Source organism: Nocardioides sp. NPDC000445, assembly GCF_040300245.1.
In the GTDB taxonomy this organism is placed as follows: domain Bacteria; phylum Actinomycetota; class Actinomycetes; order Propionibacteriales; family Nocardioidaceae; genus Nocardioides.
This window is the reverse complement of the sequence record NZ_JBEPDH010000015.1, coordinates 113533-169782: the sequence shown is the minus strand read 5'-3', so window position 1 is coordinate 169782 and position 56250 is coordinate 113533. Positions and strand designations below refer to the sequence as shown.

At 69.2% G+C, this 56250-nt stretch carries 52 protein-coding genes (2 of these 52 cut by a window edge); 18 read left to right on the top strand and 34 right to left on the bottom strand.

Annotated elements, in window-relative coordinates:
* Together ABT304_RS20465 and ABT304_RS20460 are read left to right on the top strand one after the other, a co-directional pair.
* Positions 1–226, top strand: partial view of an NfeD C-terminal domain-containing protein gene (locus ABT304_RS20465; RefSeq protein WP_160025892.1) — the final stretch only. 305 nt of this gene lie to the left of the window's left edge; the window shows 226 of its 531 coding nt (coding positions 306–531); its start codon lies off the left edge, out of view; it ends in the stop codon at positions 224–226.
* 14 nt (positions 227–240) lie between these two features.
* On the top strand, positions 241–1743 hold the full coding sequence (locus tag ABT304_RS20460; RefSeq protein WP_160025893.1) for a flotillin family protein: 1503 nt from the start codon (positions 241–243) through the stop codon (positions 1741–1743).
* A gap of 259 nt (positions 1744–2002) precedes the next feature.
* Here the strand turns inward: ABT304_RS20460 and ABT304_RS20455 are convergent, their stop codons facing one another.
* From ABT304_RS20455 to ABT304_RS20445, 3 genes are all read right to left on the bottom strand, one after another.
* Entirely contained in the window at positions 2003–3802 is a 1800-nt protein-coding gene (locus ABT304_RS20455) for a penicillin-binding transpeptidase domain-containing protein (protein WP_350717948.1), read from the bottom strand.
* 196 nt (positions 3803–3998) lie between these two features.
* Positions 3999–5021, bottom strand: a complete 1023-nt coding sequence (locus ABT304_RS20450) for an SGNH/GDSL hydrolase family protein (RefSeq protein ID WP_350717947.1) — start codon at positions 5019–5021, stop codon at positions 3999–4001.
* Positions 5022–5152: 131 nt separating this feature from the next.
* Entirely contained in the window at positions 5153–7240 is a 2088-nt protein-coding gene (locus ABT304_RS20445; RefSeq protein ID WP_350717945.1) for an MMPL family transporter, read from the bottom strand.
* Between the two features lie 87 nt (positions 7241–7327).
* On the opposite strand from ABT304_RS20445, the gene ABT304_RS20440 reads away from it, so the two are divergent.
* The gene (locus tag ABT304_RS20440) at positions 7328–7648 is read left to right on the top strand and encodes a PadR family transcriptional regulator (protein WP_350717943.1); all 321 of its coding nucleotides are present in this window, start codon (positions 7328–7330) and stop codon (positions 7646–7648) included.
* A 105-nt stretch (positions 7649–7753) separates the two neighbouring features.
* Positions 7754–8392: a permease prefix domain 1-containing protein gene (locus ABT304_RS20435; RefSeq protein WP_350717942.1), complete on the top strand. Its 639-nt coding sequence runs from the start codon at positions 7754–7756 to the stop codon at positions 8390–8392.
* Positions 8393–8509: 117 nt separating this feature from the next.
* Here ABT304_RS20435 and ABT304_RS20430 read toward each other — a convergent pair whose 3' ends face one another.
* The 4 genes from ABT304_RS20430 to ABT304_RS20415 are packed head-to-tail and all read right to left on the bottom strand — an operon-like array spanning position 8510 to position 13378.
* Complete coding sequence (locus tag ABT304_RS20430; RefSeq protein WP_350717940.1) at positions 8510–10369, bottom strand: DEAD/DEAH box helicase; 1860 nt, start codon at positions 10367–10369, stop codon at positions 8510–8512.
* 59 nt (positions 10370–10428) lie between these two features.
* Positions 10429–11241 carry an MOSC domain-containing protein gene (locus tag ABT304_RS20425; protein ID WP_350717938.1) on the bottom strand — a complete coding sequence of 271 codons (813 nt, stop codon included), beginning with the start codon at positions 11239–11241 and terminating at the stop codon, positions 10429–10431.
* A gap of 23 nt (positions 11242–11264) precedes the next feature.
* Positions 11265–13088, bottom strand: a complete 1824-nt coding sequence (glmS, locus tag ABT304_RS20420) for a glutamine--fructose-6-phosphate transaminase (isomerizing) (RefSeq protein WP_350717936.1) — start codon at positions 13086–13088, stop codon at positions 11265–11267.
* Between the two features lie 26 nt (positions 13089–13114).
* Complete coding sequence (locus ABT304_RS20415) at positions 13115–13378, bottom strand: hypothetical protein (protein ID WP_160025902.1); 264 nt, start codon at positions 13376–13378, stop codon at positions 13115–13117.
* Between the two features lie 213 nt (positions 13379–13591).
* On the opposite strand from ABT304_RS20415, the gene ABT304_RS20410 reads away from it, so the two are divergent.
* Positions 13592–13723, top strand: a complete 132-nt coding sequence (locus tag ABT304_RS20410) for a hypothetical protein (RefSeq protein WP_350717934.1) — start codon at positions 13592–13594, stop codon at positions 13721–13723.
* A 188-nt stretch (positions 13724–13911) separates the two neighbouring features.
* On the top strand, positions 13912–14526 hold the full coding sequence (locus ABT304_RS20405) for a YceI family protein (RefSeq protein ID WP_350717932.1): 615 nt from the start codon (positions 13912–13914) through the stop codon (positions 14524–14526).
* Between the two features lie 84 nt (positions 14527–14610).
* On the opposite strand, the gene ABT304_RS20400 is transcribed toward ABT304_RS20405, so the two are convergent.
* The 3 genes from ABT304_RS20400 to ABT304_RS20390 form a co-directional block, all read right to left on the bottom strand.
* Positions 14611–15111 carry a hypothetical protein gene (locus tag ABT304_RS20400; protein WP_350717930.1) on the bottom strand — a complete coding sequence of 167 codons (501 nt, stop codon included), beginning with the start codon at positions 15109–15111 and terminating at the stop codon, positions 14611–14613.
* Positions 15112–15640: 529 nt separating this feature from the next.
* On the bottom strand, positions 15641–17281 hold the full coding sequence (gene mctP / locus ABT304_RS20395) for a monocarboxylate uptake permease MctP (RefSeq protein WP_350717929.1): 1641 nt from the start codon (positions 17279–17281) through the stop codon (positions 15641–15643).
* Positions 17278–17532 (bottom strand): DUF3311 domain-containing protein, encoded by a 255-nt coding sequence (locus ABT304_RS20390; RefSeq protein ID WP_350717928.1) that lies wholly within the window; start codon positions 17530–17532, stop codon positions 17278–17280. Before ABT304_RS20390 ends, mctP begins: the two co-directional genes overlap by 4 nt.
* A 199-nt stretch (positions 17533–17731) precedes the next feature.
* On the opposite strand from ABT304_RS20390, the gene ABT304_RS20385 reads away from it, so the two are divergent.
* Positions 17732–19045, top strand: coding sequence for an exo-beta-N-acetylmuramidase NamZ family protein (locus ABT304_RS20385; RefSeq protein WP_350717927.1), 1314 nt, complete (start codon positions 17732–17734; stop codon positions 19043–19045).
* Between the two features lie 97 nt (positions 19046–19142).
* Here the strand turns inward: ABT304_RS20385 and eda are convergent, their stop codons facing one another.
* Positions 19143–19772 carry a bifunctional 4-hydroxy-2-oxoglutarate aldolase/2-dehydro-3-deoxy-phosphogluconate aldolase gene (gene eda, locus ABT304_RS20380; RefSeq protein WP_160025908.1) on the bottom strand — a complete coding sequence of 210 codons (630 nt, stop codon included), beginning with the start codon at positions 19770–19772 and terminating at the stop codon, positions 19143–19145.
* Positions 19765–21648 carry a phosphogluconate dehydratase gene (gene edd / locus ABT304_RS20375; protein ID WP_350717925.1) on the bottom strand — a complete coding sequence of 628 codons (1884 nt, stop codon included), beginning with the start codon at positions 21646–21648 and terminating at the stop codon, positions 19765–19767. Before edd ends, eda begins: the two co-directional genes overlap by 8 nt.
* 105 nt (positions 21649–21753) lie before the next feature.
* Here edd and ABT304_RS20370 point away from each other — a divergent pair, with 105 nt between their 5' ends.
* Entirely contained in the window at positions 21754–22917 is a 1164-nt protein-coding gene (locus tag ABT304_RS20370; RefSeq protein ID WP_160025910.1) for an ROK family transcriptional regulator, read from the top strand.
* Between the two features lie 3 nt (positions 22918–22920).
* Here the strand turns inward: ABT304_RS20370 and ABT304_RS20365 are convergent, their stop codons facing one another.
* Positions 22921–23595: an SIMPL domain-containing protein gene (locus tag ABT304_RS20365; protein ID WP_350717923.1), complete on the bottom strand. Its 675-nt coding sequence runs from the start codon at positions 23593–23595 to the stop codon at positions 22921–22923.
* Between the two features lie 38 nt (positions 23596–23633).
* Here ABT304_RS20365 and ABT304_RS20360 point away from each other — a divergent pair, with 38 nt between their 5' ends.
* Positions 23634–24866, top strand: a complete 1233-nt coding sequence (locus tag ABT304_RS20360; protein WP_350717922.1) for a low temperature requirement protein A — start codon at positions 23634–23636, stop codon at positions 24864–24866.
* Between the two features lie 63 nt (positions 24867–24929).
* Here the strand turns inward: ABT304_RS20360 and ABT304_RS20355 are convergent, their stop codons facing one another.
* The 6 genes from ABT304_RS20355 to ABT304_RS20330 form a co-directional block, all read right to left on the bottom strand.
* On the bottom strand, positions 24930–25775 hold the full coding sequence (locus ABT304_RS20355; protein WP_350717920.1) for a PadR family transcriptional regulator: 846 nt from the start codon (positions 25773–25775) through the stop codon (positions 24930–24932).
* Between the two features lie 155 nt (positions 25776–25930).
* Positions 25931–27196: a mechanosensitive ion channel gene (locus ABT304_RS20350; protein ID WP_350717918.1), complete on the bottom strand. Its 1266-nt coding sequence runs from the start codon at positions 27194–27196 to the stop codon at positions 25931–25933.
* Positions 27197–27397: 201 nt separating this feature from the next.
* The gene (locus tag ABT304_RS20345) at positions 27398–29326 is read right to left on the bottom strand and encodes a M3 family metallopeptidase (RefSeq protein WP_350717916.1); all 1929 of its coding nucleotides are present in this window, start codon (positions 29324–29326) and stop codon (positions 27398–27400) included.
* 67 nt (positions 29327–29393) lie between these two features.
* Positions 29394–29756, bottom strand: a complete 363-nt coding sequence (locus tag ABT304_RS20340) for a YciI family protein (protein ID WP_350717914.1) — start codon at positions 29754–29756, stop codon at positions 29394–29396.
* Between the two features lie 97 nt (positions 29757–29853).
* Entirely contained in the window at positions 29854–31092 is a 1239-nt protein-coding gene (locus ABT304_RS20335) for an RNA polymerase sigma factor (RefSeq protein WP_350717912.1), read from the bottom strand.
* 7 nt (positions 31093–31099) lie between these two features.
* Positions 31100–31474, bottom strand: coding sequence for a YciI family protein (locus ABT304_RS20330; RefSeq protein ID WP_350717910.1), 375 nt, complete (start codon positions 31472–31474; stop codon positions 31100–31102).
* A gap of 120 nt (positions 31475–31594) precedes the next feature.
* Between ABT304_RS20330 and ABT304_RS20325 the strand changes: the two genes are divergently transcribed.
* The gene (locus tag ABT304_RS20325) at positions 31595–32947 is read left to right on the top strand and encodes an MFS transporter (RefSeq protein WP_350717909.1); all 1353 of its coding nucleotides are present in this window, start codon (positions 31595–31597) and stop codon (positions 32945–32947) included.
* On the opposite strand, the gene ABT304_RS20320 is transcribed toward ABT304_RS20325, so the two are convergent.
* From ABT304_RS20320 to ABT304_RS20290, 7 genes are all read right to left on the bottom strand, one after another.
* Positions 32876–33757, bottom strand: a complete 882-nt coding sequence (locus tag ABT304_RS20320; RefSeq protein WP_350717907.1) for an alpha/beta fold hydrolase — start codon at positions 33755–33757, stop codon at positions 32876–32878. The genes ABT304_RS20325 and ABT304_RS20320 overlap by 72 nt on opposite strands.
* A gap of 183 nt (positions 33758–33940) precedes the next feature.
* Positions 33941–35044 carry a glycosyltransferase family 2 protein gene (locus tag ABT304_RS20315; protein WP_350717974.1) on the bottom strand — a complete coding sequence of 368 codons (1104 nt, stop codon included), beginning with the start codon at positions 35042–35044 and terminating at the stop codon, positions 33941–33943.
* A 20-nt stretch (positions 35045–35064) separates the two neighbouring features.
* Complete coding sequence (locus ABT304_RS20310) at positions 35065–36423, bottom strand: purple acid phosphatase family protein (RefSeq protein ID WP_350717905.1); 1359 nt, start codon at positions 36421–36423, stop codon at positions 35065–35067.
* A 107-nt stretch (positions 36424–36530) separates the two neighbouring features.
* On the bottom strand, positions 36531–37436 hold the full coding sequence (locus tag ABT304_RS20305; RefSeq protein ID WP_350717903.1) for a pseudouridine-5'-phosphate glycosidase: 906 nt from the start codon (positions 37434–37436) through the stop codon (positions 36531–36533).
* Positions 37433–38371, bottom strand: coding sequence for a carbohydrate kinase family protein (locus ABT304_RS20300; RefSeq protein ID WP_350717902.1), 939 nt, complete (start codon positions 38369–38371; stop codon positions 37433–37435). The genes ABT304_RS20305 and ABT304_RS20300 overlap by 4 nt, the downstream gene beginning before the upstream one ends.
* A gap of 94 nt (positions 38372–38465) precedes the next feature.
* Positions 38466–39734, bottom strand: coding sequence for an alpha-hydroxy-acid oxidizing protein (locus ABT304_RS20295; protein ID WP_350717900.1), 1269 nt, complete (start codon positions 39732–39734; stop codon positions 38466–38468).
* 51 nt (positions 39735–39785) lie between these two features.
* Positions 39786–40430: a TetR/AcrR family transcriptional regulator gene (locus ABT304_RS20290; RefSeq protein ID WP_350717899.1), complete on the bottom strand. Its 645-nt coding sequence runs from the start codon at positions 40428–40430 to the stop codon at positions 39786–39788.
* 72 nt (positions 40431–40502) lie between these two features.
* On the opposite strand from ABT304_RS20290, the gene ABT304_RS20285 reads away from it, so the two are divergent.
* The gene (locus ABT304_RS20285) at positions 40503–41405 is read left to right on the top strand and encodes a sterol desaturase family protein (protein WP_350717898.1); all 903 of its coding nucleotides are present in this window, start codon (positions 40503–40505) and stop codon (positions 41403–41405) included.
* Here ABT304_RS20285 and ABT304_RS20280 read toward each other — a convergent pair.
* The 7 genes from ABT304_RS20280 to ABT304_RS20250 all read right to left on the bottom strand — a co-directional run bounded on the left by ABT304_RS20280 (position 41368) and on the right by ABT304_RS20250 (position 48873).
* A complete protein-coding gene (locus tag ABT304_RS20280) occupies positions 41368–41982 on the bottom strand; it encodes a hypothetical protein (protein WP_160025927.1) in 615 nt (204 codons plus the stop codon). The genes ABT304_RS20285 and ABT304_RS20280 overlap by 38 nt on opposite strands.
* A complete protein-coding gene (locus tag ABT304_RS20275; RefSeq protein WP_350717897.1) occupies positions 41979–42779 on the bottom strand; it encodes an HAD family hydrolase in 801 nt (266 codons plus the stop codon). The genes ABT304_RS20280 and ABT304_RS20275 overlap by 4 nt, the downstream gene beginning before the upstream one ends.
* On the bottom strand, positions 42776–43288 hold the full coding sequence (locus ABT304_RS20270) for a GNAT family N-acetyltransferase (protein WP_350717896.1): 513 nt from the start codon (positions 43286–43288) through the stop codon (positions 42776–42778). The genes ABT304_RS20275 and ABT304_RS20270 overlap by 4 nt, the downstream gene beginning before the upstream one ends.
* Positions 43289–43316: 28 nt before the next feature.
* On the bottom strand, positions 43317–44174 hold the full coding sequence (locus ABT304_RS20265; protein WP_350717894.1) for an HAD family hydrolase: 858 nt from the start codon (positions 44172–44174) through the stop codon (positions 43317–43319).
* The gene (serS, locus tag ABT304_RS20260; protein ID WP_160025931.1) at positions 44171–45442 is read right to left on the bottom strand and encodes a serine--tRNA ligase; all 1272 of its coding nucleotides are present in this window, start codon (positions 45440–45442) and stop codon (positions 44171–44173) included. The genes ABT304_RS20265 and serS overlap by 4 nt, the downstream gene beginning before the upstream one ends.
* Before the next feature lie 52 nt (positions 45443–45494).
* Positions 45495–46187: a peptidoglycan-binding domain-containing protein gene (locus tag ABT304_RS20255; protein ID WP_350717892.1), complete on the bottom strand. Its 693-nt coding sequence runs from the start codon at positions 46185–46187 to the stop codon at positions 45495–45497.
* A 100-nt stretch (positions 46188–46287) separates the two neighbouring features.
* Entirely contained in the window at positions 46288–48873 is a 2586-nt protein-coding gene (locus tag ABT304_RS20250; RefSeq protein ID WP_350717890.1) for a calcium-binding protein, read from the bottom strand.
* Positions 48874–49030: 157 nt separating this feature from the next.
* Here ABT304_RS20250 and ABT304_RS20245 point away from each other — a divergent pair, with 157 nt between their 5' ends.
* Positions 49031–50602, top strand: coding sequence for a bifunctional phosphatase PAP2/diacylglycerol kinase family protein (locus ABT304_RS20245; RefSeq protein WP_350717888.1), 1572 nt, complete (start codon positions 49031–49033; stop codon positions 50600–50602).
* A gap of 409 nt (positions 50603–51011) precedes the next feature.
* Here ABT304_RS20245 and ABT304_RS20240 read toward each other — a convergent pair whose 3' ends face one another.
* Positions 51012–51422, bottom strand: a complete 411-nt coding sequence (locus ABT304_RS20240) for a DUF4446 family protein (protein WP_350717886.1) — start codon at positions 51420–51422, stop codon at positions 51012–51014.
* 24 nt (positions 51423–51446) lie between these two features.
* Here ABT304_RS20240 and ABT304_RS20235 point away from each other — a divergent pair, with 24 nt between their 5' ends.
* The 6 genes from ABT304_RS20235 to ABT304_RS20210 form a co-directional block, all read left to right on the top strand.
* Positions 51447–52286 (top strand): prephenate dehydratase, encoded by an 840-nt coding sequence (locus ABT304_RS20235; RefSeq protein WP_160025936.1) that lies wholly within the window; start codon positions 51447–51449, stop codon positions 52284–52286.
* Positions 52287–52289: 3 nt separating this feature from the next.
* Positions 52290–52964, top strand: coding sequence for a nickel pincer cofactor biosynthesis protein LarB (gene larB / locus ABT304_RS20230; RefSeq protein WP_350717884.1), 675 nt, complete (start codon positions 52290–52292; stop codon positions 52962–52964).
* Positions 52961–54229 carry a nickel pincer cofactor biosynthesis protein LarC gene (gene larC, locus ABT304_RS20225; protein ID WP_350717882.1) on the top strand — a complete coding sequence of 423 codons (1269 nt, stop codon included), beginning with the start codon at positions 52961–52963 and terminating at the stop codon, positions 54227–54229. The genes larB and larC overlap by 4 nt, the downstream gene beginning before the upstream one ends.
* A 21-nt stretch (positions 54230–54250) precedes the next feature.
* A complete protein-coding gene (locus tag ABT304_RS20220; protein ID WP_350717880.1) occupies positions 54251–54853 on the top strand; it encodes a TMEM165/GDT1 family protein in 603 nt (200 codons plus the stop codon).
* A gap of 25 nt (positions 54854–54878) precedes the next feature.
* Entirely contained in the window at positions 54879–56078 is a 1200-nt protein-coding gene (locus ABT304_RS20215; protein ID WP_160025940.1) for an arginine deiminase, read from the top strand.
* 104 nt (positions 56079–56182) lie between these two features.
* On the top strand, positions 56183–56250 hold the beginning of the coding sequence (locus ABT304_RS20210) for a cyclic nucleotide-binding domain-containing protein (protein WP_160025941.1). It continues 304 nt past the right edge of the window; 68 of the gene's 372 nt are visible here — the first part of the coding sequence; its start codon is at positions 56183–56185; its stop codon lies off the right edge, out of view.

The following is a 56250-nucleotide window of genomic DNA, read 5'->3' as shown; positions in this document are numbered from 1 at the left end:
CTCGGGGGAGGCCGCCGTCGGCCTGGACGCTGCCGTGATCACCACGATCCCGGCGGACGGGTTCGGCGTGGTGCGGGTCGCCCTCGGGGGCCACACGGTGACCTACAACGCCAAGGCGCCCGACTCCGATGAGGCGATCACGCCCGGCACCGCCGTGCACGTGACCGGAGTCCTCTCACCGACGGCAGTCACCGTCGCGCCGACGTGGCGCGAGATCACCTCCTGACTGAAGGAATCCTCATGGAACTGCTGGTGCCGATCGCCGGCCTTGTCGTACTTCTCATCCTGCTTCTGCTGCTGGTCACCAGCCGCTACAAGGTCGCCGGTCCCAACCAGGCCTTCATCGTCACCGGCCGCAAGGGCAAGGCGGTGCTCAACCCCGAGACCGGTCAGCTCACCACCGACCTGTCGGGCCAGAAGGTCGTGCTCGGCGGCGGCGTCTTCGTGGTGCCGTTCGTCCAGAAGCTGGCCACGATGGACCTCTCCTCGCGCCGGATCTCGGTCCAGATCCGCGGTGCGGTCTCCGGGCAGGGCATCAAGCTCAACCTCGAGGGCGTCGCGATCGTGAAGGTGGGCGGCAACGCCGACCAGATCCGGCTGTCCGCGCAGCGCTTCCTCTCCCAGCAGGAGGAGATCGAGCCCTTCACGCAGGAGGTGCTCGCGGGCGCGCTGCGTTCGATCGTCGGCGGTCTGACCGTCGAGCAGATCATCCGTGACCGGGCCGCGTTCGCGCAGCGGGTCGCCGACGAGTCCGAGTCGTCGCTCACCGGCCAGGGCCTGATCCTCGACACCTTCCAGATCCAGGACGTCACCGACGACGGCTCCTACCTGACGAACCTGGGTCGCCCCGAGGCTGCCCGCATCACCCAGGCCGCCTCGATCGCCGAGGCCGAGGCCCGTCGCGCCGCCGAGCAGGCCCGGATCAAGGCCGAGGAGGAGATCGCGATCGCCCAGCGCGCGCTCGCGCTCAAGCAGGCCGAGATCAAGGCGGAGACCGACGCGGCCGCCGCCAACGCCGCCGCCTCCGGCCCGCTCGCCCAGGCCGACCGCGACCAGGCCATCCTCACCGAGCAGGAGAAGGTCGCCGTACGCCAGGCGGCGCTGACCGAGCGCCAGCTGGAGACGCAGGTGCGCAAGCCCGCCGACGCCGAGCGCTACCGCGTCGAGCAGGAGGCGGAGGGTCGCCGCAGCTCGGAGATCGCCGCCGCGGAGGCCCGCAAGGCAGCCACCATCGCCGCGGCCGAGGCCGACGCCGAGCAGGCCCGACTCTCCGGCGAGGCCGAGAAGGCCCGCCGTGCCGCTCTGGCCGAGGCCGAGGCCATCGAGGGCGCCCGGCGCGGTGACGCGCAGAAGTCGCTGCGTCTGGCCGGCGCCGAGGCCACCCGGGCCGAGGGTGAGGCAAGCGCTGCCGCCACCCTGGCCGTCGGTCACGCCGAGGCCGAGGCGATGGAGAAGCGCGCCGCGGCGTTCGCGTCCTACAACGACGCCGCCGTGCTGCAGATGCTCATCGAGGTACTGCCCCAGGTCGCCAGGGAGGTCGCCGCACCGATCAGCGCCATCGACAACCTCACGGTGCTCTCCACCGAGGGGGCCGGTGCCATTCCGAAGCAGGTCAACGACAACGTCATCCAGACCCTCAACATGCTCAAGACCACGACCGGCGTCGACCTCGGCGCGATGCTCCGCAAGGCCGCCGACTCGACCCCGGCGAACGGCACCGTGGAGATCCCGGCCGGGCAGTGACCGATCCACACATTGCTAACACCCGGTCACATATCCGGTAGAAAACCGACATAGACGTGACAGCCAGGAACAAGTCTGGTTATGTATCCACGTCGACGTAGGGAGGGAGCACTCCAAACCTCGACCGGGCCTCGCGGCCGAAAGGCCGCCAGGCTCGCCCCTCGAGCTTCTCTACTGTTCCCCCCGTCGGTAGAGAAACATCGAGGGAAATCGAATGTGGCCCGGCCTCACGGCCGGGCCACATCCTATTTGGCGGTCCTCAGCGCTCGTTGGCCATCCGCAGGAACGCCTCGAGGAGCGGCCCGGAGGTGGCAGCACCGTTCTCGCCCTCGTCGACGTAGACGGCCACGGCCAGGTCGCCCTGCGCCGCGATCATCCAGGTGTGGGTGAGGCGCTTGCCGTTGCGGTCGAACTCCGCCGTTCCCGTCTTCGCGATCACCGGCTTGCCCGGTACGTCGCGCAGCCCGCTGCCGGTGCCGTCGGTGACCACACCCCGGAAGATCGTACGCAGCTGCTCGGCCTCGTCGGCGGCGAGCGGCTCGACACCCGACGGCTTGGCGACCTGGCCCTCGACGAGGGTCGGGACCACGGTGTGACCGGCCTGGATCGAGCCGATGACAGTGGCCATCACGAGCGGCGAGGCGAGCACCTTGCCCTGTCCGATCAGGTCGGCGGCGTGCTCGGTCTCGCCCGCCGGCTCGGGGATCTGGCCGAAGTAGGAGGTGAAGCCGGCGTCACGGTCGATGCCGAAGCCCAGCGAGGCTGCGGCGGAGGCGATCTCGGCGTGGCCGACCTCGCCGGCGACGCCGACCATGGCGGTGTTGCAGGACTCGGCGACAGCGTGGGCGAGGGTGATCTCGCCGAGGGCCGACTTCGGGTACCAGGAGTCGTTCTTGAAGGTCTTGCCGTCGACGGTGGTCTTCGCCGGGCACTCGACCTGGCTCGTGGCGTTGAGACCCTTGCGCAGCAGGGCCAGCGTGGTCGCGGCCTTGAAGGTCGAGCCCGGAGCCGCCTGGCCGTAGGTGGCCAGGTTCATCTTGTTGTCCGCGCCGTTGGCGGCGACCAGCACGGCACCGTCGCTGGGCCGGATCGCTACCAGGGCGCTCTCGGGCTCGACGCGCTTCAGGATCTTCTCGGCGCCCTTCTGCAGCCGCTCGTCGAGGGTGACGGTGAGCGACTTCCCGTCGATCGGGTCGGTGCTGTAGAGCCGCTTGAGCACCTCGCCCTCGTCTCCGAGCACCGCGACCTGGAGCCCGGGCTTCCCGCGCAGCTGCTCGTCGTAGCGCGCCTGCAGGCCGGAGAGACCGGCGAGATCACCCGGGAGGTAGGTCCCGGGCTTCTTCTTCATCATCTCCGCCGTGACCTCACCGACGATGCCGACGACCGGCGAGGCGAACTCCTTGGTCGGGCCGAGCGGGAGGGTTCGGTTGAGCATCGCCGCGCCCTTGATCTTGGCGATCTTCGCGGCTTTGGCCTTCGTCATCATCGGCTTGCGGATCGAGAGCGCCTCGACGAACGCCTTGTCACCGGCCGCCTTGACGCGCTTGGCGTAGCGCTTCGGGTTGATGCCGACGATCGCGGCGATGTCGCGGGCGGCCGCGGGAGCCGCCACCGGGTCGATCAGGGTCTTGTCGATGCCAACCGTGACAACCGGTCGATCCGCGACCAGGGTCGCTCCGGACGTACTCAGGATCTCGCCGCGCTGCTGCTGGACGGTCTCGACGTGGAGGCTGCGTCCTTCGGCGAGCGTCGGGGCGACGACCGTCGGCTCCCAGACGAACTCCCACTTCTCGTCGGTCTTGCGGAGCTCGACCTCAGACTCGTAGGTCCATCGGCCGCCCGGCAGTCCCCACGCCCAGGTGAGCGTCGACTTCGCGCTGTCGGTGCCGTGCCCGGAGAAGACCGGCTTGGTCGCGGACACGTCGGGCGCGCCCAGCTTCCCGAACAGGTTGCCGGTCAGATTGCTGTAGTCGGTCGCGACGGCGGCGGGATCGGTCTTCGCCACGAAGTCGACCTTCGTGAAGGTGCCGGTCTCCAGCGCCGTGGTCAGGGTCGACATGCTCGGACCCGGTTCCTTGGCCCCACCACATGCGGCAAGCAGCGGTAAGGCAACAGCAAGGGCCGCTATGCCCCGGGAGACTCGCATGGAACGGTTCTATCAGCCCTGCCCCCAAGATTGGGTTACACCCGTCCAACGCGGAGGTTGTGAAGCCGAGCGCGCCTGGTGGACACGCCCGGCTTCACCACCACCTGGATCAGTGCGTCGCAAGCCAGGCGTCCAGGTCGACGCCGCGCTGGTCGGCGAGCTTCTCCAGACGCTCACGGGTCGGCGGCTGGAACACCTTCGGCTCGATGTGGCGGTCCAGAGCGGCGTACTTCCTCTGCTTGGCGGCCTGCGCGGGACCGGTCGCCTCGGCCGCGGCGACCACGGCGGGGCTCGCGGTGACCGCGGCGCCGGTGAGCGGCGAGCTCACCAGGGGGGTGTAGCCGTCACGATGGCCGGCGGCGTTGGCGTGGTAGGACTCCTCGATCGGGTTGGAGAGCCCGTTGATCCACTCGACGTCGTCGCAGACCGCGTGTCCGGTGAACCGGCTGATCGGGTTGACGTAGCTGAACCCGGCGGCACTCGCCCGCGAGGCCGTGGTGTTGTTGAGAAGCACCGCGGTGTCGTTGAGGATCGCCTCGTCCTGCGGGCTGAACCAGGTGAGCGCGTTGCAGTCCTCGCCCATGAACAGCTTCGGATAGCCCACGACCACCACCTTCGCGCTGGGCGCTGCCGACCGGATCCTCGAGTAGAGCGTCCCGAGGCTGGCCGGGAGCGTGTTGCGGATGTAGTTCTGCGCGCCCGCGACCGCTCCCGCGCAGTCGCTCGCCCAGGCGGGGAGAGCGCACTCGGTGATCACGTCGGCGAAGCCGGCGTCGTTGCCACCGACGGAGATGGTCACGTACCGGGTGGAGCTGGACAGCGCGCTGAGCTGGCTGCTCGTGACGTCGGCGACGACCGCACCCGAGCACGCGCGGAAGTTGAGGCTGTAGCCCTTCGCCGCGGCGACCAGGCTCGGGTACGCCAGGGTCGACCGCATGCAGTTGCTGCCGTCGTTGATGTAGCTGCGGGTGCCGACTCCGGATGAGTAGGAGTCACCGAGCGCGACGTAAGGCTCCCCGGCCGCATTGGCCGGGGAGCCTGGGGCGACGGCGAGGCCGGCGCCGAGAAGGGCGATGGAGGTGAGGGAGACCGCGAGGCGGACTTTGGACAGGCGGAAGGTCGAACCGTTCATGGCAACTCCCGAAAGCCAGGGACCGCTTGGGGTTGCGGTCCTTCCCTTCGGTTGTACGCGCCCTTACGGCCGCCCGCAGGAAATTTGTTGCACGTCCAAGTAACTGTCCGGAACCCGCTTACCCAGGTTCATCAGACGTTCTGCAGACGCGGCAGGAGCCGATCGAGCCACTTCGGCAGCCACCAGGCGCGGGCGCCGAGCAGCCGCATCACCGCCGGCACGATGAGGCATCGCACCACGACCGCGTCGAGCAGCACCGCCACCGCCATCACGAAGCCCATCTCCTGCAGCATCCGGTCCGGGCTGAACCAGAAGGCCCCGAAGACCACGACCATGATCGCGGCCGCCGCGGTGATGACGCCGCCGGTGTGCGCCAGCCCCTCGCGGACCGCCTCCTGAGCATCGCCGCTGCGCAGCCACTCCTCGCGCATCCGCGAGATCAGGAAGACCTCGTAGTCCATCGAGAGCCCGAAGACGATCGCGAAGGTCATCACCGGCAGGAACGCCTCGATCGGACCTGGCTCGACCCCCAGCAGCCCCTCCTGGAAGACGTACGTCATCGCGCCCATCGAGGCGCCGATCGAGAGGACGTTGAGGATGGCCGCCTTGATCGCGACCGCCACGGACCGGAAGACGCACATCAGCAGCAGCGCGGAGAGCCCGACGACGAGCCCGATGAAGAGCGGCAGCTTCTCTCCGACCGCGTCGGAGTAGTCGATCAGCGCCGCGGTCGATCCGCCGACGAGGACGTCGTCGCCGAGATCCTCCCGGAGATCCTTGACCAGCTCGGTGGTCTCGGCGTCCTGCGGGCCCGTCTCCGGGAAGGCGATGGAGGTGTACACCGCACCGTCGGCGGACGGCTGCGGCGGGGTCACGGAGGCCACGCCTTCGTACCCCGTGACTTCCTCGTACGCAGCGACCGCCTGCTCCTGGGAGCCTTCGGTCATGATGACGAGCGGGCCGTTGGCACCGGGGCCGAACTTGTCGCTGACCAGGTCGTACGCCTTCTGCGTGGTCGAAGAGGGGTCGTCGTTGCCGGCGTCGGCGAAGCCGAGCTGGAGGCTGAGGACCGGGGTGGCCAGCGCGCCGAGAGCGACCAGGGAGACGATCAGCGCGGCCCACGGGTGCCGCTGGACGCCGGAGGCCCAGGCGCGCCAGCGCTGGCCGGGCTCACGCCGCGACCGGGCGGCGTGCTTGCGTACGGACTTCTCCAGGCGCTTGCCGAACAGCGTCAGCAGCGACGGCAGCAGGGTGACCGCGGCGATCATGGTCATCAGGACGGTGAGGGCGACGCCGAGCACGACCCCCTGGATCGAGGTCAGCTGCAGCACATAGAGGCCGCAGAGCGCGAGGATCACGCTGACGCCGGCGAAGAGGACCGAGCGGCCGGCCGTGTCGATCGCGGTCGCCGTGGCGTGCTCGCGGGTGGCGCCGCCGAGCAGCTCGCTGCGGTAGCGCGAGAAGACCAGCAGCGCGTAGTCGATGCCCACGCCGAGCCCGACGATCATCAGCATCGGCGCGGTGTAGTCCGGGATCGTGGTCAGGTGCGAGAGCAGCGTGACCACGCCGAAGGTCGTACCGACCGCGAAGATCGCGGTGATCAGCGGCAGGCTCGCCGCCAGGAACGAGCCGAACATGAACAGCATGATCACCAGCGCGGCGAGCATGCCCATCCCCTCGGAGCTGCCGCCCTCGCCCTCGTTCACCTCGCGCATCGAGTCGCCGGCCATCTCGACCTGGAGGTCGTCGGTCGACGTCTCGTCCGCCAGCTCGAGGAACGGCTCATAGGCGCTCACCGGGAGCTCGCCGGCCTCGGCGTCCATCACCACGGTGACCAGCGCGGTCGTACCGTCCTCGCTCACCGACCCGCGCTGCGGGTCCGCCGCTTCGACGGTCTCGACGTGCGGGACCTCGGCGAGGTCGGCAAGCAGCTGGTCCACGGCCTGCTGGTCGGTGTTCCAGCCGCGCTCGTCGTGGATGACCGCACGCACCTGGTCACCGGTCGACCCGCCGTGCTCGGCCTGGAGGTCGGCCATCTCCTGCGACTGGGTGCCAGGGATGTCGAAGGAGTTGCGGTAGTCGTCGCCAATGCTCTGCGCCGCCGCCGTCACACCCACCAGGACGACCACCCACAGCAGCAGCGCGGTCCAGTGATGGCGTTGGGAGAAAGACGCGAGCCGCCGCAGCGGACTGGGTCTCGTGATCGTCTGTGTGGTCATCATGTCTCCTGTCGTGTCTCGCCTGGCTATAGGTAGCCTGGCAACATGTATGAAGACAATGTACGACGGACTGTGTAGGCTGTCTACATGAAAGCCGACGCCCTCCGTGGCCACCTCGACTCGCTGATCCTGGCCGTCGTCGAGACACAGCCCCTCCACGGCTACGCGATCATCGAGGCCCTGAGCGCCCGCAGCGGCGGCGAGCTCGACCTCCCCACCGGCACCATCTACCCCGCTCTGCGCCGGCTGGAGAAGGCCGGCTACCTCGACAGCTCCTGGTCCGAGGTCGGCGGCCGCAAACGTCGCACCTACGAGCTCTCCTCCGCCGGCCGCAGCGCCCTCGCCGCCCACCGTCAGGAGTGGCGTACCTTCGCCAAAGTCGTCTCCGGCGTACTCGGCGAAGCCTGACCCCAGCCGAGACGGCACTTCCGTCGGCCGAGACGGCACTTCTGGCGAGTCATTCAGGGAGTTCCCTGATGTGCGAGACAGCGCCGAGGACGGAGGATTGACCGCATGAGCGCCGTCGACGTCTACCTTGCGGACCTGCGCGCCGCGATCCCCGGACCGAGCTGGACCCGGCGCGACCTCCTGCGCGAGGCCGGCGACCACCTCGAGGACGCGACCGATGCCTACACCGCCGCGGGCTACACACCCACCGAGGCCGAGGCGCTCGCCCTGCGCGACTTCGGCTCGGTCGACGACGTCGCCCCCGGCTTCCGCGACACCGTCGCGATCGGCGCCGCCCGACGTACGGCCATCCTGCTCGTCCTCGTCATGCTCCCCCAGGCCTTCCTGTGGGACGGCGGGATCGAGCTCGGCGCGAGCGCCCACTCAGCCGCTCCGGACAGCGGCCTCTTCCACGTCCTCGACATCGTCATCGGGTACGTCGGCACAGCAGGTGCCCTCGGCGCCCTGGTCGCCCTGGCGGTGACCGCGATCGGTCAGCGTTGGCTCCGGGTCGGGCGCCGTACGGCCCGACTGACCGCCGCCTGGTCCCTGGCCACGGCCATGATCGTGCCGATCATCGGCTTCACCATGCTGATCCTGACCGGCGGCCTCACCGTGTTCTTGGCCCTCAGCGCCCTGGCCCTGATGGCCGCACCGTTCGCCCTGGTCGCCCTCTCGGCCCAGCGCACCCTCGCCGCCTGCTGATCCTCGCCGAGACGTCGGCTACGTCGGCCGAGAAGTCACGTACGCCGGTCGAGGCGTCACGATGGTGACGTCTCGACCGGCGCGAGTGACGTCTCGGCGGGTTCGGGTCAGCTCAGGTCAGTCGAACTTGCGCTTCTGGCGCGGCTTGCGGGGGCGGTCGCCGAAGTCGGAGCTGCCCGGTCGGCCGCCCTTGTCGAAGCGACCACCGGAACGGCGCACGGGGCCGCCGCCGGAGTCCTCGGAGAGCTCGATGAGCTTGCCGGAGATGCGGGTCGACTCGAGGGCCTTCCAGGTCTCGGGAGCCAGGTCCGCGGGGAGCTCGACGAGCGAGAAGTCGTTGCGGATGGAGATGTTGCCGAAGTCAGCGCGGCGCAGGCCACCCTCGTTGGCGATGGCGCCGACGATCTGGCGCGGCTCGACGCGGTGGCGCTTGCCGACCTGGATCTTGTAGGTGGCCAGCGGCTGCCCGGTGTGGCGCGACGTACCGGTCTCGCGGCGGGGGCCACGGTCGCTGCCGCGGTCGTCGCGGTCGCGACGTCCGCGCCGGTCCTCGTAGGCGGGCTTCTCGGGCTCGGGGTCGAGGAGCAGCGGCTCCTCGCCGTGGAGCACCGCGGCCAGAGCGGCCGCGACGTCGACCTCGGGAACGTCGTGCTCCTCGACGTAGTGACGCACCACGTCGCGGAAGAACTCGATGCGCTCGCCCTCCTGCAGCGCGGCGGTGATGCCGTCGTCGAAGCGGGAGAGGCGGGTCGCGTTGACCTCGTCGACCGAGGGCAGCTGCATCTGGGCAGGCGAAGCCTTGGTGTGCTTCTCGATCGCGCGCAGCAGCCACCGCTCACGCGGGGTGACGAACGAGATCGCGTCGCCGGTGCGGCCGGCGCGGCCGGTGCGGCCGATGCGGTGGACGTACGCCTCGACATCGGTCGGCAGGTCGTAGTTGACGACGTGCGAGATCCGCTCGACATCGAGACCGCGAGCCGCGACGTCGGTCGCGACCAGGATGTCCAGGGAGCCGTCCTTGAGCTGGTTGACGGTCTTCTCGCGCTGGGCCTGGGCGATGTCGCCGTTGATCGCGGTCGCGGCGAAGCCACGCGCGCGCAGCTTCTCGGCCAGCGACTCGGTCTCGGACTTGGTGCGGGTGAAGACGATCATGCCCTCGAAGTTCTCGACCTCGAGGATGCGGGTGAGCGCGTCGACCTTCTGGGGGTAGGACACCATCAGGTAGCGCTGGGTGATGTTGGTGGCGGTCTGGGTCTTCGCCTTGACCGAGATCTCCTTCGCGTCGCGAAGGTACTTCTTCGACAGCCGGCGGATCTGCGCGGGCATCGTCGCCGAGAAGAGCGCGACCTGCTTGTCCTCGGGGGTGTCGGCGAGGATGGTCTCGACGTCCTCCGCGAAGCCCATGTTGAGCATCTCGTCGGCCTCGTCGAGCACCAGGAAGCGCAGCTGGGAGAGGTCGAGCGTGCCCTTCTCCAGGTGGTCCATGATCCGGCCCGGGGTGCCGACGACGACGTGGACGCCACGACGCAGCGCGGTCAGCTGCGGGCCGTAGCCCTGGCCGCCGTAGACCGGCAGGATGCGTACGCCGTCGAGGTTGGACGCGTAACGCTCGAACGCCTCGCACACCTGGAGGGCCAGCTCGCGCGTCGGCGCGAGCACCAGCGCCTGGGGCGCGTTCTGGTAGACGTCGAGGTTCGAGAGCACCGGCAGCGCGAACGCGGCGGTCTTACCGGTGCCGGTCTGCGCGAGACCGACGACGTCGCGGCCCTCGAGCAGCGACGGGATGGTCGCCGCCTGGATCGCCGAAGGCGTCTCGTAACCGAGCGCCTTCACGGCCTCGAGGACGCCGGCGGAGAGGCCGAGTGAGTCGAACGTCGGACCCTGCTCAGCCTCCACGCTGGACCCACCGCTGGGCGCACTCGGCTCCTCGGGCGCGGTAGTGGTGGATACGGCAGATTCAGGGTCGGTGCTCACCATCCAACGGTAGGCCCTTATAGCACGATCTCGGCATTCCTCGGCGCGGTGGCCCCCGTCACTCAGGAGACGATGACCTCGTCGCCGACCGCGATCTCGCCGGGATGGGCGACGGCGAGATGCACCGCCGCCCAGACCTTGCCGTCCCAGCGGCGGTGCTTGGCGAGAGCCCGGAGCGGGTCCTTGCCCGACTCCAGCGTGTCGGCGTCGATGGTCGTCATCACGCACCGGTCGATCGGGGCCGCGACCCGGAACCGAGCGCCACCGATCGCGACCTCCCGCCAGCCGTCCTCGGCGAACGCCTCCGGGGCGCCCTCGATCAGCAGGTTGGCACGGAAGCGCTGCGCGGGGACGTCGCCCTCGGCCCACGCGTCGACCTGGTCGGCCGAGGCGTCGGTGAGCAGCGACACCGGCGAGGAGTCGTGGAACGCGGCGAACTCACCTGGCCGATACTTATCCGGGTTCATCGCTCGTTTCGTCGGGTCGGCACACCACATCAGCCTCAGGTCGTCGCGGCCGAGCGCCTTCCTCAGCCACGCGTCGGCAGGCTCCCCGACGGCCTGCGCGGTGAGCGACTTCGAAAAGAAACGTACGCCGACGGCCGGCGCCTCCCGTTCGGGCACCGCCACCTCCAGCGAGTCCATCTCGGGAGCGTTGAGCAGCAGGTCCACGCCCGCCGGCCCGCCGGTCGACGGCGTGTCCGCCACGACCGTGAACAGCTCCCTCACCTCACGAGCCGTCACCAGCTTGCCGCTGCCGTCGACGACCAGCCACTCGCGGTCGCCCACGATCCCGGCCCTGCCGACGTACGCCTCCTCGACCGGGCGGATCGCCGTCGACTTCACCGGATGGATGTTGATCCCTGCGAGGCGCATGGTGCCCATTGAAGCGGACACCGCTACTCGACCGTGACCGATTTAGCGAGGTTCCGGGGCTTGTCGACGTCATGGCCGAGGGCCTTGGCGGCGTGGAAGGCGATCAGCTGGAGCGGGATCGTCAGCAGGATGGGATCGAGCTCGACCTCGTTCTTCGGTACGTCCACGCGCAGCGCGTCGAGCTCGCCGAGGTCGACGTCGGGGTGGGTGACGACGACCAGCGGCCCGCGGCGGGCGCTGATCTCGTGCAGGGCCGCGACGTTGCGGTCGGTCAGCTCGTCCTGCGGCACGATCGCCACGGTCGGAACTGACTCCGAGATCAGCGCGAGCGGACCGTGCTTGAGCTCGGAGGTCTGATAGGCCTCGGCATGCCGGTAGGAGATCTCCTTCAGCTTCTGGGCGCCCTCGCGGGCGACCGGATAGCCGCGTACGCGACCGACGAAGAACATCGACTCGGCCTCGGCCAGCCGGGCCGCCACCTCCTCGAGGTGGGACTCGCTCTTGAGGATCTCCTCGATCTGGGTCGGCAGCGCCTGCAGGCCGGCGATGAGCCGCTTCCCGTCGGCGATCGAGAGGTCACGTACGCGGCCCAGCTGGAGCGCCAGCAGCGAGAACGCGACGAACATGTTGGTGAGCGCCTTGGTCGAGGCGACCGCGATCTCCGGGCCGGCGTGCAGGTAGATGCCGCCGTCGACTGCGCGCGCGATCGCCGAGCCGACGACGTTGACGACACCGAGCACGCGCCCGCCCTTGCGCTTGATCTCCTGCACGGCGAGCAGCGTGTCGATCGTCTCGCCGGACTGGGACACGGCGACGTAGAGGGTGTCGGGCTCGATGATCGGGTTCCGGTAGCGGAACTCAGAGGCCGCCTCTGCGTCGGCGGGGACGCGGGCGAGCTCCTCGATCAGCCCGGCGCCCATCTGGCCGACGTAGTAGGCCGAGCCGCAGCCGAGGATCTTCACCCGGCGGATCGCGCGCAGCTCGCGCGGATCGAGGTTGAGCCCACCGAGATGCGCCGTGCCGAACCGCTCGTCGAGCCGGCCACGGAGCGCCCGCTCGACCGAGGACGGCTGCTCCAGGATCTCGGTGAACATCCGCGGCTCGTCGGCGAGCTCGCCGTACTCGTACGCCGACGGATCCACATCGACCTCGCGAGCCGTGGTGGTGGTCGTGGTCAGGTCCTGGCGGAAGGTGGTGAACCCGGTCGCGGTGATGGTCGCGAGCTCGCCGTCGTCGAGGTGGGCGACAGTGGTGGTGTGGCGTACGACCGCGGCCAGGTCCGAGGCGACGTACATCTCTCCGTCACCGACGCCGACGATCAGCGGCGAGCCGTTGCGGGCGACGACCATGCGGTCCGGGAAGTCGGCGTGCACGACGGCCAGGCCCCAGGTGCCCTCGACCTGGGAGAGCGCGTCGACGACCTTGGCCTCCAGAGTGTCAGCGGTCGACGCTCCGACGAGGTGGGCGAAGACCTCGGTGTCGGTGTCGCTGACCAGTTCGACGCCCGCCTCGGTGAGCCGCTCCCGCAGCGAGGCGGCGTTGTCGACGATCCCGTTGTGGACGACCGCCACCCGACCATCGGCGGAGACGTGCGGGTGGGCGTTGGTGTCGTTGGCCGGGCCATGGGTGGCCCACCGGGTGTGGCCGATGCCGACCTTGCCGGAGAACCGCTTCGGCAGGGCGTCGACCAGATCGCGTACGCGGCCGGCCTTCTTCACCACCTGCAGCCTGCTGCCCAGCACCGCGACGCCCGCCGAGTCATAGCCGCGGTGCTCCAGCCGGGCCAGCCCCTCGGTGAGCAGGCCGGCGGCCTGCTGGGGTCCGATGTAGCCGACGATTCCGCACATGTGTCCCGTCCAATCCATTCGTCGTTCTATCCGTAGATGAGCCGTCGCAGCTGCCGTTCGGTCAGCTGCGGCGCGGCAACGACCCGCGCCCGAAGCTCCTCGGAGAGCTGCGCGAAGATCGCGTCGTTCTTCGCGCCGTAGGTCTTCAGCTGTGCATGCCGGCGGCGTACGTAGGCCTCGACCGGTTCGTCGAAGTACGCCACCACGTCCTCGATCACGCGCGCCGCCTCTGCGGGCCGGAGCCCGGTGGTGGCGACCAGGTGGTCGATCAGCGCTTGCTCGGCCTTCACTCCACCAACTGTGAGCCACCCACGGGACAAGGTTCAAATTTCTGCCCGATTTCGGGCAGAACTTGCCCTTTCGGCCCAAGTGGGGCGGCACACACCGCATCGCACCTTTCGGTGTCTCGAAGTGGAGCGCCGCACGCCATCTGGGCGACTGCTTGGACATCGGAGTGGGGGTGCGGTACCTTAGGTGAACACAAGGTGAACAGGAGGTGTCTGATGAACGGAAATAAAGTGACTGGCAAGCTCGAGCTCCGCTGGCTCCCCGTCGTCGACCGCCGCGGCCGTAAGCACATGGAGGCCCGCTGGGTCGAAGTCAGTGCGCCCGCGACCGCTCGTCACGCTGCCTGACAACCGCTCAACGCTCTCGAGGCCCGCTCCCGACAGGGAAGCGGGCCTCGTGCGTTTAGGGATAGCGTTGTCACTGCAACCAATTTTCCCCCGTCGTCAGGAAAGGCCACGCGAGCGGGAACATTGGGAGAGATTCCCCCGTTATGATGCTTGCAGTTTCAACCAATTCTTCCAGGAGCACATTCGCTATGGGCATTTTCAGCAAGAAGGACACGGCACCCGCCGAGACCGAGTTCGACACCCCGACCGCCGCCATCGAGGACATCGCGGGTGACTACACCCTCGACGTCGCCCACACCCGCCTTGGCTTCTCGGCTCGTCACGCGATGGTGACCACCGTCCGTGGCTCGTTCAAGGAGTTCGAGGGCACCGCGACGATCGACACCGCCGAGCCGGCCAAGTCCAAGGTCTCGCTGACGATCAAGGCTGCCTCCGTCGACACCGGCAACGCCGACCGCGACGGCCACCTGCTCTCGGGCGACTTCTTCGAGAACGAGGCCCACCCCAACATCACCTTCGAGTCGACCGAGGTCGAGTTCGACGGCGAGACCTGGAACATCACCGGCGACCTGACCATCAAGGGCGTCACCAAGTCGGTCACCGTTCCGTTCGAGCAGACCGGCTCCGCCAAGGACCCGTTCGGCAACACCCGCGTCGGCTTCGAGGGTGCCGTCGCGATCAACCGCACCGACTGGGGCCTCTCCTTCAACGCGGCCCTCGAGACCGGCGGCGTCCTCGTCTCCGAGAAGATCAAGCTCGAGTTCGACATCTCCGCGATCAAGACCGCGGACGACGCGGCCTGATCCTGAGGTCGATCTGACCCACGAATGCGTCGGGGCCACCGGGAGATCTCCCGGTGGCCCCGACGCATGTCATCCGCGGATCGCTCAGGGCGCGTCCTGGACGTAGTAGTGCTTCTCCGCCCCGACCCGACCGGTGCCGACGACGTCCACGGACGAGGAGTCACCGGTCGCTCCTCCGGCGAAGCCGACCTGGTCCGTGCCGAGATCGACACCGCGACCGTCGCCCAGCGGCGAGCCGGTGTCATCGTCATGGTGGACGACCCCACCACCGGCGGAGTTGTCGACGGGAGACGTGACGGGAGACTCGAGGTGCGCGCGACCGCTGACCACGACCGTCGTCCCATCGGTCGTCACGGTCACCGCCGCGTCGCTTCCGGCTGCCGCTCCCGAGACAGTCACCGGACCCGCGGGTCCGCGATCCGGAGCCTTGATCGGTTGCTGGGCCGCCGAGGCCGCCCGGCTGTCTGACTGCTCAACTGACTGCGAGTCGGCGTAGGTGACCGCGGCACCGGCGACCAGCAGGCCACCTGCCACAAGGGTCACCGCCACCGATCGCCGAAGCCCCCGGAGGACCTTCGAGTTCATCGCGTTCTCCTGACGTGTTCGGGTGTTGAGGGAATGCGGGACCCCGTCAGCGCCTGCACCCGGCGCCCGAGCGCACGGGGATCGCGGCTGACGCGGACGGGGTCCCGCCGAGCAGGGCGAGCGAGGTCCTGGTCACGCTCATAGCCCCACCCATCGGACCGGACGGATCGGCAGTCTGAGACGACTGGCCAGCTTCACGCCCGGTGGTAGATCCATGCAGGGCGACGCCCCCCGGCGTCCAATCGCCCACATGGATCCGTTGCTCGGTTCGATGCTCGGCCGTCACGGCGCGTCCGGCGCCACGAGTCATCGCGGCGCGGCGTACACCGTGGCCTCGACTGCTCGTCGAGGCCGTCACAGCCTCATTGCTCACCATGGACGCTCCCGAGTTAGGTCCGAATCAGAGCCTTCAGTACTTGTTACGTACATCCATGCTCTGATGTTGCGGTTCTCCGAGAAAAGGGGAAAAAGTCCCGCAAACACGTCATTGAGACATGTTTGCGGGACTTTGTGTCCGGCTCAGTAGGGCTCAGCGCACCTCCGTCGTCGAGCTCAGCTCCTCGACGACGCCCTCGTCGCCGGCGTCGACCGAATAGTCCGAAGCCGAGGTGGCGTCCTCACCGTCCGGCACGTTGAGCGCCCTCAGGATCGGGGTCAGGACGACGACCACGATGAGGTTGAGCAGGAACGCGGTGAGCGCGATGTAGATCGGCGTCTCCGTGCCCGGGAACGGCGCCAACGGTCCGCCGAAGTGCTCCTGCGTGGGCGAGGAGACGCCGTACGCGACGATCGTCCCGTACGCCATCCCGACCGCCCAGCCGGCCAGGACCGCCCAGCGGTGGAACCACCGGGTGTAGAGACCGACGACGATCGCAGGCAGCGTCTGCAGGATCCAGACGCCTCCGAGGAGCTGCAGGTTGATGGCGTACGACTTCGAGAGCGCCAGCACGAAGATCAGCGCCCCGAACTTCACGACCAGGGACACGATCTTGGCCTGCTTGGCCTCGTCCTGCGGGGTCGCGTCGGGCTTCAGGTAGGCCTTGTAGATGTTGCGCGTCCACAGGTTCGCGGCCGCGATCGACATGATCGCCGCCGGCACCAGCGCACCGATGATGACGGCTGCGTACGCGACGCCCGCGAACCACGCCGGGAACTGGTCCTCGAAGAGCTGCGGGATCGCCAGCTGCGGGTTGGGCGGGTCGCCGACCATCACCCCGGCCGCGAGGGCCACGAACCCGAGCAGCGCCAGGAGCCCCAGCAGGAACGAGTACGCCGGCAGCAGCGAGGCGTTGCGGCGGATCACGTTGCGGCTGCGGGTGGAGAGGACGCCGGTGATCGAGTGCGGGTACATGAACAGCGCCAGCGCCGAGCCGAGGGCCAGGGAGGCGTAGGCCCACTGGCCGGCCGCCTGGGTCGGGAACAGCGCCTTCGGGGCGGCGTCGCCGGCGGCGATCGCGTCGGCGTTCTCGGTGTTGAACGTGTCGAAGCTGTTCTGCACCGACTCGAAGATGTTGCCCCAGCCACCGAGCTGCGACGGGATGTAGATGATCGCGACGATGATCACGATGTAGATCAGCGAGTCCTTCACGAACGCGATCAGCGCCGGCGCCCGCAACCCGGAGGAGTACGTGTAGGCGGCCAGCACCGCGAACGCGATGAAGAGCGGCAGGTCACGGATGAACCAGTTCGAGGAGTCGCTCTGCAGACCCATCACCTCGAGCACGACCTCCATGCCCACCAGCTGCAGCGCGATGTAGGGCATGGTGGCCAGCAGGCCGGTGATCGCGACGGCCAGCCCCAGGGACCTGGACCCGTAGCGGCCGACGACGAAGTCGGCCGGGGTGACGTACCCGTGCTTGTGCGAGACCGACCACAGCTTCGGCAGGAACGCGAAGATCAGCGGGTAGACGAGGATCGTGTACGGCACCGCGAAGAACCCGACCGCCGAGCCGGCGAACAGTGTGGCGGGCACCGCGATGAAGGTGTACGCCGTGTAGAGGTCGCCTCCGATGAGGAACCAGGCCACGAACGTACCGAAGCCGCGGCCGCCCAGACCCCACTCGTCGAGGTTGTCCATCGACTTCGCCCGGCGCCAGCGGGCGGCGGAGAAGCCGAGGATGGTGACCAGCAGGAAGAGGAAGGCGAAGACGGAGACTGCTACCGCGCTCACTGGCCACCCTCCTTCCACGGGCGCCCGGCGGCGGCACGGTCACGCCGGAACGCGGCCTTGGCGACGAAGTAGGCGATGGTCGTGAACAGGACCGAGCAGGGGATGAGGACGAGCTGGAACCAGAAGTAGAACGGGAATCCGGCGAACGTCGGATCCTCCTTCGCGTACAGCGGCACCGCGAGTGACGGCGCTGCTGCCGCGAACAGGAGGACCCCGACAAGGATCCACGAGCCCTTGGACGAGGACGGCATGGGTCACCTCCGAGATCTGTCGAAGTGGGGTTGGACGACCTGTGACCTTGGTCACATACAGGGATCCTGTCCAGCCCCATCCGACCCACACGACGACGAACGGTCGATCTGCCGGGACGAACGGTCGAATCACCTGCCGGACACCGCCTTCAGGGCTAGCCTGCAAGGTGATCCTCCCCCCTCGGCACAGGAGCGCCCCATGAGCAGTGAAGTCCCCAGGATCGACCGCCGCCGTCTGCTCGGCGCCGCCGCGGCCGGCGCCGTGGCGGCGCCGCTTCTCACCGGTTCGGCGGGAGCCTCGACCGAGCAGGTCTCACCGCTGGGCGGTGGCGAGGCGGTCAGGACCGGCGCCGAGCGAGCCGCCGGCGACGGCTGGTCGGTGCTGTCGGGCGATCGGGTCGGCATCATCACCAACCCCACCGGCGTGCTCCGCAACCTGCGCAACATCGTCGACGAGATGCACGAGTCCGGCGCGGTCCAGATCGCCGGTGTCTTCGGGCCGGAGCACGGCTTCCGCGGCACCGCTCAGGCGGGCGGCTCCGAGGGCACCTTCGTCGACGAGCGCACCGGACTGACCGTCTATGACGCCTACGGCGCCAACGTGGCGAAGATGACCGAGCTGTTCACGACCGCCGACGTCGAGACCGTCGTCTTCGACATCCAGGACGTCGGCTCCCGGTTCTACACCTACATCTGGACGATGTGGACGGCGATGCAGGCGGCCGTCGCGACCGAGAAGCGCTTCGTGGTCCTCGACCGCCCCAACCCCGTGGGCGGAACCGCCCGCGGACCGATGATGACCGCGGCGTACACCTCGGGCGTCGGCGCCCGCGAGATCGTCCAGCAGCACGGGATGTCGGTCGGCGAGCTGGCCCGGTTCTTCGACGGGGAGTTCCTCGAGGAGCACGCCGGCGGGCGGCTGGCGCAGCTCGACGTCGTCCAGGTCTCCGGATGGCGGAGAAGGACGTTGTACGCCGACACCGGGCTCGACTTCGTCCTGCCGAGCCCCAACATGCCGACCCCAGACACCGCGCTGGCCTACCCCGGCACCTGCATGTTCGAGGGCACCAACCTCTCCGAGGGACGCGGCACCACCAAGCCGTTCGAGCTGATCGGGGCGCCGTTCGTCGACCACCGCTGGGCGGCGGCGCTGGAGGAGGCGAACCTGCCGGGCGTGACGTTCCGGGAGGCGTACTTCAATCCCTCGGTCAACAAGTTCGCCAGCCAGGTCTGCGGCGGAGTGCAGGTCACGATCCAGGACCGCGACCGCTTCGACCCCGTCCGTACCGGCGTCGAGATGCTGGTCACCGCCAAGGCCCTCTACCCGCAGTTCGCCTGGCGCCAGGACTCTTGGGACACCGCCCGGCCGTTCTGGATCGACAAGCTCACCGGATCGACGAGGCTGCGTACGCAGATCGACGCCGGCGCCACCGGCGCCGAGGTCGAGGCGGCCTGGCGAGACGAGCTGGCCGCCTTCGACGCGACCCGCCGCCAGTACCTCCTCTACCGCTGACCCGGCGCGTTCTGACCGAAAAGCACGCCGAGTCGGCGCGTTCGAACGCGCCGACTCGGCGGCTAGGTCCGTACAAACGCGCCGACTCGACGCGATTTCAGCGGAGGGCGGCGGTGGCGGCCGCGAGCGCGGTCACGCGGTCCCAGTCGCCGGAGGCGAGCGCGTCGCCGGGGGTGAGCCAGGAACCGCCGACGCAGCCGACGTTGGCCAGAGCCAGATAGCTGGGAGCGGTGGCCAGCGAGATGCCGCCGGTGGGGCAGAAGCGTACGTCCGGCAGTACCGACGGCAGCGAACCCAGGAACTTCACGCCACCGGACGCCTCCGCCGGGAAGAACTTCATCGCGGTGTGGCCGGTCTCGAGCACCGCGAGGGCCTCGGAGACGGTGGCGGTGCCGGGCAGGAACGGGAGGCCGGTGTCGCGCATCGCACCGAGCAGCGTCGGGGTGGCACCCGGCGAGACCAGGAACTGGGCCCCGGCCGCGGCGGCCTCCTTCGCGAGCACGGGAGTGGTCACGGTGCCGGCGCCGATCAGGACCTCCGGCACCTCCTCGGCGATGGCCCGGATCGCGTCGAGGGCCACCGGCGTACGCAGGGTCAGCTCGACCACGGGCACGCCGCCCTCGGCGAGGGCGCGGGCCACGGGCACCGCCTGGTCGACGGAGTCGACGACGACGACCGGGATCACCGGGGAGAGGTCGAGCAGGTCGGCGGAGGTGAGGTCAGACATGGACAGGGGTCTCCTGGGTCGAAGCGGCGCTCTGCTCGAGGGAAGCAAAGGGGAAGACGGAGGCGCCGGTGTCGGCGGAGCCGACGGTGGCACGGAAGGCGGCGAAGAGCTCTCGGCCGGTGCCGCGCCACTCGGCGTCGAGCGGTGCCCGACCGGTGGCGGGACGGTGCGCGAACTCGTCGGCGTCGACCCCGATGCTCAGGGTGCCGGCGACGGCGTCGACGGTGATCAGGTCACCGTCCTGTACGCGAGCGAGCGGCCCACCGAGCGCGGCCTCGGGGGTGAGGTGGATGGCTGCGGGCACCTTGCCCGACGCGCCGGACATCCGGCCGTCGGTGACGATGGCGACGTGCTGGCCGCGATCCTGCATGACCCCGAGCGCCGGGGTGAGCTTGTGCAGCTCGGGCATCCCGTTGGCCGCGGGGCCCTGGTAGCGCAGCACCGCGACGAAGTCACGGCCGTCGAGGCGCTTCTCGGAGAAGGCGGTGAGGAAGTCGGCCTGGTCGTCGAAGACGAGCGCGGGGGCGGAGACCACCTGGTGCTCGGGCGCGACCGCCGAGGTCTTGATGACCGCCGTGCCGAGCTCGCCGCGCAGCACCCGCAGGCCACCGTCGGGCGAGAACGGGTCGTCGGCCGGGCGCAGCACGTCGAGGTCGCCGGAGACGGGGGCACCCTCGATGTACTCGATCTCACCGTCTCGGGTGAGCCGCGACTCCTGGGTGTAGGCCGACAGGCCAGGCCCCAGGATCGTCGTGACGTCCTCGTGGAGCAGGCCGGCCTCGAGCAGGGTGCGGATCAGGAAGCCGACGCCGCCGGCGGCGTGGAAGTGGTTCACGTCGGCGGAGCCGTTGGGGTACATCCGGCTGAGCAGCGGGACGACCGGTGAGAGGTCCGAGATGTCGTCCCAGGTCAGCTGGATCCCGGCGGCGCGGGCGATGGCGACCAGGTGCATGGTGTGGTTGGTCGAGCCGCCCGAGGCCAGCAGCGCGACGCAGGCGTTGATGATCGACTTCTCGTCGATCATCTCGCCCACGCCCGGGCCGCCCTCGAGAGCGAGCTCGGTGGCGCGTGCCGCCGCGGCGCGGTTGAGCGCGGCCCGCAGCAGGGTGTCCGGCGAGGCGAACGAGGAGCCCGGCAAGTGCAGGCCGAGCACCTCCATGAGCAGCTGGTTGGAGTTGGCGGTGCCGTAGAAGGTGCAGGTGCCGCGGGAGTGGTAGCTGGCGGCCTCGGCCTCGAGCAGCTCCTCGCGCGTCGCCTCGCCTGCTGCGTACCGCTGGCGGACGCGGGCCTTCTCCTTGTTGGGGAGCCCCGAGGACATCGGGCCGGCCGGCACGAAGACGGTCGGCAGGTGGCCGAACGAGAGAGCCCCGATCAGGAGGCCGGGAACGATCTTGTCGCACACGCCGAGCATCAGCGCGGCGTCGAACATGTCGTGCGAGAGGGCGATCCCGGCCGACATCGCGATCACGTCGCGGGAGAAGAGGGAGACCTGCATGCCGTCGCGGCCCTGGGTGATGCCGTCGCACATCGCGGGTACGCCGCCGGCGACCTGCGCCAGCCCGCCGGCCCGCATGACCGCGGCCTTGAGCAGCGGCGGGTAGGTCTCGTACGGCGCATGCGCGGAGAGCATGTCGTTGTAGGAGGTCACGATCGCGACGTTGGGCTTCGCGCCGGGGTTGATGACCTTGAGCTCGGCCTTCGTCGGGGCGGTGGACGCCGCGAAACCGTGGGCCAGGTTGCTGCACGCGAGCCGGCCGCGAGCGGGCCCGGCGACGCGGGCGGCCGCGATGCGGTCCAGGTAGTCGGCCCGCGTGGCGGCGGAACGCTCGATGAGGCGAGCGGTGACGTCGGCGACGGTGGGGGAAACGGCAGTCACGGGTCCTCCAAAGGAAGTGTGCTTTGGCACACTTTGACACGATCTTTGGATCGATACAAGTAAATCTTTGGTACTTGGAAGACATAAGCAGGGTACTCTGCTCCCATGCCCGAGATGACAACCGCCGCCGACGTCCTCGCTCTGGTGCGCTCCGGACGCGCCCTGACCCGCAGCGATCTGCAGAAGACGACCGGTCTGTCGCGTACGGCTGTGGTCTCCCGGGTCTCGGCTCTCGTCGACGCCGGACTGATTCTCACCGGGGAGGAGCTCGCCTCCACCGGTGGCCGGCCGCCGGGCTCCCTGACCTTCAACGCCGACGCCGGGGTGGTGCTGGCGGTGGCGATCGGGCGCTCACGCAGCCAGCTCGCCGTCTTCGACCTCGACGGCCGCGAGCTCGCCGGCGACACCCGTGACCACGAGGTCGGGATCGCCGCCGACGACCTCATGCCCGACGTGACCGACCGGCTCGAGCGGCTCCTGGAGGGCATCGAGCCGCCGGTGCTCGGTGTCGGGATGAGCCTGCCCGGCGTCGTCGACCCCGTCCGCCTGGTCTCGGTCGACTCACCGGTGATGCGGGGTTGGGACGGCGTCGCGCTCGACCCCTACTTCGACCGGCTCACCGACGGGCCGCTGGTGCTCGTCAACGACACCGACGCGCTGGCCACGGCCGAGCTCTTCGGCAGCGGGCTGAACCCGCGGGACGCGCTCGTCGTGAAGGCGTCGACCGGTCTCGGCCTCGCGGTCATCGCCGACGGCCGGGTGCTGCGCGGCCACGCCGGTGCCGTCGGCGAGATCGGCCACACCCGGGTCGAGTCCGCCGGCGAGCGCCCCTGCCGCTGCGGGGCCACCGGCTGCCTGGAGACGGTCGCTGCCGGCTGGGCGCTGACCCAGGGCCTGGTCGACTCCGGCGTCTCTGCCGGACACATCCGCGACCTGGTCGCCGCCGCGCTCGCCGGCGACGCCATCGCCCGCGGCCTGCTGCGCGAGGCCGGTCGCCAGCTCGGCGAGGTGCTGGCGATCGCGATCAACCTGCTCAACCCCGAGGTCGTCGTCATCGGCGGCGACATGGCCGGTGCCTTCGACCTCTACACCGCAGGCGTACGCGAGACCGTCTACTCGCGCTCGACCGCCCTGGCCACCCGCGACCTGACCTTCGTCCCCTCCACCCACGCCGACTCCACCGGCATGGTCGGCTGTGCCGCGGTGGTCATCAACCACCTGCTCTCCCCCGAGCGACTCGACGCCCACCTCGACGCCGTCGCCAGATGACCCTTAACTCGCTGCGACGGTGAAGGCCGCCTCGACCTCGGCGTAGACCGAGATGTCGTCGGGATCGAAGGCCAGGTCGGGTGCCCCCGAGGCCGACTTCCGGGCTCCAGCCGAGGCCATCTGCACGTCCATCGCCGCCGACTCGTACGTCACCTCGCGGCTGACGCCGACATCGTTGATGCTCCGGACCGCGACCGGGCCGAGGTCGAGCGCATCGGCGTAGTCCTGCGCGCGCACCTTGGCCTGGCGCACCGCCTCTTGGCGTACGTCACGCTCGACCTTCAGCCGGGTCTCCTTGGTCAGCTGCCACGAGACGTGGTCGACCCGGAGACCCTCGTTGCCCGCGGTGCGGCCGACCCAGGTCGCCAGCGCCTTGAAGTCGACGAACTCCGCCCAGAGACCGACCGCGGCGCGGTGCACCAGCGGCAACTGCTTGCCGTCCTTGTGCCAGGGCCGCTCGGCCGAGATGCGCGCCCGCTGGATGACGAGCCTCTTGATCGCGCCCTCCTGCTCGAGCCGCTCGAGCTCCGTACGCACGCCGTGCAGCGCACGCCGCAGCTGCTCCATCACCGGCTCCGGCGCGGGGCCGTCGAACCGGATCTCGGCGGACACCACCCCTCGCTCCGCCGCCACCTCCACGGTGTGCGACCCGCGCACCTTGATCAGGATTTCGCTCATGCGACGAAACGTACGCCTCAGGACCTATCCTCACCAGCGTGACTGCAACCAGCCGCCTGCGCCAGATGACCGGACGCGACCCGCACGAGGAGCATCGGGCCGCGACTCCCTTGGAGCTGCTCTTCGACCTCACCTTCGTCGTGGCCTTCGGCATGAGCGGCAACGAGCTCGCCCATCAGCTCGCGGAGGGCCACATCGTGGCAGGGATCGTGGCGTTCTGCTTCGCCTCGTTCGCGATCTGCTGGGCGTGGATCAACTACTCCTGGATGGCCTCGGCCTACGACACCGACGACTGGGCGTTCCGGCTGCTCACGATGTTGCAGATGGTCGGTGTGATCATCATGGCCCTCGGCCTGCCGGAGATGTTCGAGAGCGTCCACGAGGGCGAGCGGCTCCACAACGAGATCATGATCGCCGGGTACGTCGTGATGCGGGTCGCGCTCTGCGGCCAATGGCTGCGGGCCTGGCGCCAGGACCCGGGCAGACGCGGGGCGCATCGGGTCTACCTCGTCTCCATCCTCAGCTCGCAGGTGCTCTGGTGCGTCATCGCCATCCTGCCGCTCGACGTGGCGACCGCGTTCGCCGCGATGATGGTGCCTCTGGTGATCGAGCTGGTCGGGCCGTTCATCGCCGAGCGCCGCTTCGGCGGCACTCCCTGGCACGCCGACCACATCGCCGAGCGCTACGGCCTGCTGACGATCATCACCCTCGGCGAGGGCGTGATCGGCACCGTCGCGGTGATGTCCGCGATCGTCCACGAGCCCGAGCTGGGGTGGAGCCTCGACGCGATCCTGCTGCTCGCCGCCGGTATCGGCCTGACCTTCGGCCAGTGGTGGACCTACTTCACGATCCCCTGGGCCACGATGCTCGAGCGGCGGCGCGACCGTTCGTTCCTCTGGGGCTACGGCCACATCCTGCTCTTCGCCGCGATCGCGGCCACCGGAGCGGGCCTGCACGTCGCCGCCTACCTGCTCGAGCACCACTCCAAGCTCGGCGAGGTCGGCACGGTCATCTCCGTCGCCCTCCCCGTCGGGGTGTACGCCTTGGTCCTCTACCTTCTCTACAACCTGTTCATGCACGTCATCGACCCATTCCACATCGTCCTGGTCGCCCTCACCATGGCCGTGCTCGTCGCGAGCGTCGCGATGGCGATCGCGGGCGTGCCGGTGGCCTGGTGCCTCGTCGTCGTCGCCCTCGCGCCGGTCGTCACCATCGTCGGCTACGAGGCCGTCGGCCACCGCCACCTGGCCATTCACCTCGACGCCCTCTGACCCATCCCTCACATCAGCAGGTGCCCCACGCTCGAGAGCGTGGGGCACCTGTCGTTGGGGACATCAGGGCTTCGGGTCGGGGCCGGGCTCGCCGTCCTCGGACTCCTCGACCTCGTCGATCTCGTCGACCTGCTCGGCGGTCACGGTGTGCTCGTCGTCGCCGGCCGCCAGGATGCCGTAGAGCTTGCGCCGGGTGTCGGCGAGGACGTCGGCGGCTGCCTGGCGCTGGGCGTCGGTGCCGGAGGTGGCGAGCTGCCACACGGCCGGGAGGACCTGGGCGAGCTCGCCGCCGAGGACTCCGAAGCCGGCCAGGTCGCCCAGGCCACCGGGGCCACCACGGCCGCCGCGACCCTGGCTGCGGGCGTTGTCGACGGCCTTGTCGAACGGCGTCCAGACGGCTGCGAGCTCGTCGGCGTGCTCGGTGGCGTAGGTCTTGCCGGCCTCGGTCAGCCGGATCGCCCGGCGGCCGTGCTCGTCGTCGGACTCCACGAGACCCTCGTCCTCGAGCTGCTGGATGGTCGGGTAGACGGAGCCGGGGCTCGGCCGCCACTCACCCGAGCTGCGCTCGGAGATCTGCTGGATCACCTGGTAGCCGTTGATCACCTGACCCTGCTCGGCCGCCTCCGCCATCACGTAGATGATCGCGGAGCGTACGTCACCACGACGGACCCGGGGACCGGGCCGCTGCGGAGGCTGGTTCTCGAAGCCGAGCAGCGCCGCGATCCACGGCGGCGGACCAGCCGGTCCACGACCGCGGCCGTGATGGCCACCCTGCCAACCGGGACCGCCAGGTCCGCCCCAACCGGGACCGCCCTGCCAGCCATGGGAGCGGCGCGGGCCGCCCTTGCCGAACTCTCGGCCCATCTGGTCGATCCACTCACCCCAAGGGTTGCTGTTGTTGTACGTCATCAGGTTTCTCACTTACTGTCGGAAGACTGGATCGCGTTCCTTCGCGATATATCGTGATCTTACGCCGGTGATCAGAGTGATTCAAGGCAAATGAAGGGAGCCCCCGAAAGATCCGGGGGCTCCCTGAGTCAGACCCTGAGGGTCGTGAGTTGCGATCAGACGCCAGGCGTCTGCGGCGGCGTCGGGTTCGGAGCGGTCGGCGTAGCAGCCGAACGCGCGGCACTCTCGGCCTGGAGCCGCTCCAGTTGCCGGGCGGCAGCCTCGCGACCACCGAGACCGAAGGCGAGCGCCGCGGCAGCGGCACCACCGACGACCACGGCACCGAAGCCGAGGTTGATGATCGAGTCGGCGAGACCCATGAACTTCAGCCCGATCGCGACGAAGAGCACGATCGTGGCGTACTTCAGGATCTGCGAGGCCGATCCAGGCACGATCTTCGCGAGCACCGAGGCGATCACGACACCGGCGGCGATGATCGCGCCACCGAAGATGACCTTGCCACCCAGCTCGAGCACCTCGGCGATGAACGCCGTGATCTGCGGGAACTCCAGCATCTGCGCCGCCATCACGGCGAAGAAGAGCACGATGCCGATCTGGATCACCTTGGTGACGATCGGGGTAGCGCTCTGCCCCTGCGGCAGCACGTCCATGGAGTGGAGGGCCCGGTCGAAGCCGAGGCCGTCGATGAGCTGACCGAGGATGTCGGCGGCGAAGCGGGCGATGACCACTCCGATGCCGAGCAGGATCGCGGCGGCGATGATCTTCGGGATCGCGGCCAGGATCATGGCGAGCATGAGCTCGGCGGGCCGCGAGATCGAGCTGATCCCGAGAATCTGCAGAGCGGCGATGGCCACCACGATCATGATGATCGCGTAGAGCACGAGACCGATGACCTTGACGATCTGGGCGGCGGTGCCCGGGCGCGCAGCCTGTGCGTCGTACGGGTCGGCGGTGGTGTCCACGCCGACCGTCTGGTCGACCTGGCCGGAGAGCTTGCTGCCGCTGCCGATCCACTTGTCGAACGGGACCGCGCCGAGCGCGGTCTCGACGAGCTGGCGGACGACCTTGGCGACGAGCGCGCCGACGATGAAGACGAAGACCGCACCGATGAGGTTGGGCAGGAAGCCCATCACACCGTCGAGCAGGCCCTGGATCGGCGTCAGCACAGAGCTGAGCTCGAACAGGTCCAGCAGCGCGATCAGACCGAAGAGCCACACCAACAGGGCAGCCACGGAACCGAGGCTCTTGCCGATGCTGTCGCCATCACTTCCGGCTTTCTGGAGCACCGGGATCTTCGAGGTCAGCTTCGCGAAGGCCCAAGCGACGATCTTCGCGATGATCCACGTGACCACCAGGATGACGATCGCGGCGAGCACCTTGCTGCCGAGACTCACCCAGTCGATGTCCTTAATGGCATCCATTGTCTCTCCCCTCAATAGGGTTTCTTGAGAAGGTGCCTGAGATCGACGAGCAGCCCGAGTGATGCGCGCAACAGGCACCTCTGCTTAATCCCGACGTTCGTCCAGATGCGACCCAGACGCAAGTTTGGCGCTCCAGCGGACGCAAATAAGCAAAGGATTTACAATGTGGCGCCCTATGTATCGAACAGGGTGAAACGAGCCCTAAGAGACCAACCAGGCCGCGTACGCATCGAAGGAGTAGGGCCGGCCGAGGAAGTCCGCGACCAGGTCGGCGGCGTCCTTCTCGCCACCGCGGGCGAGCACCAGATCGCGGTAGCGGCCGGCCACCTCGGGGTCGAACAGGTTGTCCCGGTCGAAGGCGCTGAACAGGTCCTTCGCGATGACCAGCGACCACATGTAGGTGTAGTAGGCCGAGGAGTAGCCGCCCAGGTGGCCGAAGTTGGCGAAGAAGTGGGTGCCCTCGATATAGGGGTAGGGAGAGTACGCCGCCTGGAGCTCCTCGAGCCGCTTGGTCAGGTCGTCGGGCTGCTCCTTGTGGAACCAGTAGGAGATCGCGGCGTAGAACATCTGCTGCCGCGCGTGGTAGCCCTTGCCGAAGTCGTCCGCGGCCCGCATCCGCGCGACCAGGTCGGCCGGGATCGGCTCGCCGGCCGCGTTGGTGGCGAAGGTCTGGAGTACGTCGGCGTCCCAGGCCCACTCCTCGAGCATCTGGCTCGGCGCCTCGACGAAGTCCCACTCCGTCGCGACCCCGGAGAAGCGCGCCCACTCGCCCTGCCCGCCGAGCACGTGGTGGATCAGGTGGCCGAACTCGTGGAAGAGGGTGACCACGTGGTCGTGCTCCATCAGGCCACGGGAGAAGTTGCAGACCAGCACGCCCTCGGGAAGCTGCCGGCCCTTCACACCGGGGGCGAGGTCGAACTGCGCGGCGTGCTTGTACTTGCCCTCGCGAGGGTGGAGGTCGAGATAGATCCGGCCGAGGGGCTCGTCGCCGTCCTGCTGATAGACGTCGAAGACGCTCACGTCCTCGTGCCAGGTGACGACGTCGGAGACCGGCTCGTAACGCAGCCCGAAGAGCCTGCCGGTGACGTCCAGCAGCCCCTGGTGCACCTTCGCGAAGTCGAAGTACGTACGCACCACCTGGCTGTCGACGTCGTACTTCTCCTGCCGCACCAGCTCCTCGTAGTAGAGCGCGTCGGCGGCCGAGACCGCGCTGGCGCCGGGGACGTCGCGGTCGTAGCGGTCGAGGAGCACCTCGAGGTCGCGCTTCATCCGCCCCTCGGCGGCGCCGGCGATCTTGTCGATGAACTCCGGGATCGCCGGTCCCTCGCCGATCATCTTCACCGCGGCGTCGAAGGCCGGCCAGTCCTCGTAGCCGACCAGGTTGGCCAGCTCGTGACGCAGCGCGAACATCTCCTTCAGGACCGCTTCGTTGTGCGGCCAGCCGCGCTCGAGCGAGGCCACCGTGACGGCACGACGGATCGCGGGATCCTTCACGAACATCCGAGCGGGAAGCGCGTCGGGATAGTCGGTCGTGATCTCCACGAGCCCCTTGTCGTTGACCGGGTGCGCCTCCAGCCAATCGGCCGGCATCCCGTCCAGCTGCTCAGGCGTGGCCAGGGTGATGCGTACGTCGTCCCGGGTCACCCGGGAGAACTCGAGGTTCAGCTCGGTGAGGCGTTCGTTGATCTCGGTGAGCCGGACCCGGGTGGCGTCGTCCCGGTCGACGCCTGCACGGGTGAAGTCCTGCAGCGTCTTCTCCAGGAGCCGCTTGGCCAGCGGGTCGAGGGCGTCCGTCTGGTCGGCGGGGAGGTCCGCGAAGACGCGGTAGAGCGCTTGGTCCTGGGTGAGCTCGGTGCGCAGCCGGTCGACCTCGACCTCGGTGTCCTCGCACGCCGTGCGGACCGCCTCGACGGGGTGGACATTGGCGAGCAGGCCCGCCAGGCCACCGAGCGAGCCGAGCTCCAGGGACAGCTCGTCCCAGGCCTTCAGCACCTCGGTCGCCTCGCTCGGCGGCGCGGTCCGCAGCTTCTCGGCCAGCTCCCGCACGTGGGTCAGGGTCGCGGACGTACGCTCCTTGACCCAGCTCTCCGCGGCTTCGGTCTCGGGCAGGGCAAGCGGCTCTGGCGTCATGCGGCAAGCCTGCCACGACCTGAAACGCTTCGCCGCCGAGATTCGGCGAAGCGTCCAGGTGCGATGCTCACTCCTCGGTCGGGAACATGTCCGGGAACCGGTGGACCTCCTGCGGCCAGTCGAGCGCGACCGTCAGCCGCCCCGCCCAGTAGCGCGCCGCGTCCTCGTCGGGGGCCTCGATGACACAGAAGCCACCGAGGTGCTCCTTGGTCTCGACGTACGGGCCGTCGGTGAAGACCGGCTCGCCGTTCTTGGCCTCGACGCTGAAGAGCGCGGTCGAGGCGTCGAGGGCACCGTTGCCGTAGACGTAGACGCCTGCGGACTTCATCTCCTCGATCACCGCCATCGAGGTGTCGCGCTTGTGCTCGAGCTCCTCCATCGTGTGCTCGGGAACCCACTCGTCGTTGAACACGATCAGGTATTCGGGCATGCGTATCGTCTCCTCGCCTCATGGACGGTCCGGTGACCGCCGCTCACTCCTGCTACGAACACACCTGCCTCGATCCGACAGCCCGGGCGAAATTTCGTCAAGAACGTCCGAGCTGGTCCCTGCGCCTGGTCAGCAGCGCGACCTCGGCGGCGTTCTCGGCGAGCTCGATGGCCCTGTCGTACGCCGCACGGGACTCGCCGCTGCGGCCGAGGCGGCGCAGCAGATCGGCCCGGGTGGCATGGAAGGCGTGGTAGCCGTCCAGGCCGAGCCGGTCGATCTCGGCCAGCGCGACCTCGGGGCCGTCCAGCTCGGCGACGGCGATCGCCCGGTTGAGGCGAACGATCGGCGAGGCGTCGACCCGGATCATCTGGTCGTAGAGCGCGACGATCTGGGACCAGTCGGTGTCGCGGGCGTCGCGCACCGAGGTGTGGACCGCGTTGATGGCGGCCAGGATCTGGTAGCGCCCGGGCCGCGGGCCACCGTTGGCGACGACCTCGAGCCGCTCGCGCACCAGCGCATGGCCCTCGGCGATCAGCGCGAGATCCCACGAGCCGCGATCCTGCTCGTCGAGCCGGACCAGCTCGCCGGTCGCCGAGATCCGTGCCGTACGCCGCGCCTCGATCAGCAGCATCAGGGCCAGCAGGCCGGCGACCTCGCCGTCGTCGGGGAGCAGGGCGCGGACCAGCCGGGTCAGCCGGATGGCCTCGCGGGTCAGGTCGCCGCGTACGGGATTCTCGTGGTCGCCGGAGGAGAGGTAGCCCTCGTTGAAGACCAGGAAGAGGACGGCCAGGACGCCCGAGACACGCTCGGGGAGGTCGGCCGCCTCGGGGACCCGGTAAGGGATGTGGGCGGCCTTGATCTTGGTCTTCGCGCGGGTGATCCGCTGGCCCATCGTGGTCTCCTGGACCAGGAAGGCGTTCGCGATCTCGGGCACGGTCAGGCCGCCGACCATACGCAGCGTCAGCGCGATCCGCGCCTCGGGCGCGAGCGCGGGGTGGCAGCAGGTGAACAGCAGCCGGAGCCGGTCGTCCTCGATGGCGCCGAGAGGCTCGTGCGGGGTGTCATCGTGCATCGCGACGGCCTCCTTCTGCTTGTCGTCACGCTTGGACTCGCGGCGGATCCGGTCGATCGCGCGGCGGTTGGCGGTGGTGGTGAGCCAGGCGCCCGGGTTGGGGGGTACGCCATCGAGCGGCCAGCGCTCGACTGCGACCGTGAACGCCTCGGCCGCGGCCTCCTCGGCGATGTCGAGGTCGCCGAAGCGCTTGGCGAGGCTGGCGACCACCCGCGCCCATTCCTCCTGGTGGGCCCGGGTGATCGCCGCGTCGATATCCGTCAACAGCGGTTCACGCCTCGGGGCCGGTCTGCATCGGGCGCACCTCGACCTTGCCCAGGCAGGCCGCGGAGGCCTCGGCAGCAAGCTTGAGCGCCACATCGAGGTCGGGGACATCGATGATCCAGAAGCCGGCCATGTACTCCTTGGCCTCTGCGTAGGGACCGTCGGTGATGACCGGCTTGTCACCCATGCCGTCGACGACGGTCGCAGTCTTGGCGGCATCGAGGCCGTCGGCGAAGACGAAGTAGCCCTGCTCCTGGAGCTTGTCGTTGAACTTCCCGGTCGCTTCGAACGAGGCCATCATCTCCTCCTGCGAGGCGTAGCCGTAGTTCTCCTTCTCGTAGTCCGAGTCGGGACCCCAGACGGACATCAGGTACTTGGCCATGGTGCTCACTCCTTCGTGTCGGACGGCCTCGGTGACCGCCTCTCACCCTTGCTACGAACGTCTACATCGGTATCCGACACCTGACATCAGAATTTCTCCAGGTAAATTCATTCGCTTAGCATGAGTAACCATGTTGAAGGCCCCGCAGCGGTGAGCATCACCGACAAGCTCAGGGGTGCCGTCGCGGACACCCGCCCCCTGCAGGAGCCGCACTTCCGGCGACTGTGGATCGCCGGGATCATCACCATGGTCGGCGCCCAGCTGACCGTCGTCGCCGTGCCGGCCCAGATCTACGCGGACACCGGCTCGTCGGCGTACGTCGGGCTGACGGGTGTCTTCGGACTGGTCCCGCTGATCGTCTTCGGCCTCTACGGCGGCGCGCTCGCGGACCATTTCGACCGGCGTACGATCCTGATGGTCTCGACCGCCGGGCTGATCGTCACCAGCGCGCTCTTCTGGCTCCAGTCGGCGCTCGGCAACACCAACGTGTGGGTGCTGCTGTGCCTCTTCTCGGTGCAGCAGGCCTTCTTCGCGGTCAACTCTCCGACCCGCAACTCGCTGCTGCCGAAGATCCTGCCCGCGCACCTGCTCCCGGCCGCCAACTCGCTGAGCATGACGGTCTTCCAGGCGGGCGCGATCGCGGGGCCGCTGATCGCCGGCGTGATGCTGCCGTTCACCGGGTTCACCTGGCTGTACGCCATCGACACCGTCACCCTCTTCGCCACCCTCTACGCGGTCGTGCTGCTGCCGAGGATCCCGGTCGAGGGCGCGGGCTCGAAGGTGCCCGGGCTGCGTTCGGTGTGGGACGGGTTCGCCTATCTGCGGCATCAGCCGGTGCTGATGATGAGCTTCGTCGTCGACCTGATCGCGATGGTCTTCGCGATGCCGCGGGCGCTGTTCCCGCAGATCGCCCACGAGTCCTTCGGCGGCCCATCGGAGGGCGGGATCGCGTTCGCGCTGCTCTTCGCGGCCATCCCGGCCGGCGCGGTGATCGGTGGGATCTTCTCCGGTTGGGTCTCGCGGATCGAGGCCCAGGGGCGCGTGGTCATCTGGTGCATCGCCGTGTGGGCCCTCGGGATCACCCTGTTCGGGCTCACCGTCGGGTTCGCGGATCTCGCCGTGGACAAGCGCACCACGATGCTGATGCTGGGGCTCGCCGTGTTCTTCATGATGGTCGCCGGCGCCGCCGACGTGGCCTCCGCGGCGATCCGGATGTCGATCCTGCAGTCGGCGGCCGACGACAACGTACGCGGCCGGTTGCAGGGGGTCTTCACGGTCGTCGTCGCGGGTGGCCCGCGGGTCGCCGACGTCCTGCACGGGGGCGCGGCGGCCGTGGTCGGCACCGCGATCGCGACCACCGGAGGTGGCCTGCTCAACCTGCTCGGGATCGCGCTGTGTGCGCTACTCGTCCCGAGCTTCCTCGCGTACCGGGTCAACCGGGCCGCGACCACCGAGCACGAACTCTCGAAGTAGCCCGGCGAGCAGCTCGGGCTGGTCGATCGGCACCAGCGTGGAGGAGTCCTTGACGATCTCCAGCCGCGCGTCGGGATAGTGAGCGGCCAGGCGCGGACCGTGCTCGGCGGGCATCATCGTGTCCTGATCGGCCCAGACGACGAGCACCGGCTTGGTGAACTTCTGCTGGCCCTCGGCCAGCTCGAGCAGCTTGTCACGACCAGGAGCGCCGCCGGCGAACTTGATGAAGTCGCGGCGGATGGCCCGGTCGGTCAGCGCCGGCGCGAACCAGCCGTGAACGAGGTCGTCGTAGAGGTGGTAGCTCTTGTCGACCGACATCCCGCCGTAGCCCCCGCGCGCCTGCCGGAAGCTCTCCATGCGGAGCAGCTGCAGCGCGGCGGTGAACAGCGGCGGCACCTTCGAGAGCACCGCCAGCGGCCTGGCGGCCTTGGGCGGGTAGTTGTCGAAGGCCTCGCACGCCACCAGCGCCATCCGCGCGATGCGGTCGGTGCGGTCGGCGTTGATGAGGAACTGGCCGCCGCCCCAGTCGTTGAGGACCAGGGTGACGTCGTGGAGGTCGAGCGCGTCGAGGAAGTCACCGAGGATGTTCGCCACACCCTGCTGGCTGAGGTCCGCGTCGGGCCGCATCGGCCGCCGGTGACCACCCAGCGGCAGCGTCGGCCGGATCACCCGGAAGCCACCGAGGTAGGGCAGCGCACGGCGCCACAGACGGCCGTCCATCGGCACTCCGTGGAGGAGTACGAGGACGGGGCCATCACCGCCGGTATCCTCGAAATCGATCGGACCGGCCGACAGCTCGACGCTGGGCATTCAGGGGGCTCCTCGAAGCAATGACGTAGGGGTCCCCACACCCTGCCCCCCGGGGAACACGCGTGCAACGGGAATCGCTCAATTGCCTACGCATCTGGGTATATCGCAGGTCTTAGGTCCCTGAGCCACTAGGGCCGAGTTATACACCCCAGGGCTTCCATAGGGGCCCGGGATCCCGAGCGGTCAGAGCCCGACGGGCAGGTCTTCCGCGGCGGCGAACGCCTCGATGCCCCTGGCCGGGCCACGCTCGTCGATCGTCCCGATGAGCGCGGCGAGGTCGTCGCGGCGGTCCTGCGAGACCAGCCAGGCCATCAGGCGCTGGCCACGCGGGACGGTGGTCTCCTCGAAAGGGACGCCGGCGTCGTACCAGAACTCGAGGACGGCGCCGCGCAGCAGCGACCAGTAGCGGTCGGGGTCCTCTGTGGTGGGGTTGACGGCCGCACGGAAGTGCTCCCACATGTCGATCGGCAGGATCTCGGTGCGCAGTGTGCGCATCAGCTTCGCCGAGCCCGAGCCGGCCACCAGCTCGACGGTCTGGCGCTTGGTGGTGATCCGCTCGAGCAGGTTGGCGATCTGGGCGCGCTTCTGGGTCGCGGAGGACAAGTCGGAGCGGACCCGCCAGTCGTAGACCACGTCGGTGAGGATGTCGAAGCTCCTGGCGGCCAGGAATGCCTGGGTCAGGGCCACCTGGTCCTGATAGCGGGTGCGCTCGGGGAAGGTGATCTCGTTGTCGGTCCAGAAGGAGCGCCGGAAGATCTTGTTCCACACGAACACGTCCGCGAGCATCAGCGGGGCGTCCTCGATCCGGCATCTGAGGCGTGTCCGGGTGTGGTTGCGGCGCATCAGCGGGGTGACGTACCTCCGCTCCTCGCCGTTCACGAGGGTGACGCGCTCGGCCGAGCCGACGGCGAAGTCGGAGCCCGTACGCCGCAGCGTCTTCACCATCGTGCTCCAGGCGTCGCGGGGCAGGATGTCGTCGGGGTCGACGAAGGTGAGCAGGTCACCGCTGGTGGCCTCGATCCCGGTGTGACGCGCGATCGAGACACCGGAGTTGGGCTGGGAGATCAGGGTGACTCGAGAGTCGTTCGCGGCGATGCCCTTGACGATCTCGGCCGATCCGTCGGTGGAGCCGTCGTCGACGACGATCACCTCGATGGCACAGACCTCACGCAACGGCTGATGAAGGATGCTGTCGAGGCTGTCGGCGACGTAGTCGGCCACGTTGTAGACAGGCACGACGACGCTGAGCAACCTCGGCTTCCTCCTTCTGATTCCCCCCACGCGCATCAACTCTAATTGGGTGCGCATCAGCGCGTCCTAGCGATGGTGAGCGTGTCGACCTCGGAGCCGTCGGTGGCGATGACCTCGAGGTCCAGCCTCGCGGTCCCGTGGGCGTCCCGCGGGTGGGCATCGAAGAACGCGACCGAGTGGGTCGCGTCGCCGACGGCGCGGTAGGTCGTGGGCTCGGGGATCCTCAGGCCGTTCTTGCCCGTGTAGTAGGAGAGCACCGGGAGAACATCGGGATAGGTCGAGCCGCCACCGCCGCCGGCGGTGATGTAGATGGTCCCCTCATTCGTGCTGACCGTGGCGCCGCGCGGCGCCTCCCGGACCGGCTTGCCGTCGCGCATCAGGTGGGTGCGCTCGTAGCAGTGGTTGTGGCCGTTGATCACGACGTCGACCTGGTGGCGGTCGAAGAGCGCCTCCCAGCGGTCGCGGATGCCGCCGTCCGAGGCGTGCGCGATGTTGGTGCAGTAGGCGCACTGGTGGAAGCCGACCAGGATGAAGTCGATGTCGTTGCGGGCCCGGAACGTGGCCAGCCGCTCCTCGAGCCAGCTGTCCAGCGTCTCGCCGAGGTAGCCCGCGTTCCGCGTGTACTCGTACGTCGCGTCGTTGCCGTCGAGGGCGATGAAGGCGACGTTGCCGCGGACGAAGGAGTAGGTCTCCTGTCCGCCGCCGGCGCCGTTGCCGGGGTGACGGAAGCGAGCGCGGTGGCCGTCGTAGCCGAGCTCGCCGTTGCCGTTCTCCATCTCGTGGTTGCCGACGACGGTCATCCACGGGATCGCGTTGGCGCTGGGCTGGATCTGGGTCAGGAACTCGTCCCAGACACCGAAGTCCTGCTGCCGCTCCCCGCTCTTGCCCTGGCCGCCGGTGTCCGCATAGGCGATGTCACCGACGACGAACGCGAACTCGGCGCCCTGCTGACGGATCAGGCTCACGTTGCGCGCGGCGTCCTCGGCGACGCCCATGTCGCCGAAGGCGGCGAAGCGGAAGGACCCCGTGGTCTTCGGGGCGGTGGTGAACGAGCCCCTGGTCGCGGTGCCCCCGTCGTGGCTGAGCCGGTAGTAGTAGCGCGTGCCCGGTCGCAGGTCGCTGAGGTCGACGTGGTGGTAGACGCTGTCGACCCGGATCGAGGAGAGCGACTCAGGTCGGAGGGTGAGTCCGTAGTCGGGCGTCACACCCAGGTCGAGGCGCGGCGCCTGCACCGACCCGGCGGTCGACCAGGAGACGTTCATCTGCTTGACCGGGTCGGCACCGTACGACAGATGTACGCCGGTGGCCGGAGCGGCCGACCTGGCCGCCTGCGTCCATAGCATCGGGCCGGCGACGACACCGGCTCCACCGATCAGGCCGGCCTTGAGGAAGCTGCGCCTCGAAGGGGCCGTCATCGTCGGGCCAATGTGGGGGCTATCGGTCACGGGAGGATCAACGCATAGGTAGACGAGACGTTAGGCCACGTGCGGTGTCGCCGGGGTGAACGAGTGGTGATCGTTCGTCATGCGGCGGCGTACGATGCGGCCATTTGCGCACCGAAGGCGGCGTTGTCGCGCACCAGCGCGATGTTGGTCGCCAGCGAGTCGCCGCCGGTGAGCTCGACGATCCTGGCGAGCAGGAACGGGGTGATCTCCTTGCCTCGGATGTCGCGGGCCTCGGCGTCGGCGAGGGCATGGTCGATGTGCTTCCCGATCACCTCGGCGGGGATCTCGTCGGCGGCCGGGACCGGGTTGGCGACGACCAGGCCGCTGGGCAGGCCGAGCTCCCAGGTGGCCTTCATGATCGCCGCGGCCTGGTCGGGGCCGTCGATGCGCAGCGGCGCCGCGAACCCGGAGCTGCGGGAGTAGAAGGCCGGGAACTCGTCGCTCCCGTTGACCAGGACCGGCACGCCGTAGGTCTCCAGAGTCTCCAGGGTCAGCCCGATGTCGAGGATCGACTTCACGCCGGCGCTCACCACCGCGACCTGGGTGCGGGCGAGCTCGGTCAGGTCGGCGGAGATGTCGAAGGACGTCGCCGCACCCCGGTGTACGCCTCCGAGCCCACCGGTCACGAACGTCCTGATCCCGACCATGGCCGCCAGGCGCATGGTGGCCGCGACCGTGGTCGCGCCGTGGAGACCGCGGGCGACGACGTAGGGAAGGTCGCGGACGCTGACCTTGGTGACATCCGGGTCGGAAGCGAGGAGCTCGAGGTCGTCGGGCGACAGACCGGCACGAGGGATGCCGTCGAGCAGCGCGATCGTGGCCGGGACGGCGCCGTTGTCGCGCACGATCTGCTCGACCTCGGTGGCCATCTTGACGTTGTCGGGATAGGGCATGCCGTGGCTGATGATCGTCGACTCCAGCGCGACGACCGGGCGGCCCTCGGCGAGCGCGACCCCGACCTCTTCGGTGAGCCGGACCTTCACACCAGCTCCCGGACGAGGCTCTCGCTGAGGTCCATCCGGACGGTGTCGTGGGTGCCGCAGGTCAGCGCTGCCGCGGCGTGCCCGAAGCGGGCCGCCGCGACCAGGTCGACGTCGCGAAGGAGCTCGTGCGTGAACGCGGCGAGCATCGCGTCGCCCGCGCCGGTGACGTCGACGACCTCGGCCGGCACAGCGGGAAGCTCCTCGTAGACGTCGTTGTAGCTGATCACCGAGCCGCGGGCGCCGAGGCGCACCCAGACGACGCCGACACCGCGGTCGTGCAGCGAGTGAATGGCCTTCTCGATCTCCGCGTCCGTGCCGGCCGGCAGGTCGGTCAGGGCGGCCAGCTCTGCCTGGTTGGGCGTGACCAGATAGAGCTCGCGATCGGCCCGGATCAGGTCACGCGCCCGCCTCGCCTTCGGCACCGAGACCGGGTCGAACACGACGGGCACGTCGAAGTCGCGGGCCAGGTCGATCGCCACCTCAGCGGTGCGGACCGGGATGTTGCCCTCGACGAGCACACCGCGAGCGTTCTTGATGAGGTCGCGAGCCGCCTCCACGACCAGCGGGGAGAACTCATCGGTCGCGGCCATGTCGGCCACCGCGACCACCAGCTCACCGGAGGAGTCGAGCACGGCGTTGTAGGTGCCGGTGCGTACGTCCGCCCGGCGGCGGACGTAGGTGCAGTCGACGCCGACGTCCTCGGTGTAGCTGATCACCTCGTCGCCGATCGGGTCGTCGCCGACGACCGAGACCAACGCGACCGAGTCACCCAGCCGGGCGAGGTTCTCCGCGACGTTGCGGCCCACCCCACCAGGCGAGAGGCCGGCGGATCCGGACATGCTCGAACCCATCACCACCTGCTCGTGCGCCCGAGCGTGGAGATCCATGTTGGAGCCGCCGATCACGACGATGTCTGGCGGAGATTGCGGGTTCATCACTTGCATCGTAAGTGGGGTGCTCAGATCGCGCCCCCTCATAAACCACGAACTTGGCGTGGCCCAGGAGTGTCGCTGCTCTCACCCGCTGCACTCAGCCGAGGAGCTCGCGGCCGATCTCGTCGACCGAGCGGCAGCCGACGAGGCCGAGGGAGAGGTCGAGCTCGGCGATCATGTGCTCGATGACGGCCTGGACACCGGCGGCGCCGGCAAGGGCGAGGCCGTAGACGTAGGGGCGGTCGAGGAGGACCGCGTCGGCACCCAGGGCGAGCGCCTTGAGGATGTCGGCGCCGGAGCGGATGCCGGAGTCGAAGAGGACCGGGATCCGGCCGTCGACCTCGTCGACGATGCTCGGCAGGGCGTCGATGGAGGCGATGGCGCCGTCGACCTGGCGGCCGCCGTGGTTGGAGACGATGATCCCGTCGACGCCGTGCTCGAGCGCGCGGCGGGCGTCCTCGGGCGCCTGGAGCCCCTTCAGCACGATCGGCAGATCGGTCATCTCCCGGAGCCGGTCGAGGTCGTCCCAGATCAGGTCGGAGCGGGAGAAGACGTCGAGGAAGGTCTCGACCGCGGCCCGGGCGTGACCGGAGCGAAGGTTGTCGACGAGCTTGCCGGGATGGTGCTGGGCCATCGAGGCGACCGCGGTGAGGGCCGAGGGGATCTCCCGGAGCCCCGGTCGCACGCTCGTCCCGCTCCCGTCCGCGAGCCGGGCCTCGACGAGGGCGCGGAAGGCCGGGTCGGAGGTGTACTGAGCGATGCCCAGCCCTCGAGCGAAGGGCAGGTAGCCCAGGTCGAGATCACGCGTACGCCACCCGAGCATGTGGGTGTCGAGCGTGACGACCAGCGCGTCGGAGCCGATGGCCTCGGCGCGGCGTACGAAGGACTCGACGATCGTCTCGTCCTTCGACCAGTAGAGCTGGTAGAGCCGTGGCGTGTCGCCCAGGTCCTGGGCGACCTCCTCCATCGGGACGGAGGCCTGGGTGGAGATCACCATCGGGATGCCCGTCGCGCGGGCCGCCGCGGCGACCTCGTGCTCGGCCCGGGGGTGGGCGAGCTCCAGCACGCCGACCGGGCCGAGCATCAGCGGCGCCGGCATGTCCACCCCGAACAGGGTGGTGCGCAGGTCGCGGCTCTCGACGTTGGTGAGCATGCGCGGCACCAGCCGGAAGTGGTCGAAGGCGGCGGTGTTGGCGGCGACGGTGCGCTGCTGGCCGGCTCCGCCGTCGACGTACGCCCAGGCCTCCTTGCTCATCGCCCGCTGGGCAGCCTCGGCGAGCACCGAGGGCTCGGTCGGCACCACGGGGCGGTGGCCGAACAGGCCCTTGCGGAAGATCGCGGACTGGAGGTCTCTGCCGATGCTCACGCCGCGTAGGTTACTGGGTTCTGCCGGTCACCGGCCGGGATGTACGCCGACTCAGCCGGCGCTGAGCTCGGCCGCGAGGTGAGGCGGCATCGCGGCGCCGGAGAGCGCGGTGATCAGCCGGTGACAGCGATCCGTCATCTCCCCGGGCGTGACCCCGGGATGGTCGAGCCACCAGGTGATCAGCGCGTCGACCGCACTCATCCAGACCGCGGTCAGCGCCGAGGCGTCGAGGGGGTCGTCATCGCCCACGAGCCGCATCAGCTCGCCGACACCCTCGACGGCGAGTCGGGTGATCCGGTCGGTGTAGACGGCGCGAGCAGCCGCCACCTCACCATCGTCGGGAGCCGACGGATCGAAGAGGAGCCGCCACACCCACGGCTGTGGCTCGAGTGTGCGGAAGAGGCCGTCGAGCGTGCGGAGACCACGCTCGAGGCCGACGGAGTCGTCGGCGGCGACCCGCTCCATCTCGGCGGCGAGCGTCTCCGCGCCGTAGTTGAAGCTGGCCAGGAAGAGGCCCTCCTTGGAGCCGAAGTACTGGTAGACCAGCGGTTTCGAGATGCCGGCGTCGGCGGCGATCGCCGCGACCGATGCCTTGGCGAACCCGACGGTGCCGAAGGCCTGGCAGGCGGCCCGCACGATCTGCAGCTCGCGGTCGGCGCGCGGGACGCCTTTGGTTCCAGCGTTGGCCCGTGACATGTCCAAGAGTCTAGCGGTGGCATATGACCTTGAGGTAACTTACTCCAAGGTCATATCCCTGGGAGGTCCCCCATGAACGACATGCTCGACCCGTTGAAGAACCCCTTGACGTACGCGATCCCGTTCTTCGTGATCTCGATCCTCATCGAGCTGGCAGCGCTGAAATGGCTCGACCACGACGACAACCTGGCCGGCTACGTCTTCAAGGACGCGCGCACCTCGATCCTGATGGGCCTCGGCTCGATCGTGTCGATGACCGTGTTCAAGGTGCTGACCTTCGCGGTCTACGCGGCGATCTTCGCCTACGCGTCGCTGTGGCAGATCCCGGAGACGTGGTGGGGCCTGGCGATCTCGGTCGTGGTCGTCGATCTCGCCTACTACTGGAACCACCGGTTCGTGCACCGGACCAGGGTCGGCTGGGCGGCCCACCAGGCGCACCACTCGAGCGAGTACATGACGTTCGCGACCGCGCTGCGACAGAAGTGGAACCCGTGGTTCGAGTTCTTCTTCTTCCTGCCGCTGCCGTTCCTCGGCATCTCACCGGCGGCGATCTACATCGCCTTCTCGATCAACCTGATCTACCAGTTTTTCGTGCACACCGAGACGATCGGCAGGCTCTGGCGCCCGATCGAGCTCGTCTTCAACACGCCCTCGCACCACCGAGTCCACCACGGCTCCGACCCGGAGTACCTGGACAAGAACTACGCCGGCATCCTGATCGTCTGGGACCGCCTCTTCGGCACCTTCCAGCCCGAGCGGCAGCGCCCGACGTACGGCCTGACCTACAAGGTCGACACCTACAACCTGCTCCGACTGGAGTACGGCGCCTTCCGTGAGCTCTGGAACGACGTACGCACCGCCGACGGCTGGCGGCTCAAGCTGAGCTACGCCTTCCGGCCCCCGGGGTGGGCTCCGGAGGCTGAGCCCACGAGCCCGGCTACGCGGCCTTCCGCCGTCCGAGAATCATCACGATGATCAGGCCGAGCAGGCCGACGACGACGAGTACGACGCCCGGGGCGGCGACCTCGACGAGCTTCTGGCCCTCGGGAGAAGCTGGCTCGCTGAAGCTCACCTGCTGAGGCTCGGGGGCGATCACCTCGGGGAACTCCTTGGCGATCTCGGCCTGGAGCTTGTCGGTGTATTCCTCGACGCGCGGGGCGCTGCCGGCGGCGAGGATCGTGTCGCCCTTCTTCTGCGCGAAGAAGTAGTAGTCCTCGTTGGCGGTCAGCGACTTCTTCTGGCACACGCCGGGGTTGAGCGCGACCTCGAGGCTGCTGCCGCTGGTGACGCCCTTGAGCGCCTTGACGACGGTCACCGGGTAGACCACCGGGCCGCCCTTCTTGGTGGCCTTGCCGGGGCCGGTCACCCGGGCGTGGAAGACCAGCGGCTCCTTGACCGCGTCGCTGAGCTCGAAGGCCGGGCACTTCGCGGGAGCCGTGACCGGGGCTGCCGAGGCGGGTGCGGGGCTCGTCATGACCACCGCTGTCACCGCGAGAGCGAGGGCAGCGAGGAACTGGGGGACGCGGCGCATGGCGAAGATCAAACCAGTCACAGGCCGAAGACTCCAGCCAGGACCCGCGCGACACCGTCATCTTCGTGCCCGGGGGCCAGGTGCGACGCGCACGCGACCACGCTCTGATGGGCGTCTGCCATGGCGTACGAGGTCCCGGCCCAGGTCAGCATCGGCAGGTCGTTGGGCATGTCGCCGAAGGCGATCACGTCCGAGGCGGAGATGCCGAGCTCGGTGCAGACCAGCTCCAGCGTGGAGGCCTTGGTGACCCCGGGAGCGCTGATCTCGAGCAGCGGGAAGGACGAGTGGGTGACGTTGACGCGATCGCCGACGACGGCGGCCGCTGCGGCGAGCAGCTCGTCGGCGTCGTCGTGGTCGTCGCGGCGGGCGAGCAGCTTGATCAGCGGCTCGTCGGCGAGCTCCTCGATCGCCGCGATGCGCTTGGCGGGGCGGAGGGCGTCGGCGGTGTGGGTCGCGAACGCGGGCTCGCACGACCACCCCTCGAGCGACTCGGTCGCGAAGACCAGTCCGGGCACGCTCTCCTTCAGCGCAGCCGCCACCTCGGCGGTCAGGGCCGGCTCGATCAGCCGGGTCAGCCGGGGCTGATCGGCGGCGACGTCCCAGACCAGGGCCCCGTTGGAGACGATCGCCAGCCCGACGCTGCCGATGTGCTCGAAGAGCTCGCGGGTCCAGCGCAGCGGCCGTCCGGTCACGAAGATGACCGGCACGCCGATCTCCTCGAGCTTCACGAGCACGCCACGAGTGAAGTCCGAGACCGAACCGTCCGCTCTGACCAGGGTGCCGTCGAGGTCGGTGGCGACGAGCTTCGGCGTCCTCATTCTTCCATTCTGCCACCGGGGACCGGCCTGGCCATCACCAGATGCCCGTCCTCGTCGGCGCCACGCAGCTCGGTGAACCCGCACTTGGCGAGCACTCGGAGGCTGGCCGCGTTGGTGGGCTCGACAGCGGCCCGGATGCGTACGCCCTCCTCGTCGGCGCACGCCAGCAGGCCCTTGAGCGCCTCGGTCGCGAAACCCCACCCGCGTGCCTCGTCGATCAGGCCGTAGCCGACCTCGGTCTCCGGGATGCCGTCGGGGGCGGCTTCGGGCGGCCCGAAGAAGCCGATCGAGCCGAGTACGGTGCCGTTGCGCATGATGTAGCGGGAGCTCCACCGGTCACCCTCGACCCACATCGTCGCCGCGTCGCGGTCGTCCTCGCGCGGGAACTGCGGGTGCCAGCTCTGCGGCCGCCCGATCCCGCCGTCGGGATCGCGGATCGCCTCGACATCGGCGCGGGTCCACAACGGCAGCGTCAGCCGCTCGGTCACGATGGTGGTGGGAAGAGTCACGAGCGCAAAGACTCCCAGAACAGCACTCTCAGAACCAGCGGGAGAGTTCCAGCGCCGCGCCGTCGTCGGCGACGTGGGCGGTGATGGCGTCGGCCACCTCCTGGACCTCGTCGGGGGCGTTGCCCATGGCTACGCCGCGACCGGCCCATTCGAGCATCTCGACGTCGTTGCGGCCGTCGCCGATGGCGAGTACGTCGGCGGGCTCGAGGTCGAGCTGGTCGCAGACGTAGGAGAGGCCCGATGCCTTGGAGACGCCGACCGGGGTGAGGTCGAGCCAGGCGGTGTAGCCGACCACGTAGTCGATGCCGTGCAGACCGAGCTCACGGCCGAGGGCGAGGAAGTCCTCCGGGGTGGCGTCCGGGTCGCGGATGATAACCCGGGAGACCGGCTCGGCGACCATCTCGTCGATCGGAGCGATCAGATGAGCACCGTCGAGCTCGCCGTCGGGGAACGGTCGGTTGAACCGGTAGCCCAGGCCACGGTTCTCGACCGCGACCAGCACGTTCGGCCGCCGTTCCATGATCTTCTCCACCGCCGCCCGGGCGTCGAAGGTCTCCTCGTGCACCACGTCGACCGGCGGGTAGCGGAGCACCACCGCGCCGTTGGAGGCGACGATCCACAACCGCTCCGCGCCCTCGTCCGGGAGCCCGAGCAGGTCGGCGATCCCGGTCATCGAATGGGCCGAGCGCCCGGAGGAGAGCACCACGTGGGCGCCGGAGTCGTAGGCCCGGCGGACCGCGTCGCGCACCTTGTCCGAGAGAGCCTCGGAGGTCGTGCCCGTGCCCTCGATCCAGCGCAGCAGGGTGCCGTCGATGTCGAGCGCGACGAGCTTCGGCTGCCAGGCGGCCTCACCGGGCCGGGCGGTGCTGCTCTCGGTCGTGCTCACTTCTGGATCGGCTCCAGAACCTCGCGACCGAGCCACTTCTGCAGAGCCTTCGGCACCCGCACCGAGCCGTCGGCCTGCTGGTGGGTCTCCAGCACGGCGACGATGGCGCGGGTGATCGCGGTCAGCGTGCCGTTGAGGGTCGCGACCGGGGTGGTGCCGTTCTCCGTGCGCGCCCGGATGTCGAGGCGACGTGCCTGGAAGGTGGTGCAGTTGGACGCCGAGGTGAGCTCACGGTACTTCCCCTGGGTGGGGATCCACGCCTCGCAGTCGAACTTCCGCAGCGCGCTCGGACCGAGGTCGCCGGCGGCCACGTCGATGACCTGGTAGGCGAGCTCCAGCTTGTCCAGGAAGGCCTTCTCCCACTCGAGGAGACGCTGGTGCTCGGCGTACGACTCCTCGACGGTGGTGTAGACGAACATCTCCACCTTCTCGAACTGGTGGACCCGGATGATGCCCTTGGTGTCCTTGCCCGCCGAGCCCGCCTCCTTGCGGAAGCATGACGAGAAGGCGGCGTAGCGCCGCGGGAGGGTGTCGGGGTCGAGGATCTCGTCGGAGTGGTACGCCGCCATCGGCACCTCCGAGGTGCCGACCAGGTAGAGGTCGTCGTCCTCGATCTTGTAGACGCCGTCGTCGACCTGGTCGAGGAAGCCGGTGCCCTCCATCGCCTCAGGACGCACCAGCGCGGGCGCGATGACCTGGGTGAAACCGGCCTCCCGGGCCTGCTCCATCGCCAGGTTGATCAGCGCGAACTCGAGCTCGGCGCCGACACCGGTCAGGAAGTAGAAGCGGCTGCCCGAGACCTTGGCGCCTCGCTCGAGGTCGATCGCGCCGAGCATCTTGCCGAGCTCGACGTGGTCGCGCGGCTCGAAGCCCTCGGCCGCGAAGTCTCGCGGCTTGCCGACCTTCTCGATCAGGACGAAGTCGTCCTCACCGCCGGCCGGGGCGTCGTCGGCGAGGTTGGGGATGGCCTTGAGAGCCTTCTTCCACTCCTCCTCGGCCTCCGCCTGGGCCGCGTCGGCCGCCTTGACGGCGGCTGCGAGGTCCTTCACCTCGGCGAGCAGCTGCTGCTTCTCCTCGCCCTTGGCCTGAGCGACCTTCTTGCCCATCTGCTTCTGCTCGGCCCGCTTGGCCTCGAAGTCCGCGATCGCCGCGCGCCGGGCGCTGTCCGCGGACAGCGCCCGGTCCACCACGTCGGAGGACGCGCCACGGCGCTCCTGCGAGGCACGTACGCGGTCGGGGTCTTCGCGGAGGATGCGCGGGTCGATCATGCGGCAAGGCTAGTCGACCGGACCACCAGATCTCACTTCAGTAATCGGCCGGTCACCAGTAGACCGGGCTGGTCTTGCCGCACGGGCGCAGCCACGAGCGGTAGACCGTCCTGTTGGGGAAGTCGTAGGCGTAGGAGTCGTTGGTGAAGAAGGTGCCGCCGGTGTAGGTGACGTAGGCGGCCGAGGTCGGGTAGGACGTCCGGAATCCGTTGGTGTTCGAGGCCGTCGAACGCGAGCCCTTGCTGGGAATCCAATTGTTGATCACCGGGTCGGCCAGCGACCCGCTGGTGGTGATGGTGGCCTGCCTCCAGCCGGTGCTGCGCTTGTTGGTGACCGTGTAGCGGATCGACTGGCCGCCGCGGACGATGACGCAGGCGTACCAGTTCGCGGTGGCGGTCGAGGAGACGATCGTGCCGGCGCCGGACATGCCCGCCTTGATCTTCGACCACGTACGCGACCCGACGATGCCGTCCGCCGACAGCCCCTTCGCACGCTGGTAGTCCTTCACCCGCGCGGTCGTCGCGGACCCGAACGAACCGTCCGGCCTGAGCCCACCGAGCACCTTCTGGAGCAGCGTCACGCAGCTGCCGGTGTTGCCGGGACGTACGGTCTTCGGGCTGCTGATCGTGCAGCTGACCGCGGCCTCCGCAGGCGCCGTGCCCGCGTCCACGGCGACCAGTCCGCCCGTTGCCACAGCTGCTGCCGCGAGCAGGCCGCCCATGCGCAACCGCACCGATGTCTTCATCGTATGGATTCCTCTCGATTCATGTGCTCGGAACTCGAAAGGGGCAGTGTCGCCAACCGGTGCTGCCGCCCGAACCCGTACCTCTCCCGTACCTCGGGGGCTACGGGATGCGTACGCGCCGCTCGACCGACGAGCTGCTGTCGGTGCCGGTGCCGCCGTCGCCGTAGTCGCGGCCGTAGCCGCCGTAGAGCCGGTCGTTGCCCGAGTGGCCATAGAGGGAGTCGTTGCCCGAGCCGCCCTCGATCCGGTCCGAACCACCGAGGCCGACCAGCTTGTTGGCTCCACTGTTGCCCCGCAGGACGTCGGCGTAGTTCGTGCCGGTCACCCGCTCGAAGGTCAGCAGGCGATCCGCTCCCGCGCCGGTCGACTGCACCGAGGTCGTATTGAGCGCGACCTTCACCCCGTTGCGTACGTTCGAGTAGGCGACGGTGTCGGTTCCCGAGCCGCCCTCCGCGCGGTCGTTTCCGAGGCCGGGAAAGATCGTGTCGCTGCCGCCACCACCGAGAAGGGTGTTGGCGCCACCGTCACCGATGAGGCGGTCGGCGTACGGACCGCCCTTCAGGTTCTGCATCCCCGCGAGCGTGTCGGTGCCGCCACCACCGGTCGCCTTGGACATCGTCACCGTCACCGGGTTGTAGGCAGTGACGTACGACGCGGTGTCGACGCCCGTGCCGCCGTTAAGCGCGTCGTTGCCGTCGTTGCCGGCCAGAACGTCATCGCCGCTGTCGCCTCGGAGCGTGTCAGCGTTGTTGCCGCCCTCCAGAGTGTCGTTGCCGCTGCCGCCTTCGATCGTGTCGTTGTCGGCGTCGCCCTTCATGCGGTCGTTGCCGCCGTCACCGAGCAGACGGTCGCTCCCGGACTCGCCGACCACGGTGTCGGCGCCGTCTCCGGCACGCACCGTGTCGTTCCCAGGCCCGCCCTTCACCGTGTCGTTGCCAGCCCCTGCGTCGATGCTGTCGGCGGACCCCACGGTCGGGCTGTAGTAGTCCTCGTCGCCATAGATCGTGTCGGCTTCAGCCTTGCCGTGGATCGAGTCGAGACCCGAACCGCCGATCAGCTCGTCCTTGCCGGCTCCGCCTTCGATGAGGTCGTTCCCGGCGCCGCCCCTGAGGTAGTTGGACTTCGCAGCACCGTAGATCCTGTCGTCGCCGGCATCGCCCGAGGCGTTGAGCGAGCCAGAGCCGCCGTGGATGACGTCGTTGCCGTTGCCACCCTGAGCCACGCCCCCGAACTGGCCGACGTGGATCGTGTCGTTGCCGTCCTCCCCGAAGGCGTTCTCGGCTGACCGCTCAGCGCGGCCGATCGAAATGGTGTCGTCGTCGCGGCCCCCGAGGATGACCGATGCGCCGGTGCCACCGTTCAGGATGTCGTTGCCGTCGCCGCCGCGGATGGTGTCGTCACCAAACGCCCCACCGGTGATGGTGTCGTTTCCGCCGTCACCGTAGAGCTGGTCGAAGTTGTCGCCTGCGTAGGACGTCGGGGTGAGTGTGTCGTCACCTTCGTCGCCTCGAACGACGTCGTCACCCGACCCATCGTTGAGCGTGTCCTGGCCCTCGCCGCCGCTCACCCGGTCGTCGTCGGCACCGGCCTCGACGACATCGTCACCACTACCAGCCTCGATGTTGTCGTCGCCGCTCTCCGCACGGAGGATGTCGTTGCCGGAGCCACCGACCAGGCGGTCGTTGCCGCGGTAACCCAGGACCGTGTCGTCACCTGACCCCGCGTCGATCGTGTCGTCGCCCTCGTAACCGTCGATCGTGTCGTCACCGCTCGTACCAGTGATCACGTCGGCGTGACGGGTTCCGACCACCGACTCGAACCCGGCCAAGGTGATGCCCCAGTTGTTGGCGCCGGACGTCATGTCGAGCTCGATAGCCGCCGCCGACAGGTTGGCGTCGAGATCGGGCGCGAGGTCGAGCTCGTCCGTCGCGGTGTCAGCGGAACCGGCGTCGACGACATCCCCCGACGCGCTCGCGTCGTTCACCGTGATTTGGTCAGCGCCCTCGCCGCCGAGCACGGTGTCGGCGTCCGCATTGCCCCTGAGCCAGTCCGCGCCGTCGCCGCCGTCGATGAGATCGGCACCCGCATCTCCGCGGAGGCTGTCGTCACCGTCCGCGCCGTAGAGCCGATCGTCTCCAGCCCCGCCGTAGCCGATGTCGCGACCAGGGCCGCCGAAGAAGGTGTCGATGCCGCCCTGCCCGTCGAAGACGCCACCGGTGGCTCCCGCGTGGAAGGTGTCGTCGCCCTCTCCGCCCTTGGCCCCGGTCACGACGAGGAGCGGCTGCTTGCCGCCATGGATGACGTCATTTCCGGGACCCGCGTCGAGGCCGATGAAGCCGCCGCTGATCGTGTCGTTCCCCTCACCCGCATCGACCCTGTTGCCGTAGAAGGAGTAGATGGCGTCGTCGCCGAGCCCGCCGACGATGGTCGCCGTGCCCTGGCCCTGGACACAGATGGTGTCGTGACCGCCCAGCGCGTCGACGGACACTGCCGGCGGAACGGCGATGACGTCGTCGCCCTCGGTCGGGACCTGGCCCTCTACGGCGAGGTCGACGGTGACGGGCTTGCCGCCACACTCGCCTTCGGCCGCAGCAGCCGAGCCGGCGAGAAGGCCACCGACACCGAGGGCGACGGCGGGGACGGACAGGAGTCCGAGGAGGGCGTACGAGGAGGCGCGAGAGCGCATGAGAGACCTCACAACGACGAGGGACCGAGGGGTGCCGGCGCCGACCCGAATCATGCGCGGAAAGCGGACGATAGCGCTTTCCTCCGGCCACTGCCTCGGCTTTTGTCCAGCCCGTTCATTCACTGTGTGGAAGACGTATCGCGCATACTGACTCACCGTGCTTGACCTTTCGCGCCGTGCCCTGCTGCTCTGGGCGGCCTCGCTGTTCGCTCTGTGCGCCCTGATCGGGATCGCGGGGATCAACGGGTGGCCGCCGGTCTCGACGATCGACGAGCTCGGCCGGGACGCGACGGCGGTGACCGCGGAACACGGCTGGATGCTCGACTTCTGGCACATCGTCGAGGTGGCCACCGAGTGGTACCTCGCTGTCGGCGTCGCGCTCCTGGTCGCCGCGGGGCTGTTCCGGACGTACCTGCGCGCCGCGGTCTACGTGTTCGGCGTCGTGGTGATCACGCTGGTCGTACGCCGCGCGGTGGTGCTGCTCGTCGACCGGGACCGGCCCACGTGGCAGCTGGCGTCGTGGTTCCACGAGTCACCGGCGTACCCGTCCGGTCATGCGACCGGGATCGCGGTGCTCGCGGGCGTGATCGCGGTGGTCGTGACGATGTTCGTACGCCGCCGCGGCATCCGCCGGCTGGCCTACACCGGCCTCATCGTGCTGGTGGCGCTCGTCGCCGCCGACCGGGTCTTCCTCGGGCGCCACTACCCCTCCGACGTGCTCGGCGGGATCCTCTTCGCCGCCGGTGCCGTCTTCCTGGGCATGGCGCTCTACACGCCGCTGCCCGCCTCGCACGCGCTCGGACGTCGGCCGCTGGTCGACTCGGTGCGTGGCAACCGGAGGATCGCGGTCGTCCTCAACCCGATCAAGGTCGAGTCGGTCGAGCACTTCAAGACGATGGTCACCACGATGGCCAGGGAGTCCGGCTGGAAGACGCCGACCTGGCACCTGACCACGGTCGACGACCCGGGCAAGGGGATGGCGCTGGCGGCCCAGGCGGAGGGCGCCGACCTGGTCCTCGTCTGTGGTGGCGACGGCACCGTACGCGAGGTCTGCTCCGCCCTGGCCGGCACCGGCATCGCCGTCGGGATCGTCCCCGGCGGCACCGGCAACCTGCTGGCGCGCAACCTGTCGATCCCGCTCTACATCCGCGCCGCGATCGACGTCGCGCTCACCGGGCAGGACCAGGCGATCGACCTGGTCGAGGTCTCGGGCGACAACCTCGAGGACACCAACTTCCTGGTCATGGCCGGGATGGGCTTCGACGCCGCGATCATGAGCGGCGTCAACGAGGACATCAAGAAGCGGATCGGCTGGATGGCGTACGTCCTCTCCGCCTTCAAGAGCCTGATGTTCCCGGCGATGCGGCTGGAGATCTCCGTCGACGACGGCGAGTTCACCAGGCACCGCGCGCGCACGGTCGTGGTCGGCAACGTCGGCTACCTCCAGGCGAACATGCCGCTGCTGCCGGCTGCCGCGCTCGACGACGGGCTCATCGACGTGGTGCTGCTCTATCCGCAGCGATTCTGGTCCTGGCTCCCGCTCGCGGTCCGGGTGCTGAGCAAGCGGCCGCGCACCGACAATCTGGTCAACCGGATGACCGGTGCCAGCGTCGTGATCCGGACCAACCACGACCAGCCGCGCCAGCTCGACGGCGACACGATCTCCGAGGGTCGCGAGCTCCGCATGCAGTGTCTTCCCGGGCGCCTGCTCGTCCGCGTGCCACGCTGACGGCCAGTCCCGATTCGGTCCCGAATCTCACCGACACGCGGCGGGCCTGAAGTCCCGGCAATCAGGGCCTAAAGTCCCTCTTTCTGCATGTTTTCAGCGCGTTTGGCGTCGATTCTCATGGCAAAACCGAGCCGACTCGCCGACACAGATGTCTTGTTGACAAGTAAATGTTCATAAGGTGTCTGACACGACTCGGCGTGAGCTGAGTCGTCGTCTTCGACCGGGCTCAAGCCTGACTCCGGCCGGCGACGTGGCAAGACCCACACACTGGTCGGAAATCCCCCGCGACCAGTGGTCGACTCCCGGGCCGTCCCACCCGCAGCCCGGGTTTGAAACCGGCACGCTCGGAACGGTTCCCCCGCCACGCCCGAGCGTGCCGGCGTCGATTTTGGGCCCGGATCAGCTCGGATCAGCTCCTGGGCTTGGCCTGCTGGACGGCCTCGGTCTCCTCGGGCGACATCAGCTGCGACGAATTCCAGGCGCTGATGCTCTTCGCGTACGACCTCGCCTCGGTGCGGCCGTGGATCGAGGTGAGCACGACCCCGTCGCCGTTGTCGTCGAGCAGCGCCAGGCACCAGCTCAAGTGGCCGCCGGCGTCTCCGAAGGCGTCGAAGCGCACGACCGCGAGGTGGCGCAGGTTCATCGCCGACTCGGCGCGCAGGGCCGCGACCTCGGCGCGCAGACCGGCGACGTCGGTCGGCAGCGACTCGACGGCGGCAGGGTCGGGGCGACGTACGTCCTTCGTCTTCTGCCAGGCCGCTCCGGCGAGGACCAGGGCGGCGATTGCTGTCAGCAGACTGAGAATTGCAAGAGCGAGCACATCGGGCGAATCTAGACTGTCGCTGTGTCCGAGCCACATCGCATCGCCTATCAGGGCGAACCAGGGTCCAACTCACACATGGTGTGCCAGCGGCACTACCCCGAGCTGGAGTCGGTGCCGTGCGCCTCGTTCGAGGACGTGTTTGCGACCGTCGAGGCGGGTGAGGCGTCGCTGGCGATGATCCCGATCGACAACTCCCTGGCCGGGCGGGTGGCCGACATCCACCACTTCCTTCCCGAGTCCAACCTGCACATCATCGCCGAGCACTACCTGCGGATCCGGTTCCACCTGCTCGGCCTTCCGGGCGCCCACCTGGACGACATCCGTACGGTCCACTCCCACGTCCACGCCCTGGGCCAGTGCCGCAACATCATCCGCGAGCACGGCTTCACGCCGGTCGTCTCCGGTGACACCGCCGGTGCCGCGCGCGAGGTGATCGAGGCCGGCGACCCGACGATGGCCGCGATCTCCCCGCCGCTGGCCGCCTCGATCTACGGACTGGACGTGCTCGCCACCGACATCGAGGACGCCGACCACAACACCACCCGCTTCGTGGTGCTCTCGCCCGACTTCATCCAGGCGCCCGCCGACGCGGGTCCGGTGGTGACCTCGTTCATCTTCAACGTACGCAACCTCCCGGCGGCCCTCTACAAGGCGCTCGGCGGCTTCGCGACCAACGGCGTCAACATGACCAAGCTGGAGTCCTACATGGTGGATGGCAAGTTCACCGCCACCCAGTTCCTCGCCGAGGTCGACGGCCACCCGGACCAGCCGGGGCTGAAGCGGGCCCTGGAGGAGCTGGCCTTCTTCACGACCGATGTGAAGCTGCTCGGGGTCTACCCCGCCGACCCGGCCCGGTTCTGAGCGATGCCGGACGAGCCGACCGCCGACCTCGGGTTCGCCCGCGTCGACCTCGACCGGGAGCGCCGCACCGGTGACCCCGAGGTCGTGTACGCCGACGGCAAGACCCCCGAACAGGTCGTCGCGATCCTTCGCCGACTGCACGAGGAGCATCCCTCGCGCGCCGTCCTGGCCACCCGGGTCTCGGCCGAGGCGGCCGCCCGCGTGGCGGCCGAGCTGCCGACGGCGGTCCACGACGCCGAGGCCCGTGCGGTCACGCTCGGGCCGCTGCCGACCCCGCAGGGCCGGGTGTGCGTCGTCGCGGCCGGGACCTCCGACGGGCCGGTCGCGGCCGAGGCCGCGCTCACCTGCCGGGTCCACGGCGCCGGGGTCGAGCGGATCACCGACGTCGGCGTCGCCGGGATCCACCGCCTGATGGCCGTACGCGACCGGCTCGACGACGCCGACTGCCTGATCGTCGTCGCGGGCATGGAAGGTGCCCTGCCCTCCGTGGTCGGCGGGCTGGTGGGGGTGCCGATGATCGGGGTGCCGACGTCCGTGGGCTACGGCGCCTCCTTCGGCGGGCTGGCCGCGCTGCTGGCGATGCTCAACTCGTGTGCTCCCGGCGTGACCGTGGTCAACATCGACAACGGTTACGGCGCCGGGGTCGCGGCGGCTCGGATCGCGCGGCGGGCTCGGTGAGCGTCGTCTGGGTCGACGCGTCCTCCGGAGCCTCGGGGGACATGCTGCTCGGCGCGCTCGTCGACGCCGGCGTGCCTCTCTCGGTGATCGCCTCGGCCGTGGACGCGGTCGCCCCCGAGCCGGTGGATCTCGCTGCGTCGCAGGTGACCCGTGGCGCGCTGGCCGCGACCCGGTGTCATGTCTCGATCGCCGACTCGGTCCACCATCGGACCTGGACCGACGTCCGGGCGCTGCTGACCGGCGCCGATCTGGACGACGCGGTGCGTGACCTGGCGCTGCGGGTCTTCGAGCGGCTGGCCGAGGCCGAGGGCGCCGTGCACGGGATCTCTCCCGAGTCGGTCCACTTCCACGAGGTCGGAGGGCTGGACGCGATCGCCGACGTCGTCGGAGTATGCGCGGGCTTCGTGCACCTCGGGTCCGACGAGGTCGTCGTCTCCCCGATCGCGGTCGGATCGGGGTCGGTCCGGGCCGCCCACGGCACCCTCCCGGTGCCGCCGCCGGCCGTGGCGCGGCTGCTCACCGGCGTACCTTCTTACGCGGGGTCGCCCGGACACCCGGCGATGGAGATGTGCACGCCGACCGGCGCCGCGCTCCTCACCACCCTCGCGACGAGGTGGGGGGCTCAGCCGCCGATGACGACCACGGCGATCGGTGTCGGCGCGGGCGGCAAGGATCCGGAGGGCTGGTCGAACACGCTCCGCATACTGGTCGGCGAGGCTGTCGGCGCGGGGGCAGAATCCCGCCATGGCGGGGAAGTGCGGGCGGATCCTGCGGCAAATGCCCCCGCCACGGAGATCGAGCTCGTCATCGAAGCGAACATCGACGATCTCGAGCCGCGACTGATCCCCGGTGCCCTCGACGCGCTCCTGGCGGCCGGAGCCCACGACGCCTGGGTCACGCCGATCCTGATGAAGAAGGGCCGACCGGCCTACACGCTCCACGCTCTCACCCGTCTCGACGCCGCTGGAGCGGTCCGGCGGGTGTTCTTCCGGGAGACCTCGACGATCGGCGTACGCGAGCACGAGGTCGTCAAGCACGCCCTTCCCCGCGAGATGCTCACCGTGAGCGTCGACGGGCACCCGATCGCGGTCAAGGCCGCCCGCCTCGACGACGAGGTCGTCAACCTGCAGCCGGAGTGGGACGACGTCGCCCGCGTCGCCGCAGCACTCGATCGCCCGGCGATCGACGTACTCGCCGAGGCCAAGGCCGCCGCCCTCGCCCGACCGCTGGTCGAACCGGGGTGCGACGATGAGGGCCGGACGTAAAGAACTGGAACGGAAACCCTGATGGACATCACCGTCGTCGCGCTGGCCTTCGCCGCGATCTTCGTCGTCGAACTGCCGGACAAGACGTTCCTGGCGACGCTGGTGCTGTCGACGAAGTACCGGCCGATCTTCGTGTGGCTCGGCGTGGGCGCGGCGTTCGCGGTCCAGACGCTCATCGCGGTGGCGATCGGCGGAGTGGCGACGCTCCTCCCGACCGACCTGGTCCACATCGTCGCGGCGCTGCTCTTCCTGGGCGGCGCGGTCTTCCTGCTCGTCGAGGGGCGCCGTCACCACGGCATCGCGTCCGAGGACGACGGCAGCGAGTTCGCCGAGAAGGCCAAGGACGTACGCGGCTTCCGCCAGGTCCTGGCCAGCTTCATGGTCCTCTTCGCAGCCGAGTGGGGAGATCTCTCCCAACTGCTGAGCGTCTCGCTGGTGGCCCGCTACCACGACCCGGTCTCGGTCTTCATCGGCTCCTGGGCCGCGCTGCTGGCGGTCTCCGGGCTCGCGGTGCTTTTGGGACGTACGTTGCTCCGGTTCATCAAGCTGCACGTCCTGCACTACGTCGGAGCCGTCGTCTGCCTCGTCCTAGGCATCCTGACGCTGGTCGAGGTGTTCGCCTGAGCGGCGTTCGCCTAGGCTGCCCGGCATGGTTGAACTTGGCGCCGACAGCGAGGTCGGACGACTGCGTACGGTAATGCTCCACCGGCCCGGCCGGGAGCTCACCCGGCTGACGCCGCGCAACAACGACAAGCTGCTCTTCGACGGCATCCCGTGGGTGAAGCGGGCCCAGGACGAACACGACGCCTTCGCGGCCGCGCTGCGGGATCGCGACGTCGAGGTGCTCTACCTGACCGACCTGCTCACCGAGACCCTCGAGGTGCCCGAGGCGCGGAAGCTGGCGCTCGAGAACGTGCTCGGCTCGCTCACCCTCGGCGACACCCTGCGCGACTACCTGAGCGGTGCCCTCGCCGACGCCGGGCCGGCCGAGCTGACCGACCACCTGACCGCCGGCGTCCGCAACGACGAGGTACGCGGCGGCCACGGCCTGGTCACCAGCCTCCTCGCCCACGACGACTTCCTGATCGACCCGCTCCCCAACCTGCTCTTCACCCGCGACTCGTCGGTGTGGATCCGCGACCGGGCCACGGTCACCTCGCTGGCGATGCCGGCTCGCAAGCGCGAGACCGCGCTCACCGAGCTGATCTACCAGTTCCACCCGCGCTTCCGGGCCAGCCCGCGGCTGCACGGAGCCCACCTGGAGCACGTCGAGGGTGGGGACGTACTCCTCCTCGCTCCCGGTGTCGTCGCGGTCGGGGTCGGCGAGCGCACCACCCCCGCCGGGGCCGAGCGGCTCGCCCGCCAGGTCTTCGCCGAGGAGCTCGCCCACACCGTGCTCGCGGTGCCGATCGCGCAGGAGCGCGCGACGATGCACCTGGACACCATCGCCACGCTCGTGAACACCGACAAGATGGTGATCTACCCGAACGCGGTCGACTCGCTGGTCGCGTACGCCGTGACCCCCGCGGGCGACGGCCAGCTGAACATCGCGGCCCCGCGCCCGTTCCTCGAGGTCGCGGCCGAGGCGATGGGGATCGACAAGCTCCACCACGTCGACACCGGGCTCGACCCGGTCGCCGCCGAGCGCGAGCAGTGGGACGACGGCAACAACACCCTGGCGCTGGCGCCGGGCGTGGTCGTGGCGTACGAGCGCAACACGCAGACCAACGGGGCCCTGGAGGCCGCAGGCATCGAGGTCATCGCGATCGCGGGCTCCGAGCTGGGCTCCGGCCGCGGCGGCCCGCGATGCATGAGCTGCCCGATCGCCCGCGACCCGCTGCCCGCATAGCCAACTTCACTCGCGGGTAACCCCTGTAGACGAACATCGTTGATCTCTGTAACTGCCGTCACATAGCGGCAGCCACCCCACAGCCGACCCCGAAGGAAACCCTCGTGACCGAGTCGTTCTTCTCCATGTTCACGCCCAAGGAGATCGCGCACATCAGCGCCACCGGCACCCG

What these genes read in the sequence shown, in the direction of transcription:
- ABT304_RS20460 (WP_160025893.1), top strand. Translation starts at nt 241, where the DNA reads ATGGAACTGCTGGTGCCGATCGCCGGCCTTGTCGTACTTCTCATCCTG.
- ABT304_RS20455 (WP_350717948.1), bottom strand. Translation starts at nt 3,802, where the DNA reads ATGTCGACCCTGACCACGGCGCTGGAGACCGGCACCTTCACGAAGGTC.
- ABT304_RS20450 (WP_350717947.1), bottom strand. Translation starts at nt 5,021, where the DNA reads ATGAACGGTTCGACCTTCCGCCTGTCCAAAGTCCGCCTCGCGGTCTCC.
- ABT304_RS20445 (WP_350717945.1), bottom strand. Translation starts at nt 7,240, where the DNA reads ATGACCACACAGACGATCACGAGACCCAGTCCGCTGCGGCGGCTCGCG.
- ABT304_RS20440 (WP_350717943.1), top strand. Translation starts at nt 7,328, where the DNA reads ATGAAAGCCGACGCCCTCCGTGGCCACCTCGACTCGCTGATCCTGGCC.
- ABT304_RS20435 (WP_350717942.1), top strand. Translation starts at nt 7,754, where the DNA reads ATGAGCGCCGTCGACGTCTACCTTGCGGACCTGCGCGCCGCGATCCCC.
- ABT304_RS20430 (WP_350717940.1), bottom strand. Translation starts at nt 10,369, where the DNA reads ATGGTGAGCACCGACCCTGAATCTGCCGTATCCACCACTACCGCGCCC.
- ABT304_RS20425 (WP_350717938.1), bottom strand. Translation starts at nt 11,241, where the DNA reads ATGCGCCTCGCAGGGATCAACATCCATCCGGTGAAGTCGACGGCGATC.
- glmS (WP_350717936.1), bottom strand. Translation starts at nt 13,088, where the DNA reads ATGTGCGGAATCGTCGGCTACATCGGACCCCAGCAGGCCGCCGGCCTG.
- ABT304_RS20410 (WP_350717934.1), top strand. Translation starts at nt 13,592, where the DNA reads ATGAACGGAAATAAAGTGACTGGCAAGCTCGAGCTCCGCTGGCTCCCC.
- ABT304_RS20405 (WP_350717932.1), top strand. Translation starts at nt 13,912, where the DNA reads ATGGGCATTTTCAGCAAGAAGGACACGGCACCCGCCGAGACCGAGTTC.
- ABT304_RS20400 (WP_350717930.1), bottom strand. Translation starts at nt 15,111, where the DNA reads ATGAACTCGAAGGTCCTCCGGGGGCTTCGGCGATCGGTGGCGGTGACC.
- ABT304_RS20390 (WP_350717928.1), bottom strand. Translation starts at nt 17,532, where the DNA reads ATGCCGTCCTCGTCCAAGGGCTCGTGGATCCTTGTCGGGGTCCTCCTG.
- ABT304_RS20385 (WP_350717927.1), top strand. Translation starts at nt 17,732, where the DNA reads ATGAGCAGTGAAGTCCCCAGGATCGACCGCCGCCGTCTGCTCGGCGCC.
- eda (WP_160025908.1), bottom strand. Translation starts at nt 19,772, where the DNA reads ATGTCTGACCTCACCTCCGCCGACCTGCTCGACCTCTCCCCGGTGATC.
- ABT304_RS20370 (WP_160025910.1), top strand. Translation starts at nt 21,754, where the DNA reads ATGCCCGAGATGACAACCGCCGCCGACGTCCTCGCTCTGGTGCGCTCC.
- ABT304_RS20365 (WP_350717923.1), bottom strand. Translation starts at nt 23,595, where the DNA reads ATGAGCGAAATCCTGATCAAGGTGCGCGGGTCGCACACCGTGGAGGTG.
- ABT304_RS20355 (WP_350717920.1), bottom strand. Translation starts at nt 25,775, where the DNA reads ATGACGTACAACAACAGCAACCCTTGGGGTGAGTGGATCGACCAGATG.
- ABT304_RS20350 (WP_350717918.1), bottom strand. Translation starts at nt 27,196, where the DNA reads ATGGATGCCATTAAGGACATCGACTGGGTGAGTCTCGGCAGCAAGGTG.
- ABT304_RS20345 (WP_350717916.1), bottom strand. Translation starts at nt 29,326, where the DNA reads ATGACGCCAGAGCCGCTTGCCCTGCCCGAGACCGAAGCCGCGGAGAGC.
- ABT304_RS20340 (WP_350717914.1), bottom strand. Translation starts at nt 29,756, where the DNA reads ATGCCCGAATACCTGATCGTGTTCAACGACGAGTGGGTTCCCGAGCAC.
- ABT304_RS20330 (WP_350717910.1), bottom strand. Translation starts at nt 31,474, where the DNA reads ATGGCCAAGTACCTGATGTCCGTCTGGGGTCCCGACTCGGACTACGAG.
- ABT304_RS20325 (WP_350717909.1), top strand. Translation starts at nt 31,595, where the DNA reads ATGAGTAACCATGTTGAAGGCCCCGCAGCGGTGAGCATCACCGACAAG.
- ABT304_RS20320 (WP_350717907.1), bottom strand. Translation starts at nt 33,757, where the DNA reads ATGCCCAGCGTCGAGCTGTCGGCCGGTCCGATCGATTTCGAGGATACC.
- ABT304_RS20315 (WP_350717974.1), bottom strand. Translation starts at nt 35,044, where the DNA reads ATGCGCGTGGGGGGAATCAGAAGGAGGAAGCCGAGGTTGCTCAGCGTC.
- ABT304_RS20310 (WP_350717905.1), bottom strand. Translation starts at nt 36,423, where the DNA reads ATGACGGCCCCTTCGAGGCGCAGCTTCCTCAAGGCCGGCCTGATCGGT.
- ABT304_RS20300 (WP_350717902.1), bottom strand. Translation starts at nt 38,371, where the DNA reads ATGAACCCGCAATCTCCGCCAGACATCGTCGTGATCGGCGGCTCCAAC.
- ABT304_RS20290 (WP_350717899.1), bottom strand. Translation starts at nt 40,430, where the DNA reads ATGTCACGGGCCAACGCTGGAACCAAAGGCGTCCCGCGCGCCGACCGC.
- ABT304_RS20285 (WP_350717898.1), top strand. Translation starts at nt 40,503, where the DNA reads ATGAACGACATGCTCGACCCGTTGAAGAACCCCTTGACGTACGCGATC.
- ABT304_RS20275 (WP_350717897.1), bottom strand. Translation starts at nt 42,779, where the DNA reads ATGAGGACGCCGAAGCTCGTCGCCACCGACCTCGACGGCACCCTGGTC.
- serS (WP_160025931.1), bottom strand. Translation starts at nt 45,442, where the DNA reads ATGATCGACCCGCGCATCCTCCGCGAAGACCCCGACCGCGTACGTGCC.
- ABT304_RS20255 (WP_350717892.1), bottom strand. Translation starts at nt 46,187, where the DNA reads ATGAAGACATCGGTGCGGTTGCGCATGGGCGGCCTGCTCGCGGCAGCA.
- ABT304_RS20250 (WP_350717890.1), bottom strand. Translation starts at nt 48,873, where the DNA reads ATGCGCTCTCGCGCCTCCTCGTACGCCCTCCTCGGACTCCTGTCCGTC.
- larB (WP_350717884.1), top strand. Translation starts at nt 52,290, where the DNA reads ATGCCGGACGAGCCGACCGCCGACCTCGGGTTCGCCCGCGTCGACCTC.
- ABT304_RS20220 (WP_350717880.1), top strand. Translation starts at nt 54,251, where the DNA reads ATGGACATCACCGTCGTCGCGCTGGCCTTCGCCGCGATCTTCGTCGTC.
- ABT304_RS20215 (WP_160025940.1), top strand. Translation starts at nt 54,879, where the DNA reads ATGGTTGAACTTGGCGCCGACAGCGAGGTCGGACGACTGCGTACGGTA.